Consider the following 56,182-nt stretch of genomic DNA (forward strand, 5'->3'; position numbering starts at 1 on the left):
TTATCACTTGCTTTTGCCTTCGGCTTCCTCCGCACAATGCCTCGCAACATTGCACTTGCTTTCAGCTAACACTTCGCGTTATCAACGTGTGTTCGGGACTTGCACCCTATAGTAAAAGAACATGGATGGCGCACAAAAAAAATGCCTCCCGGAAATCGGGAAGCATTTTTTTGAGTTGTTCAGAAATACTCTGACAATCAGATTAGAAAACCTGATTATTAGCGCCTTTCAACTGAACGTGCGGAGTCACATGCATAACATTGCCTATGCTTGTTGTTTTAACATAGTAGTCGGAACGATTGAAATCAAACTGTCCTTCAAACACTGCATACTTGTTAAATGTTGTATGTGTGGCATTCCATGCTGTATTTACTCCCTGGAATTCAAAGTACATATCAATCTGCTTAGTGATTTTTTGACTCCATGGTCCTGCATACTGCGGACTTTTTCCGTTCCAGCTAACCGTATCGGCCGAGCAAGGAGTAATGCGTGGCGGTTCAATTTCACCTGCTGCGCTTTTGTAAAAGGCAGTCATGAAGCCATGAGCAAGATAACCTTTACCGTATTTTACAACAGAGCCACCAGGAGCATAATACCATGCTGTGTCAGTTTTTGGAACTGCTCTTACAGTAGTTCTTGTACTGCCTGATGTATCCACCTGTAATGTTTTGGGCACGCAACCGCCATACAAACTGTCTCTTACTGCTTCAAAGGTGGTAAGGTGAGAAAGCAACACATATCCTTTGATAGTATCATTTTGAGGATTGGCTTCATCAAAATAAAAGTTGGTAAGTCCCCATCCATATTCCGGTAAATTGTTTCCATACGTTGTAAAACCTCCCTGCAAAGTTGTTCCGTTCACTCCTCCATCATAACCCGCACCTGAATATTCTGTCCACCACTCGCATTTGCTGTGCGATTCAAACGGAACATATGCTTTTGTTCCCATGCTTCCGTTGGTATCTGCTTTGATGATGGTAAGAATTCGTGTTCCGGTTGGCGCCTCAGTAAGCAGGTCAAGGTTTTTAGTAACATTTGACGAACCCATGGTTATTGCATAAGAAGCATCAGTGGCATCCGTAAGAAAATTAATTCCGTTAATAGGTTTATAATTTACGTTATTCGTATTATAGGTAGCAAATAAAAAGTAAGTATTAGGAAGCAGATAAGGCAATGAATAATTACCTGATGCATCTGCATAAGCAGTAGCCACCGGAGAACCGGTCTTTGAAGAGCCTAAATAAAGAGAAACCACTGATCCGGGAGCAGCTACCATGGTTCCTGTATAATCCGGATATTTGCAGATACCGGAAATTGATTTGCCTTTTAGTGTGTCGTGCACCTGCACTACCACGATAATAGTATCTTTCTTACATTTTGAAAGAGTAAAAATAAATCCGAACACTGCGACTGCAGCGAAGGAGGTCAGTGTAATTCTAAGTGTTTTCATAATATTGAGTTGTTAATTATTGGTTGTTTAGTTTTTTTTATTTATTAATTGTATTTCTCTTGCTCTACAAAACAAAAGTGAGAATTTATGGAAGGACAGACAATGACTTCGATTAGTTCAAAATATGCGATTTCGCAAAGTGGGAGGAAGACCATCTCTTCCTTCCCGAAGGGAAGTAGAAAGTAATACAAATCCTCCCCAATGGGGAGGATTTAGGAGGGGCTTGAAGTTTCATGTATACTGCATAAAATGCTTGCTGATAATTTTTTTTAATCCTTCTTTTTTTAATATCGCTATTTTTCTTCCGCGTTTCGCAATAAATCCTTCCTTTTCAAATTCGGTCAATTGCCTGGAAACCTGCTCGACATTCGTTCCTGCTGAACTTGCAATGTCTTCACGGGTGAGGGGAACATCCAATTCTTTTTCTTGATTCAAACCAAAGTTCTCAAATAACAGCAATAAGGCCTCCGCAATTTTTTCTCTAAGGTTCATGTGAGCAATATTCTTCATTCTGATTTCAATTTTCCTCAGTTCACGGGAATAAAACATCATCAATCCGGTAGAAAATTTCGGGTTAGCCATAAACATTTCATTCAGTATTTCATTTAAGACGAAACAAATAAGGGAGCTTTCCATAGCTTCAGCATTGATCGGATATTTCTCATATCCTAATCCTCTGTGACCGAGTATATGCCCGTCATTGGCAAAACGAACAATTTGCTGCCTTCCATCTAAGCCCGTAGAGAATACTTTCACCTTCCCTTGTTGAATGAAATAAATACCGAGAACAGGTTCCCCCTCACTGATGATTTTTTGATTTTGTTTATAAAAAACCTGGCTCTTGCTCAAACTTATTTGATGAATCCATTCCGGAGAACAATACATCTTGATAAAACAATTAGTATTTGCACACAACTCGCAACTTGTTTTTTGCATAAGTTAAAAATAAATAGTGTTTTTATTATTTAACTACTTTATACTTTTGTCAAAAATAATAAAAGATTCTCAACTTCGTGGATGATTTATCTTAAGTAACTATTTACACACCACCGTATCCAGCGCGGTTCCGTATCCGCACCATACTCCAAGCGCTTCTTTTTGAGGATAGATATTTGAGAGAACTGAAGCAGGAGCGGCAAACGGATTTCCCTCACTATTCGTAACCACTTCCATACTTCTGAAAAATTGATAAGAAGGATTATCAATGGCACAGAATTTTACAACAATGGTATCGCCTTTATTATAATACCCATATGATAAATTCAAGCTTTGTCCATTGATAAACTTATCGTCAAAAGCAGCACCGAAAGGCGGCAGGAAGGTAGGATCTTTGCCAATTTTTTTTGCCATCCAGCGATATGTATTTCCTTCTGCTGCAGGTTCTGTAAGATGTGACCAGATGAACCCGAGCGTGTCGTCTTTATCAAGTCGCCACCATAAACTATCGAGCGGAACAGGAGGAAGAATTGAAGTGGAAGAAGTATATGTTTTTCCTTCTGCAACTATTGAAAGTGAGTATGTTTTTCCAACTTGTCCGAAAACAGAAGGATCGAACGTAGAGTAGATGCAATAATTTATGTTCTTCAGCAGCAAGGTGTCTACCCCGGTAAATTCTGCCATGATTGCGAGTAAAGAATCCGGCAGTGACTTGGAACAAAATTCGGTGAGCGTAATTGTTTTGGTTCCGTTTGAAACTTTTATTACTGCATCATGAATAAACATATTCTGAATGTTGTTCTGATCCTGATGACCAAAATATGCCATGTTGTGAGCGAGAATGACATAGGGTGGAAACCCCGGCTCAATGCGCCCGTCAACAACAATTTTATTTTTCAGAGGGGGAAGGTCTATCGTAATTTCTTTTTGGCAGGAAGAGAAGAAGAAAGGAATAAGGTATGAGGAAATAAGATATAAGCAATATGGATATAGTGAATATGTGATTTTTTTCATCGGTTAAAATAAATCATTTAATCTGAAACAGCCATAACTTATTTCAGAGTTTTAAATAGCATAAAAAATCCCCTGATTTCTCAGAGGATTTTTTCATTAGTTACCGATTATTTTTCTCTACTTCTGTCTCTTCTTTTATTTTTACGACCTCATCACTTATTGCTTTATCAAGAGCTGCTTTTAACTGAAGAAGTTCTGTTGCATCAAAATGATTTTTAGTATCACTTTGGTCATTTCCTTTACTGGCTTTTGCTATTTCAAAACTTCTTACTGTAACATCTCCGCCTTCTCCTTTCCTTTTATTTTCCCAAACGATAATTTTTGCAGAACCTATCTGGTAGGTTGTTATTAACTTTTGTGTTTGCTTTTGTTGCCCTGTTTTTGTCGTGTCTGTTTTAGCGGGAACTGTTACAGCTGTTCCCGTTTTAGTTGTTTCCGTCTTTGCAGTATCTGTGCCCGTTGTGCTTTTTTTCGGTTGTGATTGTATCGGTTCTACTTTTTTTTTGCATCATCTGCCAAGGTACGAATATAATTTACGATTGTCCAGATATCATCATCTTCAGGAAGTTTTTTCTTGAATGAGGGCATGTCATCCCTTCCTTCTTTTACTTTGAAAAAAACTTCTCCATCAGTTTGATCTTTTAAATCAACCGAAAGATCACCGCATGATGTTTCCAGTTCTTTTGATTTAGGCCCATCGCCCAATCCTTTAACTCCATGGCAGGATTTGCAATGCTTTGCGTACAAAGCTTTTCCGGAAGCAAGGGTTGCATCATCCGATTTCACCGTGCTCTTCATTGCTTTGGATTTTTCAGGAACCACCCATGGTTTTTTCTTTTTGTCATCCTGGGTATTGTTTACAAACGACATGCTGATCATGCCGGCAAAAACAAAAAGCATGATGCTCGCTGCGATAAATTTGTTTTTTGATGTTGTTTTCATAAATTGTTTTTTAAAGTGTTACTGTTAGTGATTGATTTGTATTTTGTTTTTACTGAGTTTGCTTGCCTAGTTTTTTAATTTTAACGAGTTGGAAAATAAGATAAAAAAGTGTTCCCCATATTACCGCGATGATTGAGCAACAGGCAATAACCAATGGAATAGGCGCATTTCCTGCTGTTGACCAAAGCGTGCGCCCCATTGCTTCATTCATTTTTGGCAGCACATTCCATTCCACTTTCTTGGTGCTCTCCACCGTGCCGTACGTTTCATGATCGATTACGCTGGCAACAATGGTTATTGTTCCATCGGGATTACCAGGAATATCCAGAGGAAGTTCGGCTGACAGTTCTCCTTTACCGTCTGTTACAGCGCCTTCTTCTCCGATGGGAAACAAACTGAACGTCCGTTTGATGGATAGTTTCAGTTCTGCTTCGGGCACCGGCACAAAGGCACTGTCTTTCCATTCATATAGAATAGCAGAGGTGGTTTTAATGGAATCTTCACCGGAATATTTAATTTCAATTTTTGCATCTGAAATAGTAATTTCTTCTTCAGCGTCATCATAAACGGGGTCAGATTCTATTTTGGCAATGAAGGTAAACTCATGCAACGCGGAAGTGAGTTTATTAAATTTTTCGGGAAACTCAAACACGCCTTCTCCATCTTCGTTGAGCATTAAACTGCCTATCAAACCTGTGCCGTCAGCAGGATCGCTTTTTTTTACTTCGTTAAGATAAAGAGTTACGGGGGATTTTAAATCTTCAACGGAAATGAGTTTTTTATTTTCTTTACGAGAAACCTGCACCTTCACGGTTTTTATTCCATCGGATATTTTACTGCTTACATTCATAATGACCGATAGTTTTGAGGATTCTTCCTTTTTGTCCTGAGACATTGCTTTGTTATTCATCAGCACAAACACACTGACAAATAGCAAAACCAATGCCAAATAAAAATGCGATATGAACCGCCCCTGAAATGTTATACTGTTTTTCATTCTTTTTCGTTTAAGTGTTTGTAAATGGTATCGTGAGGAATTCCTCTTTCTTCAGCCACTTCCCAAATAGAAATGATAGGGAAAAAACGGACAAAAGCGGTAATGATTAATAAAGCTCCAGCGAGTGAACCCAGCGTGATGGACCATTCCTCCCACGTTGGAAGATAATGACTCCATGCTTCCGGTGTTTCCTGCATCGGTAAAAACGGATGTTCCATGGTGGGAATAACAATCAGAAAACGTTTGAACCATGCAGCAACAATTACCATCAGCGCTATGACGAACATAGGAAAAGGGCGCCTTCCTTTTTTAAACAAGAGAACGATCATCGGAATTATCATTCCACAAATCTGCACTAACCAAAACATGGGAGCAAAATTGCCTGAAAACAAAGATTGAAGATGATGTGCTTCTTCGCCTTTCATCTTATAGGCGGGAATAAGATATTCGTTGATGGAGAAATATAAATATACCATTGCAAGAAGTACCAGAAGTTTTCCCATCCTGTCGAAATGCTTGTCCGTGATGTATTGATCGTAATTTTTATAAAACCTTCTGAAAACATACATGCCTGCGATTACTCCTCCGGCTCCAACCAGAAATGCACCTGAAACAAAGTAAGCGCCAAAGTTGGTGCTGTCCCATCCCGGTCGATAGGTAGTGGCAAACAACCAGGAAGTAACAGTGTGAATGCTGAGAGCGACAGGAATAATCAGCACCGATAAAATGGAGACTGCTTTTTTTACAATGGTATATTGTTCGGGTTTGTTTTTCCATCCTATAGCCATAAACTTATACATCCATTTCTGCCATTTGGGAATATTGGTCAGCCGATCGCGGCAAAAAGCAATTCCAGGCAATAACGGAAAATAAAGAAGTAGCAAGCTAATTGTCATGTACGTCATTACCACAATCACATCCCACATAATGGGAGACTGGATTCTTCCGTAGATGAACATATTAAGTACTCTGTCAGGACGACCCATGTCCACGATGATGATCAACCCGGCAAAAACGATAGCCGCTACAGCAATGATTTCAGAAATCCGTGTCAAAGGCGCCCGCCAGTTTACATTGAGCAGGTAAAGAACAGCTGTGACCAATGAACCCACCAGACTTATTGCAACAAAGAAAACAAAGTTGGATATATATATTCCCCATGAAACATAATCCCTCATGCCGGTGATACCTAATCCATGCCGCAACTGCTTGATGTAACAATACAGTCCGATGACAATAACAATGCAGAGGAAACATGTCCAGACAGTTCCTCTGATGCCAAACTTTTGTGGCAGCAGGTCTTCATTATATTTATGAAGCATCTGAACTGCTTCTGCTTCGTTTGCTGGTTTTTTTATGTCTTCCATAGATTTATAATCTTGAAATTTCGTGCATTTACCTTAGCTTTAAACTTCGATAACTAATCGTTTAACCTCTTAACCTAATCCATTAACTCGCCAATCCAATCGTTTAATCTCTTAATCTAATCCATTAGCTCACCAATCCAATCGTTTAACCTCTTAACCTAATCCATTAACTCGCCAATCCAATCGTTTAACATCTTAACCTAATCCATTAGCTCACCAACCTAATCGTTTAGGTTATGGAGTTGGATATATGTTGTTTCATATTCTTTTATCACAGGGTATTATTCCTTTTTCGCCTCTCCTTCCAACTCTGGCTCTCGGTCTTTAAACGGGAACAAGCGGTTAGCCGGAGGAAGATAATAAACACTGGGTTCTGTTCCAAGCGATTCAAATAACCTGCTGCCTGCTTTATCTTTTATTAGCTGGCTGAACCTGAGTGTTTCATCCCCGTTGGTAACAACATCTTCATTGAAATCACCAAAGTAAAACACACCGTTCGGACAAGCTGTAACGCAATGAGGTAATTTTCCCTGCCTGAGCATATCGGGGCAGAAATCGCATTTATCCGGTGTTCCTTTTTTCCCCGGCACACTTGTTTCGGGGGAATAAGTTGTTTCAGAATCTTTGGCTGAAAATTTAGGTTCTTCCCAGTTAAATACTCTGGCGGAATAGGGACAGGCAGCCATGCAGAATCTGCAGCCGATGCAACGTTCATTGTCTATCAGTACAATACCATCGCTTCTTTTGTAAGTAGCATCCACAGGACAAACTTTTACGCAAGGCGGTTTGTCGCAATGCATACAAGGTTTGGGCATCCAGTAGGGAGCTGTGCTTTCAGATTCCTGCATCTTTAACACTTTAAGCCATTTGCTTTGGTCGGAAAAATGATGGTGCTTCTGGCAGGACTTTTCGCATTTGAGTGCGTCTTTGCAGCGCGAAAGGTCAATCACCATCACATACTTTTTGTTGGGGATGCCTGTCCTTGCTTCTTTGGGGGATACACAACATGAAGCGGATTTTTTGATGTGTGCAGAATCTACCTCTACTAGTTGACCGTCTGTAGTAAGCACTTTTACTTTTTCACCGGAATCTTTTTCCTCTGAAAAAGCTTTTTGCAGTCCTGCACCGGCTACTGTAAACCCTGCTGCAAGAACACCTAACTTCAAAAAATCACGCCTGCCAGTTTCCTCTCCGCCTTTTTTTTCTTTATTGTCTTCAGATTTTTTTTCCATACGGTAAGTATTATTTTTTTATCACTCAATAATTATTTTTCTCAGTGATGAAGAGTTTTCATCTTTTATTTTCAGAAAATAAACTCCTTTGGAATAAGAAGAAACATTAAACGTTTTATTGATGTCGCCCTTCATTCCGTTTGCAGAAATCAGGCTAGCAACTTTATTTCCATTAATGTCCATCAAATCAACCGTAACAGAAGACGCTTCTTTTAATGTAAAGTGCACGTTCACATAATCAGAAGCAGGGTTTGGAGAAACAGAGAAGTTGAAGTTTGAAGCTGAACCTTCTGCAATGCCTACAAAACCTTCACAAACAACCAGTGTATCCCGGTAAACATGGTCTCCGCTTGTACCTCCGCTATTGTCAGCAGCAAGACCGGTTGTATAAAAAGTAACGCAACCAAGACCTGTTGCAGGGGCTGTCCAGTTGAATGAAAATGTTTGTGTGTTGGGTCCAACATTTCCGTTTCCGGTATGAACCACATTATTGCGAACATTTGCATTAACCGTTTTGGTTAGTATTTGCGTTAAAGTTGCATTAGTAATTGCTAACGTGCCTCCATTTGCACCTGAAGCAATTAATGCTTCAAAGTCAAATCCAAATAAAGCATTATTGGGAGCAACGCTTTCTGCAACCGTTACATCAACAGTGTACGTTGATCCTGCGATGTATCCATTGGTTAGTGAAGGTGTTGTTGCAATGGAAACAGAACCGGGACCTCCGTTTAACGCAGTGCCTGTATGACAGCCAGTGATGCAAGTGTTTTCACCGGGAGAACCTGTTTTTCCGGCCTTGCCTCCACTGCTTAAAATGTCAAAGGACATGGCGCCAATCGCAATAATTCCTGCTAATGTGAGAGTAGTTGTTTTTTTCATAATAGTTGTTTTTAGGTTAGGTTAGTGTTAGTGTTAGTGTTAGTGTTAGTGTTTAATAATCTTGTTTTCTATACAAATGTGCAAGTAAGAGAATTGCAGTGCTATGATATTTATCAGTATGGATTTTTTTATTTTTTACAAATTATTTATTAATGATTCTGCTGCTTTAAATTTATTTAAAATTAAAAGTTCCAAAGCCGGGTTATATTAAAACTGATGGCAACTTCTTTTTTGGTGAAATCATTTTTATTATAGGCAACATCCCGCTGGTTCATAATGGATTGGTAAGGAGAAAGAAATATCTGGAATGCATGTGAGCCGGTGGACCACTCAACGCCTAAAGCCAGATTCGGCTTAATATCTTTTGCCGGTGTGAGCGGGTGATCATAAGCAAACAGAACGGACATGGTAGCTGTTGTCTTTACGCGCCCGGCTAAACTTACTGCCAGATTATCATGTTTCAGATCCTGAATGCCTCCATTTGTTGTATCGTTATTAATTAAATTAAAATGAGAAAAAGAAGCACCTACTTGCAGTGAAAGCCAATCGTTGAATTTTCTTCCGATGATTAACTGGTTGAAATAAGAAAAACGGCTGGCATCTTTATTGAATTTTCTGTCTACTATACTGTCTTTCCCACTAATATCCTTGATGGTCCAATTAATTTGGTTTTTCGTTCCTTCAATTACCATATTGCCATAATAGGTAACAAAAACCGGAATGCTGCCTGAACGGGTCTGCTGTAATATACTCCACTTGAGGTTTAAATCATTCATCATTGCCGCTTTTGTAATACCACCTCCAACTTGCAGATTCTTTATAGGAGTAAAAGTTACACCCAAACGAATATTGGATGGCGCATACATGCCAAGCATGTCGTCAAAGCCGTTCTCAATCGTACCAAAACGATGGTTAATGTCAAACTCCAGCGTTTTTGCAAAAGGAACAATCATGCTCTGGTTGTTCATCAGCCAGTTGCTTTCAAATGCATCTTTCACCGGCTTATTATCTTTTCCGGGTTTTTCTGTTGCGGTGCTGTCCTGCGCTACGGTTGTTCCTGCCCAGAGAAGAGAGAGCAGAAGAAATATTTTTGATTTCATATATATAATGTAATTAATCGTTATGGTTAAATTGTTGCATTAGTTATTTTTTGCTCCGTCTTGAATCCATTTTAAAACTTTTGCTTGATAGTCAGCAGAAAGAGCACTTGCGCCCACAGGCATTTGATCGTCAGGGGTTGTTAAGTGAATCCTTCTATAGAAAACACTATTAGTTGGGTTAACTGTATCACAATAAGCAGGACCGCCAGCTGATGATGATTGTATTGTACCCGTTTTTAGAGCTGTGTATGCAATACTTGGCGTAGATAAATCCGGTGGATTTACTCCTGCATTGTGACAACTGGAGCCAAGGCAACCGCTAGTGGTTGCTGCGAATGCTGGTGCAATATCAAGCGAATAACTTACTGAAGTTGGAGGTGGAGTGGGCGGTTGCTTTTGCACATATTCTTTTTGGCAGGAACCAAGCACCATTGCTCCGATTATCAGCAGGTGATGAAGTTTTATTTTTATATTCATAATGTATGGTTTTAAAACTTTGATTTTTTTCCTACATAACGCAACAAATGTGTGTGGCTTTGTTTGTATAGCAAATGACATCGGTCATACGAATAGTTGTTTTTTATCAATCTTTTGAATTTCAAATAAAGCGAAATATGGGAGAAAAAAAGGTGGCAGGAAATTCGCTGCACTGTTACCTGTCATACGCTTCGCCACTAAAATAACTATCTGTACATTTCAATCATCTCCTGCAATTTTTTTTCGTTAGTGATTCTTATCTTGCGGACATCTTTAGCGATGAGTTTTTTTTCTTCCAATTCCGTTAAAGAACGAACCACTTCCTCTGCGCTGGTGCCGGACAATGCGGCAATATCCTTCCTGCGGATATTTACGTTGAGCACATTCTTCAACGTATATCCAAAAATTTCTTTTAAGTAAAGCAGAGCGAAAACAACTCTTTCATGCACTGTCATCTGAGCCATGTACTTTATTCTGTTTTCCACTCCTCTCAGTTCCTGCGAATAAAACATCATCAGTTTGAAAGTAAGAGTAGGGTTTTTCATAAATGCTTCATAGAGGGTATTGTTGTCTATGAAACAAATGATGGAGTCATCCATAGCGGTTGCACCAATTGGATAGGACTCTGCCCCATAGCCCCTGTGCCCGAGAATGTGTCCGTCAGACGCCAGGCGCACTATTTGTTCTTTCCCTTTCGCATCGCTTGCCGTTACTTTTACTTTTCCGTTTTTAATAAAATACAATCCGAATATTGGATGACCTTCGGTTAGTATTTGCTGTCCTTTATGGTAAAAGGATTCTGATTTTTTTTCGCCAATCAGTTGAACCCATTCGGGCGAACAAAACCTGATAAAACAATTTACATTCGGGCATTGTTCGCAGGAAGTATTTTGAGGATGTGTCATAATTATTTACGAATGATTTAAAAACTGTTTGCGGCAAAGAAAAACATATTTCTCAATAACAAGAATGATTTTCGTTAGGTATTTACACACACCACCCTGCTTGCTCTGTCTGCCAGCGTTTTATTTTTTCAGCAAAGTAAATGTCCTCGAAATATTAAAGCCGAATTTATAGCCACCTTTGTTCCACGAATCCGGAGAATTTGGAATCATATAATTTTCTGTGATGCCGGCAGCGTTGGTGTAATTGATATGAAATACATGTCCACCTGTTTCGATTTCAATTCCTACTGCAAGTGGATTGTAATAAGGGTTAACCGTATTTTTCTTTCTGTAATCCGACTTCACATAAAAATAATCCGCGAGAACGGAAACACTTCGGCTCACTTTCAAACGTATTCCTGCTCCAACGGCAAATAAATCATTCTCATCTATAGCTCCATTAAATGGATTTTCGCTGGCAAGAACATAATTACGATGCGTATAAGAAGGAGTAATTGCTACGGAAAGCCATGAGGCAAACTTGCGCGCAAAAATTAACTGGGTGGTATAAACCATTTTGTGCGCGAATTTTTTATTGTCTTCACTCCATGCAGAATCTGCTCCTGAATACAATTGGCTTGTAGACATAGGTGTAAGTGATGCAATGGTGTAAGCACAAATAGTAAGAGGAATTTTATTATCAATCGACTGCTCAAGAAATCTCCATTTCAGAGAGCCATCGAGGTTTTCATTTTTTTTGTTTCTCGCAACTCCTGCCTGAACGTTTTTTGTGATACCATAGTCAAAAGAAAACCGCACATCTGAAATAGCATCCCATCCGTAAAACGTGTGAACTCCTCCGTTGCTGGCACTACCCATATTTCCAAAGCGGTGCGTGATGCGAAAGTCGAGCGCTCCCTTACCGACAGTTTGCGGAGTCTGCATACTGATTACCTTGGTGGTTTTAAATGTGGCAGTAACCTTATAGACATCTTTGTCTTTTACACCCAGTGTATCGAGCATTTTCAATAAATCATCCTGTGCCTTCAAAACAGTAAACAGTAAACAGTAAACAGTAAACAGTAAAATTCTTTTCATATAAAATCTATTTCGTTTTGAATTCTGTTAATATTAATTTAATAGTAACCTCCACAATTTCTGCAATGTTTTGCGCAACAAGTGTAGGGATTTCGATATTGTGTTCTTTAAGAGCTACCATAAATTTGCTGTCAATGGTTATTTCTTCACCTTTAATAGTAAGCGTACCTTGTATAGTGCGTTCTTTTTCCACACCGTGCAAGTTGAGTTTTCCGCCAACTGTCACTTTATAAACTCCTTCCTTCATATAATCAATTGTGTCATTAATTTTCCCCGTAAACGTTGCGTATGGATATTTATCGCTCTCCATATATTTTTCATTGAAATGCTCTTGCATCAGCTTTTTCTCGAAATCAAATCCTTTGATGGTGACTTTTATGGCTATCTCGTTCTTTGCAGAATTCAGAATAACCTGTGCTGATTTGCTTGTAGCAGCAATGTCTTCAATGGGACCATCGGAGAAAAAACTTACCTCACAGGTTTTGCCAATATAAATCTGTGCATGAGAAGATACATAGAAAAAAGTGGTTGCAAGCAAAAGAAGTATTGTTTTCATAGTGATGTTTTTTTTTCGTATTTCATTTAGAAACATTTATGGTTCCAGTCATTCCCGGAAGATGATAGATACATTCATAATTATACACTCCATCAATTTGCAAAATATAAATAAGAGAATCGGAAGAAGATTGTATCGGGTCTATACCAAAAATAACACCGGAAGGAACCGAAGTGGATGTTACCGAATGAAAACCGCTTTGCCAGCGCCATACAATCGTGTCGCCAACCTTAGCATCAACGCTGGAAGGGAAAAACATATTTCCGCTTGCGCCAACCATAATTACTACTTTTCCTTTTGATACACGAGGCAGTGCCCCCTTATCTTTCACGCATGAATTTAAAAAAACTACTCCGGCAAATAAGAATAAAATGAATAATGTTGTTCCTTTTACCATAAAACTGTTTTGGCAAAGTTAATTATTTGGCGCTCCATCTTTCAACCAGCAATCTATTTTCTGCCGCATCAGTTTCGGTAACATTCCGGATGGCGGCATAAAAGACGGATCACCGTACATCACACGTTTGCGAAGCGAATGGTCATCGGCTCTCGCTTTAACAGCATTGTAAGTGGTGTATTCGCGTGAAGAACCCGCACCATGGCAACTGGCACTGGTGGCGCAATAGGTTTGTATGATTGGCAGAATATCTGTAGAGTATTTTATATTTAAACTGTCGCATATTCTATAATCTGTTATGGAAACAAATCCTTTATCTTTTTTACATGAATAATAACATACCAGCGCTGCAACTAATAAAAATACAACTCGCCAAACAGATTTTTTTTTCATACTACAATGGTTTGCAAAGATAGAAACTAATTATACAAATTTCGTTCCCTGCATATTGAAAGAGCATTTTTTCTATTTTAGCACCCGTTATGGCAGCAGACCTTTTTCAAGCATCCGATTATTTTCTCGTTGATGAATTGCTCAGCGATGAACATAAATTAGTGCGCGACACCACACGCGCTTTCGTTAAAAAAGAAATTTCTCCCATCATTGAAGAATGTGCTCAGCGTGCTGAGTTCCCGAAACAAGTGATAAAAGGACTTGCGGAAATCGGTGCATTCGGTCCGTTCATTCCTCATGAATACGGAGGAGCGGGATTGGATTATATGTCTTACGGGCTCATGATGCAGGAACTGGAGCGGGGCGATTCGGGAATTCGCTCAACAGCTTCTGTTCAGGGTTCGCTGGTGATGTTTCCCATTTATGCGTTCGGCAGTGAAGTGCAAAAGAAAAAATATTTACCCAAACTCGCCAGTGGAGAATGGATGGGATGTTTCGGGTTGACAGAACCCGACCATGGTTCCAATCCAAATGGAATGATTACCAACTTCAAAGACCCCGATGGGAAAGACGGGGCAGGCAAAGGCGACCATGTGATTCTGAATGGAGCAAAAATGTGGATTTCAAATTCTCCTTTTGCAGATGTTGCTGTTGTATGGGCGAAAAATGAGCAGGGAGAAATTCAAGGATTGATTGTGGAGCGCGGCATGAAAGGATTCACCACTCCTGAAACTCATAACAAATGGTCGCTTCGTGCAAGCGCAACCGGAGAATTGGTTTTTGATAATGTAAAAGTTCCGAAAGAAAATATTCTGCCGGGCGTGAAGGGTTTGAAAGGACCTCTCAACTGCCTTAACTCCGCGCGCTATGGAATTGCGTGGGGAGCCATTGGCGCAGCGATGGATTGCTATGATTCTGCTTTAAGATATTCTAAAGAAAGAATTCAGTTTGGAAAACCAATTGCATCGTTCCAATTAACTCAGAAGAAATTGGCAGAGATGATTACCGAAATCACCAAAGCGCAATTGCTCTGCTGGAGATTAGGAACTTTGAAAAATGAAAATAAGGCAACGCCACAGCAGATCTCTATGGCGAAAAGAAATAACGTGAACATGGCATTACAAATTGCGCGCGAAGCACGGCAGATTCATGGAGCGATGGGCATCACAGGAGAATATCCCATCATGCGCCACATGATGAATCTGGAATCCGTCATCACTTACGAAGGCACGCATGATATTCATTTGCTCATTACGGGCTATGATATTACGGGGATAAATGCGTTTGAGTGATTTTTTCTTTTCCTGCTTTTATCTACCTTTGCCTTTAATAAAATCATTTCATAATGAGATATTTTTTCTCTCTGTTTATTTTTCTTTTTACTATTTCTTTTTCCTTTTCACAAGAAAACGAAATTGATTCGCTTAATCTATTACTGAAAAATGCCAAACACGATACCACTAAACTGCGTTTACTGGTTGATTTAAGTGAAAAATGTGAACTCACTGACATTTTAAAATATGCACAGTCTGCAGCAGAACTGGCAGATGTCATTCTTAACGAAACGGAGAATCTTTCCGTTCAGCAGAAAGTAAAAAAACTAAAAGCTCAGGCAATTAACAACATCGGCTACAATTACAATATTCAGGGCGATAGTCACAAGGCGCTGGAGTATTATCAGAAAGGTCTGCGGATACAAGAGGAAACCAATGACAAAACTGGCGCAGCCCTCTCGCTGAACAACATGGCTTCGATTTATAATAGCCAGGGTGAAATTTCAAAATCGCTGGAGTATCATCTTAAAAGTTTAAAAATAAGTGAAGATATCAACGACAAAAAAGGCATTTCCATCTCACTGAACAACATCGGCAATAATTATAGAAATCAAGGGGACACTCCCAAGGCGCTGGAATATTATAAGAAAAGTTTAAAAATAAGAGAAGAAATAAAAGACAAGCAAGGCATTGCTCTCCTGATGAATAATATCGGAACAATTTACATCAGTCAGGGCGACAATAAAAAGGCGCTGGAATGTTTCCTGAAGAGTTTAAAAATTAATGAAGAGGCAAATGATAAACAAGGAATTGCCTACACGCTGAAAAATATAGGCCACAATTATAATAATCAAGGAGACTTTTCTAAGGCGCTGGAATACTATCAGAAAAGTCTGGACATAAGTGAAAAAATTAAAGACGTAGAAGGCGTTGTCATATCGCTGAACAGCATCGGAAGCATGTATCTCAAACAAAAAAAACATTCCCTTGCCCTTGATTATGCTAACCGTTCCATGTCAATGGCAAAAGAACTGGGCTTCCCTGTTCGCCTGCGCAATGCGGCAGAATTGCTCTATAAAATTTATCGCCAGCAAAATAAATGGCAGGACGCTCTTGCCATGCACGAACTTTTTGTACAGATGCGCGACAGTATTTTTAATCAGGAGACTCAGAAATCCACTTTCAAGCAACAGGCAAAATATGAATATGAAAAACAACAAGCCATTTCAGAAGCAGAACACCAAAAAGAACTGGCTATAGCTGCGGAAGAAAAAAAACGTCAGCAGATTATTACTTACTCAATCGGCTTTGGTTTGCTGATGGTAGTTTTGTTTTCTATTTTTATTTTTACTCGCCTGCGGATTACGCACAGGCAAAAGCAAATCATCGAACAGCAGAAAAAAATTGTTGACCAGAAAAACAAGCACATCACCGACAGCATTAATTACGCCAAGCGGATACAGGATTCCATTCTTCCATCAAAAGAAGAATTATCAAACTGTTTTTCAGGTTACTTCATTTTTTTTCAACCCAGAGAAATTGTGAGCGGTGATTTTTACTGGCTGTCTAATCAAAACGGAAAAACCATTCTTGCTGTTGCCGACTGCACAGGACATGGAGTTCCTGGCGCGTTCATGAGTATGATAGGGAATACTTTATTGAATGAAATTGTGAATGAAAAAAGAATCTTTCAGCCAGCCGAAATTTTAAATCACCTGAACGAGGGAATTGTACACGCTCTTCATCAGGAATCCCGTTCGCAGGATGATGGAATGGATATTTCTGTTTGCCTTTTTGATAATGAGAAAAACAAAATCACTTTTGCGGGAGCCAATCATTCGATGTATGTTGTGCAGAATAATTCCATCGAAGAGATTAAAGGTGATATCTTTTCTATCGGAAGCATGTTCGGAAAGAAAAACTTTTCTTTCACTCAACAGGAAATCGCTCTGCTGAAAAATTCTTCAGTTTATTTTTCGACAGATGGTTTCGCTGACCAGGTGGGGGGAAAGAGTGGAAAGAAATTTCTCGTAAAACAAATGCAGGAACTCCTTGTAAACATTTCTTCACTCAACATAAAAGAGCAGGAAGAAAAAATTAAAAATGCGTTTGAAGAATGGAAAGGAAACTATTCGCAGTTAGATGACGTGCTGGTTGCAGGAATAAAAATTTAATGCGAAACAAATTCAAACGGCACCGTGCTCATCTTTGAAAACCGCTCGCCCGAAGAGAGCATATCCGTATCCTCGCTGTCATAATGCCAATGAATTTTCACTTTGCTTTTCTGAGCAACATCTTCCAGCGAGGAAATTAATCTGAATATCTGCTTTGCCGAAGCTGTATTATAGTATTGAAACCTGAAGTGAAATTCCGTTTGCGCGTTAGGAGCTTTTTCATATTGATTCAGCCATTCGAGAACAGGCGTGTAAAAAGCAATGGCATCTTCGGGGTGCGACCAGCCGGAAATTTCAAGAACATTCTTCGAACTGTCTAAAGTAACAGCGGGAGTGATGTCGTCTTCTGCTTCTATGATCAGGGGATTCATGTTGCTTCTTAATTACTTACAATTCTTTTTGATGGTATCATAAATTTTAAAATAGCCCAGCTCACCCGCTTTACTCCAGTCAGAACAAGCTCCTTTTTTATCTCCTGCCTGAAGTTTTGCAGACCCTCTCTGTGCATATGCCTGATAATCTTTGGGATTGATTTTTATCACTTCCGAAAAATCAACTGCAGCTGATTTATAATCTTTCAGGTTCAGGTAGGACAGCCCCCGGTTAAAGTATGCGTCAGCATAATTCTTATCCAACTCTATCGCTTTCGAAAAATCTTCTATTGAACCAAGAAAGTCTTCAAACTTCGCCTTGAGTTTACCCCTTCCTTTATATGCCTTTGGGTTTTTCGGATTCAGCTCTATCGACTTATTGTAATTCTCCATCGCTTTCTTGTTTTCATTCTGGAGAGCAGAAACTTCCGCTAAATAAAAAAACGCTTCTGGATTTTTCGGATTGAGTTCAACTGCTTTATTCAATTCAACTTCCGCGCCTTCAAAATTGCCTTCGTTAAATTGTGTTATGCCGCTTTTCAGAGAGCCGGCTGAATCAAGTATCTGAGAAATGACGAATGATGAATTACAAATGAAGAATAATGCAGCGAGAATAAATTTGCCTTTTGTATTGAACTCGTACTTCGTCATTCGTAATTCGTAATTCGTAATTTAAAACGGCAGATCATCATCAGGAGTTGGCACCAGTGTTTCATTATTGAAACTTGGCTCTGAAACATTTTCTGCTGAAGAATTATTTTTTGATTTTTCAATCTTGAAAACATCCAGCGAGTTGAAAAATTTAGTTTCTCCCTGCGGGTTTTTCCATTCTCTTCCTTTCAATCCAAAGTGAACGGTGATTTCGTCTCCCACATTTGCATTTTCAATGAGCGAGCATCTGTCCTGTGTAAGCTGAAATAAAATAGTTTGCGGGTAGCTTGCAGCATTATCCGTGAGAACAAATTCTCTTTTTCTGAACCGGTCGGAAACTTTTTGTTCGTTTCCTTTTACTTTGATGGTGCCTGTGTAGGTAAGCATGAGTATTGAGTATTGAGATGTGAGTATTGAGATTTAATTGTCAAGTGAAAGTAATGTTTTCCATCCATCTTCTACCCGCCCTTCATCCAAAAGTTTTTTGGCGATGAAATGAATTTCTTTTTCCGAAGATATGTTTTTTAGGTGTTCGTTTTTATACGATATAATTTCTTCTTTGTTCGGCATTTTTTCAACATTCCCCAATTGCCCGAGATTATTCCCTGTGAGCACGGTGCTGTTTCGGATTTTTTCAGGCAGCGCTTCCACGCCCATTCCCATTCCGGCAGGTTTTATCACTTCAAACAACGCATTGCCCGATGCGCGCACATACCAGTGGGCGCCTAGTCTTCCAACCAAATCAAGTTTTTGCTGGTCAATAAATTCTTTTTCATTCAGCACAGATTCGCTCACATGAATGAGAACCACTTCGCATACCACCAGATTTCCGGCACCGGCATTTTTTCCAAGTTCAATCACTTCTTTCACCTTACATTCCATCTGCACGGGCGATTCTTTCACGCGGGGCGGTTTCACCTGTTCGGACTTGATCATTGTGAATCCGGCTTTCACAAATTCATTTACCCCTTTTGGAAACTCGCTGCTTGAAAGAGATGTTTGATGAACCATATCATACGTCACCACATTAATCACCGCTTCCGGCACTTCCATCACATTGTCGTGCGTGTGTTTGGTGGTATTTGTTCTTCCGCTTCGCGCAGGGGAAAAAACCACCACCGGAGGATTGGTGCTGAACGCATTAAAAAAACTGAAAGGGCTGAGATTTACATTTCCGTTTTTATCCACCGTGCTTACAAACGCAACAGGGCGCGGTGCAATGGCATGAACCAAATATGCCTGCAAGGCAGGAACAGAAATTTCTTTGGGATGAATGGTAAGCATTGGTAAAAAAGCAGGAACGAAAATAAGAAAAAAGCATTGTGCTTTTTCGACATTTGAAAAAAGAAAACCATGAAAAATAAGGCGGACTCCTGCTGGCTACTGTATCACCACTTTTTGAACGTTACAACATCTTCCTTCAGAAGTAGTAACCTCCACCAAAAACAATCCCTTGCCGAAACCAGAAACATCCACCTCAATTCTTTTCTCAAACTTTTTCTCTGCAACTTTTTGTCCGAGTGGGTTGGTAATACGTGCAATAAAGTTTTTGTTCTCTTCTGTTTCTATAGTGATGTTGTTTTTGGCGGGGTTGGGAAAAACTTTGAATTTGATTTGCCCCGTTATTTCATTCACCCCTGAATTAGGGCAAAGATTCCCTGACCATTTTACAATATGGCGGGCAGGTATTGTCGCTACCGTATCAAAATATCCTCCTATATAAAGTTCTCCATTGTAAACTTCCATTGACTTAACTGTGCTGTTGGGACCCGGTATTATTGCGCACCAATAAGTGCCATCCCATGTTGCTAAAATTGTATCTGTATTAGAACCGGTAGTCCAAAATCCACCAACTACCAGTTTATTTTGATACATTGCCATTCCGTTAGCACCATTAGTAATTCCCATGCCCGGAGCAGATAAATTAATGCCATCCCATTTTGCAACAGACCAGCAGGGAATTCCAGCCACATCGGTAATTCCCCCCCCCATGTATAGCACATCATTTATTGAATCTACCACAAGGGAAGAAACCTGACCTCCTATTTTTCCACCTGTGGAATCCCATTTCGTTCCATTCCATCTTACGAGGTTGTAATAATTATTTGGCCCCCCGGGCAATCCAAGCATTCCTCCGACATATAATTCTCCTTTGTATACCGTCATGCAATATACGTCTTCATTATTGGGGAACCCTGTTCCAACATTTTTCCATTGTGTTCCATCCCAGCGTGCAATGCTTGCTGCATTTACACCTCCCATGTTTTGGAATTTGCCTCCCACATATAACTCTCCGTTATAAACAGCCATAGCATTGATCTCCCAAATGTCATTAGGACCTCCTGCTCCCACGCATGACCAACTTGTGTCATTCCATTTAGCAATGTTGAAGGAACAGGGTATTTGTGGTGGTGGTCCCAATGATTGTCCACCTCCTGCAAATAATTCATTATTATAAACCGCTAATGAAAATGGACTTCCATTATTGTCAAATCCAGATCCAAGGGAATCTATATTTGTTCCATCATAAGAGCAAATACCACCATAATTATATCCCCACATATCCAGTGTTATATACAATTTTCCATTCCATTCCTGAAAATCATAAATGGGATAGCCAACGGATCCGCTGCCGATTGCGGACCACTGGGCAAAAGAGGTAAAAGGTAATAGGTAACAGGTAAGAATTATAGTTATCTTTTTCATTTCACTTGCTTTATTTATTATTGATTAACACCATTTTTTTATTCTGTACCCTTATTCCGTCCATTTCCATACTATAATAATAAACTCCGCTTGCCCAGTTTTCTGTTTTCACTTCTATAAAGTTAAAGCCCTCTTTCAATAAATAAGTGTTTAGCAATGTGCCTTTCACATCATATATTTTTATGTACCCACCGCTGTTCCCGGGTAAATTGTACGGGATAATAGTGAGATTTGAAAAAGGATTAGGATAATTTTCTCCGAGATAAGAATCTGATTCGACAACATTATGCACTGCTTCTGCCGATGAAGAAATTCCTTGTTCGCGGAAAGAAGAAGGACAGGTTTCGTTAAAAACCAATTGCAGAATGGAACAGGCATTAGCGCGTGCAAGAGAAGCGGACATGCCTGCAATGTTTCTCACCAATTGCTCCTGTGCAGAATCCATATCAAACACGGATAAACTATCCATCTCCAGTTCAAGAAGCATTCGGTGCAAATCAATAAATGCCTGTTCTTCGGGTATGGAAGCAGTCATGCTGTTTAATTTGGTTTCCGCTTCAGTTAACATTCCCTCATTTAAGTAAGTTGCAACAAGAGTTTGGTCTGCATCCAGTGTATGTTCGGCTTCAAGCAGAGTAATTGCAGTATTTGCTGAATCTGCCTGAACGTAATAAGAAACTAAATCATTCAATGCCAACTGGCGCTGGTTATCGGATGAAGCAAGTTCGCGGCTGATGGCAGTAAGTGTGCGAAACGCCTGACTTCCCTGTGCGTCTTTTATCTGTTTTGAAATCCCTGATGGCATTGAGGCAAGTTTTGCCAGCAAGGCAGGGCGCACATCATCCGATACCGGAGAATTGGGAATAATTACCTCCTTGAAAATTCCGTGTGCAGTATTTTTTCGGTTAATGAAAGCAATAAGCACCTGATCTGATAGGAAAGAATTATTCAGCAGCATATTTTTCAAATTTCCATCGGAAGTGTTTCCGCTGATGGCTGAAAGCAATTGGGCTGTCTGACCTTTATCAAGATTAGCAAACACATTAGTAAATTCAAGTTGCAAACTGCTGATGCGATTGGACAAATTACTCAACTGTGCAATGCGACAGGCGGGATTGCCAGAGCATGGGTCATTGCAGGAAGTTTGAGTATGTGTAAACGGCTGGGGGCTTACACTAATTAATGCAGGGCTGTTTGTTACATCCGGCTCAATACAAAGCCCGCATCCTGGAACAGTAGAATTAATATGCCTGTAATAAATAAATGAATTAGTGACAGAACCGATTTGTTTTTTAGGTATAGACGCTCCTAAATCAAATATGTTTCCTGCCGGATCATAGGCAGATAAAACAGGAAGATAGCCCTGATTGGCAAGCAGACTATTTATGCTGTTGCTCCAATTAATAAGATAATTTGCAGATACAGGATTATTAAATTTATTGCAGCGAATCTGTAACTTGGAATTATTCTGATTAAGATTGATGCTCGTCTGGCACTCGGTAAAAATATTTCCGGTTTGCTCCCATCCAATCAGAGATCCTCCTCCCTGCCACGAATGATCTGCATTTATGCCCACCTGCCAGCGGAAAAAATCATTGTCCAAAACCTTGTAATTAGAAGCCGCAGCCATTGTAAGAGCATAGAGATTCATGGCTTGAGAGGAAAAATTTGAAGGGTCGTGAAACTTATTCCTTTTTATCTGGTCATATTTACCTGCATGCATCTCTACTGCAGCGCCAATAATATCATTAAATGTATTGCTTTGTATCAGGTTACCAAAAAATCCTGAATTGTAATAAAATCCACGAATACAAAAAACCAGATTTGTAAAGGAATTGCCGTTACCAGGAATATTTTTTTTAATCTCGCTTTGCGCGTCATATAGTAGTATTCCGTCTCCGGCAGTATTGAAAGTATTATCCCAGAACTTTACATTTTTTACTCCCCACAGGTATCCAAACCATGGGGTGCGTCCAATTGAATTTGCAGGGGCATAATAAGGATTATTTACGTTTGGATAAAAGGGGTTGGAAATAGAATAATTATACCTTGGATCAATTAAAGTACCACCAGTAAAAGAACATTGCTTAATTAAACTGCTATTTAATTTGTTATAAGGAAGAAAGTGAACGCTTTCAGCATTTTTATTAAACACACTTTGATTAGCGATAATTATTCCACCGCTGCGGGTAATATCCCAAGGACTTTTTTTGCAAAGAGTATTCTGAAACGGGAAACAAATTCTTGTTTTTCCAAGCAGCACACCTATATGCGCGTTTTCTATTGTTGCTCCTGCATTCATAGTAATTTTTCCTTGTCCTAAAGAATTAGAACTATTATTTGTTGGCACACCCCATACTTCTACACCTTGCCACATCACGGGACAAGGTATGGAAGTTAATTTTGAATTTGTCTGCAAGACAAGTTGCGCTCCATTGATTGAGGTGCTGCCATTCTCAATAATTATTTTCCCCATCGGACCGAATTGTATGATAACTCCGGGTTTTACCGTAAGTGTAGCAGGCGCTTTTACAATTACCGGAGCAGCAATTACTAAATTACTTGCCCATACTGTATTTGAAGTATAAGTAACTGTAGTAGTAAAACCGGGAGTGTAATTTGTATTCGTTGTGTTTGCACAGCAATCAGGACCGATATAAATTACTTGCTGTATGGATGTTGTTCCACATGCATTTGTTGCAGTGAGAATGACAGGATAAAATCCCGGAGAGGAATAAGTATGTGAAGGATTTTTCTGAGAAGATATATTATTAGCACCAGATGCTGGGTCTCCGAAATTCCATTGCCAGCCGGTTGCTAATGAGCCAGTGAAAGTAAAACTAACGGGACTTGTTACACATAAATTAACTGCTAAAGGAGAAAAATTAAAATTAACAACAGGAGGTAAATTGTTTGAGCCAATAGTTGTATTTGCTGTTTTCGTACAACCAGCCGCATCTGTAACGGTTACAATATAAGATGAACCTGCACAGAGTCCAATTACTGTTGGTCCAGTTTGTACAGGAACTGTATTCCAAGAAAATGTAAATGGTGCAGTGCCACCACTTGTTACACTTGCTGTTGCTGTTCCATCGCAAAAACCTGCACAAGAAGCATTAGAACTAGTAATACCAATTGTAAAACAACCACCATTGTATTCCCAAAAATCGTTTTTGCTACCACTATAACCCCACCCAGTTCCAATATATCCTTTATTCCCTATAGAAAATCCTGATGCATCTAGTCGAGGTACTCCACCAAAATTTGCCTTTTGTATCCATACATTTATTGAAGGGTCATATTCCCAGAAATCGTTTGTATAAATATTATCATTATACCCCGCTCCAATGTAGCCTTTATTGCATACTGGAATCGAAAAACCAATTGCACCTTGTCTATTACCACCACCAAAATTTGCTTTTTGTGTCCAGACATTTGTTGAAGGGTTATATTCCCAGAAATCGTCATAACCCGGAGCAGTCGGATACGTGTTGTGAGGTGTACCTGTTCCTATATATCCTTTTGCTCCTATCGAAAAGCCAACAGAAGCCCATCGTGCTGTTCCACCAAAATTTGCTTTTTGTGTCCAAGTATTTGTTGAAGGGTCATATTCCCAAAAATCGTTTTTTATAGCTAGTTGACCAGCTCCCGTTCCAATATACCCTTTATTGCCTATTGAAAATCCTACTGCCTTAAATCTTCCATCTCCACCAAAATTTGCTTTTTGTGTCCATGTATTTGTTGAAGGATCATATTCCCAGAAGTCGTTATTAAAACTAGTACTAGCATCCCATCCCGTTCCAATATACCCTTTGTTACCTATGGAAAATCCTACAGCAGCCAATCTTCCTGTTCCACCAAAATTTGCTTTCTGAGTCCATGTATCAGTTACCTGATCCCATTCCCAGAAATCATTATAATATGTAAGTGTACTCCACAAGGATCCCGTCCCGATATATCCTTTATTGCCAATTGAAAAACCAACAGCATAACTCCTGACACTAGCACCAAAATTTGCTTTTTGTGTCCAGTTATCACAAGCGGAATTCGCTTTGATGGATGAATTGGGGAGGTTTTGAGTACAAATAGAAACAACTGAAAAGTTTGTTGAAAATGATTCGAGTTTTATGTAATATGTATTGCCAATAGCAAGACCTTCTCCAAATAACTCTAAAATATTATCTGTTGTGAAAATAATATAATCACTGGCTATTTGAAAAGAACTAACACAGTCATTGTATAAAAATGCCTTTTGTATATGCGAGCTAACTGATAATGTAATAGAAATTTTCACAAACTGTGAATCCGCCACAAACCTAAACCACATCACGCTGTCGCTCATCGTAATATTATTTGCGCAAGTATCGCTACTCCCCAAATCCACCGCATTTGCGCAGGAAGAGCCGGTAGGAGTACAAAGCCCAATAACCTGCACGGGAGTAGTTCTGTCAGTAGTTGTTCCATCGCCTAATTGACCATAAAAATTCCATCCCCAAGCCCACATCGTGCCGTCATTTTTCAAGGCGGCAGAATGAAGCCATCCTGCTGCAATGGCAGCAATGCCTGTGAGCCCGCTCACTTGCACAGGAGTGGTTCTGTTAGTGGTAGTGCCATCGCCTAATTGACCATTGCTGTTTCTTCCCCAAGTCCATATCGTTCCGTCATTTTTCAGAGCAAGCGAATGATAATCACCGCCATTAACGGCAGCAACTCCTGTGAGCCCGCTCACTTGCACAGGAGTGGTTCTGTTAATGGCAGTGCCATCGCCTAATTGACCTTCCAAATTATATCCCCATGCCCAAACGGTGCCGTCAGTTTGCAGGGCAAGAGAAAAATAACCTCCGCCTTTAACAGAGGTGACGCCTGTGAGCCCGCTCACCTGCACCGGAATATTACTATTAGTGGTGGTGCCATCACCTAATGCGCCATAGGTGTTCCTTCCCCATGCCCAAACAGTTCCATCATTTTTCAAGGCAAGAGAATGATACGCTTCCGTTGATATTGCAATGATTCCTGTAAGCCCGCTTACCTGCACCGGAGTAAGCCTGTCTGTGTTAGTGCCATCGCCTAACGCCCCGTCTCCATTATATCCCCACGCCCAAACGGTGCCGTCATTTTTCAGCGCCATAGAATGATATCCTCCACCTGCAACAGCGGGTGCAACAGCGGATGCAATAAAGCTGATGCCTGTGAGTCCGATTACCTGTACAGGAGTAGTTCTATCGGTGGTAGTGCCATCTCCTAATTGACCATATGCGTTCCATCCCCAAGCCCATACCGTGCCGTTATTTTTCAGGGCGAGTGATTGTTGAAATCCTGTTTCAATGGAAGTAATTCCTGTAAGTCCGCTCACCTGCACCGGAATATTACTATTAGTTGTAGTACCATCGCCTAACTGACCGCTTCCATTATATCCCCATGCCATAACTGTTCCATCGCTGCATAACTTCATGGAGTGAACATCGCCTGCTGCAATTTTTTGTGCAAATGAATAAACCGGCAGCAGGGTAATTGCAACGAAAATTTCTGCGATGACTAAATAGTAGATTCTTTTCATGGCGGTAAGAATTGGTTTTTAGAAAAGAAGAAAGCAATGTGTCGGTTGATACGTTGATGTTAAAGAAATGTTACGATTAGCAGGGCTTTTTTCTCAACATATAAGAAAAAAATCTCCGAAGGAGCGTCTTTTGGCGCCTTGCGCCATGGCGCGCCTGCCCCGCCAAAGGCATCTACTTCATAAAAGTAACCAGCGGAGACCCTGCGCAAAACGGTGCAGGTAAAATTTTCACAGAGAAAGTGGTGCTGCAGTAAGTGTAAATATCGGACCATCTCTGACTTATCAACAGGCATTCTTCTTTTTTCGGGTTTCAAATTATTTTTCCCGGGCAATTTTTCATAGCGCCAACGCCCGCGCTGAAAAAATATTTTTGGTGTTAAAATATTTTTTATGGTTAATAAGCCCGGCAATTGCGGCATTGATTTTGCACGTTATACAACTGAAATAAAAAATAAATAGTAACGCCTCTGACCTTCGGTCGCAACCAATGGTTGTCTTTAGGGCAGGGGTCAAAAAACAAAAAAAATTATGTACGGAAACATTACGGCTACGCTGTCAGCAGCTGACAAAGCGGCCATCAAGCAAAAAGTGCAGGACATTCTTGTCCTTCTTCAGGCAAGCGGCACCACCCTTATCAACCTCACGCAGGACGAGCGCAAATCGCTTCCTAAAATGGGAAACAAGCGCTACGCCTTTGTGAAGCGTTTGATTCAGGCGGTGAAAGAAAATCCAGCTGAACTTCCTTCTTCTTACAATGTGGCGGCAATGGAACAGGATTTCACCGGGTTTGACGACCTGAATGAAATCCGTATCCCCATCATGCAGTTGATGGAAAAAATTTCAGACACGCAATTGGGCGCGGGCGTTGAAGCGCACAAAGCGGCATTGAAAGGAAAAGAACTTTTAGAAGCCGCCAACCGCGATAATCCCGGGCTGGATGACGTGGTGAGTGAACTTCAGGAGTTTTTTGACCGGGCAGAACAAGACACTGTTGAAGAACTGCCTCCGCCTCCTCCACCGGTTAAACCCGCTTCGTAATTGAAGCGAAAACAAAGAAAGTCCCGATAGATCGGGATTTTTTTGTTGCTCAAAACATAAAATTTCCAGATAAAATCTGGAAAGTTCAAGATAAAAGCTGGAAAACTCCAGATAGCATCTGGAAAATTCAAGAAACAATCAGGAAAGTTTCAGATAAAATCAGGAAGATTCAAAATAATATCAGGAAATCTCAAGAGTAAATCAGAAAATTTCCAGATAATATCAGCAGCCATGAAGCACATAGGAAAAACACTCAGGCAAATTTTACGGCAGAAAAACCTTTCGGCAGAATCCTTCGCGCAACTCATCGGCAGAAGCAACCAAACCGTGTACGATATGTTCCGAAGAGAACACATTCACCCGAAACTGCTGGAGAAAATTTCTGCCGCGCTGGAGCACGATATGTTTCAATACCTGCGCGAAAACGGAGATTCTCCCGCTGAAAAAAAACTCATGGAAAAAATTTCTCGGTTGGAAAAAGAAAACGAACAACTGAAAAATGAAAATGCTTATCTGAAGGAAATTGTGCGGCTGAAAGGAAAATAAGTTTCTTTTCCTTAATACCCCAGCACCTGTTCTTTCTGTGCGGCTTTCACATCAATGGCATCGCGCAAACCATTGCCGAGAATCACAAAGGCAAGCACCATGAGCATGATGGCAAGCCCGGGAATGATGGCGAGATAGGCGGCATCAGTTGTAATATAGGGTCGGTGTTCGCTGATCATTGCTCCCCAGCTGGGAGTGGGCGGCTGCGCACCCAATCCGAGAAAACTTAATCCTGCTTCAATCAGAATGGCGTTGGCAAAATTATCAGCGCAAATTACGATGACCGGTCCGAGAATGTTCGGAAGCACATGGCGGAAGATCAGGCGGACATTCGTGAAGCCAAGCGCTCTGCCCGCTTCAATGAATTCCTGTTCGCGGATACCAAGTGTTTGCCCCCGCACCACGCGCGCCACATCCACCCACATGGTTAAGCCCACCGCAATGAATACCTGCACCAATCCTTTTCCGAGCACCAGCGTGATGGCGATAACTAAAAGTAAAGTCGGAATGGACCACACCACGTTGATGAGCCACATGATAATGTTATCCACCCATCCGCGGAAAAATCCGCCTGTGGCTCCAATAGCCACTCCAATAAAAAGAGAAATCAAAACTGAAACTAATCCGACCGTAAGCGATACTCTTGTGCCAAGCATCAAACGGCTGAGCATGTCTCTTCCTAATCTGTCGGTGCCGAGCCAGTATTTTCTTTCCACTATGTAATTTGCTTCCACTTCATGCCTCAATTCTTCAATGGGAAGACTGATGAGAGAAGAGTCACCGACTTTATAAAATTCCATGATGCCGCGATTGGGATAACTGTGAAACGGCTGGTTCAGGTCCATGGCATAAATCACATCCGCCACATTAAACCGAATCTCGGCTCCGTTGTTATGTTCAGCGCCCGTATATTCCTCCACCACAATATCGTTTCCTTCAAAATAATAATCGTAGAGCGGAATCATCTGCCAGATGTTGGGCTCTCCGTTTTGCATCTTGGAAAAAAAACCCACGTTGGCAGTATTATCATTTTTTCTCACCTTCAGAAACCGCATCTTAAATCCCGGCTTTTTGATGTTCAGTTCGGGGAATTGTAAATTTCCGTAGGGTGTGGAATCAGGAGTGATGGAGTAGCCGAGCAATGCAATGATGATAGAAATTCCTATGACGACCATTCCGAATATGGCAGAATTATTTCTGCGCAGGCGATGCCACATCATTGCAGAGAATGAATAAGACGAACGCTTGCGCTTTATGATCCTGCCGAACATATTTTATGATTGTCTGCCCTTCCAGGAATAATTAGTAAATGGAGAAATCAGTCCGATGACGCTTACATATACCGGATACAAAACAGAAGCGAGGAAAAACGAAACAGGATAAGTTCTCTTTCCGAAAAAGGAGGATGCGGATTGTAGCAGCATAAAATCAACTATACATTTTATCGGAAGCGCTGTAATCAGGGCGTAGGCAAATTTAACATTTATGACGGACAGGATTCCTGACAGAAGAACTAAAAAATTCATCATAAATATTAGTATTGCAATCCCTGTTACATGGCTGAACCCATAAAAGAATGTCTTTGACGCCCATCTTTTGCGCTGGCTGAAAGCGGAAGAAATTTCTTTTTCAGGATGTGTAAATACAACTGCATCATTTGACTTCAGGTATTTGATTGTATTCGGAAACTGCTTGTGAATCTTCAGCATCAGGAAAACATCATCGCCCGTTGCAGTTTTGTCAATGTTATCAAACCCATTCACATCATTGAATGCGTCTTTTTCATACGCAAGATTTGCTCCGCTGCAAAGAACAGGTGAATTGCAGTAAAGCGATGCACAGGCGGAAGCAGTAAGAACCGTCATTTCCTGCGATTGTATGATTTCAGAAAAAGTTGGGAGTTGAGAGTTCGGAGTTTGTAGTTTGGATTTTTTCTCCTGACTCCTGACTCCTGACTCCTGACTTAAAAGAACGGGCGCTACAATCATTTTTGGTTTATGCTCTTCATAAAAGGCAACGATAGCTGAAAGCCACTTCTCTCCCATTTCGCAATCGGCATCGGTGGTGATAATCAGCGTTCCGCTTGCATTTTTTATTCCTTCATTTATTGCCTGCTTCTTCCCTCCTCCACTTATCAGCCGGATAAGCTTCAGATTAGAAATGTTTGCCGCTTGAATCAGTTCGATGGTTTTATCTTCCGAAAAATCATCTACAGCAATAATTTCATATTTATCTTTCTGATAATCCTGTTTTGAAAGATGGTGCAGAATATTCTGAATGTTTTTTTCTTCATTTCTGACAGGAATAATTACGCTGACGCGAGTTTCAGGTTTCAGGTTTAATGTTTCAGGTTTAACAGCTAATGTTTTATTCCATCCGATAAAATAAGAAATCATCAGCGCAGCATAAGCGAGGCAAACAATATATGTTAGTAAATAAAAAAGGTTCATCAATAAAAACTTTATAATCCGCTTTACATTTGTTATCGGCAAAGATAAGCAGAGGAAATCGGTGTAATCAAAAATAATCGGTGTAATCTTTTCAATGAAGAACGACAAGGTAATATTAGGCATAGACCCTGGCACCAACATAATGGGCTACGGAGCCATTCATCTGGTAGGGAAAGAAATCAAACTATTGGGTGCAGGAATCATCTCCATGCAAAAGCTGAAAGACCAGCCGCTGAAAATGAAAAGGATTTTTGAAGGAACCGTTGAACTCATAGAACAGTTCAAGCCCGATGAACTCGCTATTGAAGCGCCTTTCTTCGGAAAGAATGTTCAGAGCATGCTGAAGCTCGGGCGGGCGCAGGGAATTGCCATTGCTGCAGCGCTCGTCAGAGAAGTTCCTATTTTTGAATATGCACCGAAAAAAATAAAACACTCCATAACAGGAAACGGAAACGCATCGAAAGAACAAGTGGCGGCAATGCTTCAGAAAATATTAGCCCCTCCTACCTGTCCGTCCGGCAGGCGGGAATCCTCTCCTTCGGGGAGAACCTTTGATTTCTCCCAGCTTCATTATTTAGATGCAACGGATGCGTTGGGTGCTGCCCTGTGTCATTACTTCCAATACAACATGCAGGCACTTCAAAATAATTCATCAAAAGTTCAAAAGAAATTTTCAGGATGGAAATCTTTTCTGGCGGAAAACCCGGAAAGAAAAATCAGCGCAGGGAAAAAATCATTATAACTGTTCACGAATCTTTTTTGCTATCTCTTCCATTTCTTCTTTCGGAATACTCAGCTTGGGGCGGGAAAAATTAATGTCACTCACATGGTTGATCGGAATCAAATGAATGTGCGCGTGCGGGACTTCCAGCCCAATCACTGCCACGCCAATTCGTTTGCAGGGAATTGCTTTCTCAATTGCCCCGGCAACTTTCTTGGAGAATAATTGCAATCCTGTAAACTCTTCATCGCCAATGTCAAAAACATAATCGGTTTCTTTTTTAGGAATCACAAGCGTGTGTCCTTTTGCAAGAGGAAACACATCCAGAAAAGCAAGACAGCTATCCGATTCGGCAATTTTATAACAGGGAATTTCTCCAGCGACAATCTTAGAAAAAATGGTCGGCATTATTTTCCTATTTCAATGATTTCAAATGTCAGTTTGCCTGCTGGTGCATAAACTTCTGCTTTGTCTTTTACTTTTTTCCCGAGCAGTCCTTTTGCAATGGGAGAATCAACAGAAATTTTTCCTTCCTTGAGGTTGGCTTCTGTTTCAGGAACAATGTGATAGGTCATCAGCTTTCCGTTGGCTGTGTTTTTAATTTTAACTTTTGAAAGGATCGAGACCTTTGAGTTGTCCATCTTGGAACCGTCCACCACTTTTGAATTGCGTACGATTTCCTGCAGCTTGGAAATCTTCATCTCCAACATGCCCTGCGCTTCCTTGGCAGCTTCGTATTCCGCATTCTCGGATAAATCACCTTTATCGCGGGCTTCGGCAATCTGCTTTGAAATGGAGGGGCGTTCCTTGGTCTTTAACTGAAGAAGTTCTTCCTTCAATTTTTTAAGTCCTTCTTCCGTAACGTAACTGGTTGACATGATAAAATGGTATTGCTTTGTGTAGTAATTAAAAAAGATTATCCAGACGAATCGGTGTCTGGATAATCCATGAACAAAGGTAAGAAAATCTCTGTGTCTTACAAATTCATTCTAACTCCAATGCTGTGTGTTCCGTCAAACGGTGATGTGGCGCGATACGAATAATCCAGCCCGAATGTTGAACCCTTTTCTTTGTTAAGAGGCAGTTCGATGGTGAAACCGGCACTGAGCCCTTTTTGCGCTGTAGTGCGGTAGTTGTCTTTTGTATCATCATCGGTGCCGATTCCTTTTTCAAAGCCGTATCCTGCGCGAAGCATAAGAAAAGATTTGAAACCGTATTCTACACCAAGTCTGAATTCATCTTTGGTGAATGAATTGGAAATGAACGCCCCTGCTAAAGTGACTCTGTGCGTTTTATTTGCAGTATCTCCGCCTACATAATAATCGTAAGCACCGCCAATGTTTACCTGAGAGGGCAATTCAAATGACTCTGAGCGCTGGTCAACGGTCATTGAAGAACCGGTTGTGGTTCCGTTATCAATCAAGGTGCGGAAAGAAAGCCCATCACCGGTGAATTGCATTTTGGGTCCTACATTTTTAAGTGAGATTCCGAAGTGAACATTGTTGCTTTTCCCGGCTACGTATTGAATGCCTGCATCCAATGCCATTCCCCCCGCCCTTGCATCCGGAATCTGCTGGTTGATGACTCTTACACACATGCCGCCAAAAATATGGTCGGTGAATCCTTTTGCATAAGACAATCCGATATTCATAAAATTGATGGAATAAGTTCCTAAGCCACCCTCAGGCAATTCAGTGGTAGTAACTTCCACATCGCCAAAGTTCATAGCAGCTATGCTAAGCGCCAATACGCCTGAGGCTCCGACTTTTTGAGAAAAGCCAAAAGCATTAATATTAATGTCGCTTCCTTTCAGATAGTTGGTGCGGGCAAAAAGCAATTCTGTTTTTTTAGTAAAGGCAGTTCCTGCAACGTTCAGAAACTGTCCTTCTAAGCCACGAACACCAGCAATGTTTGCTCCCGCCCATCCTGAAGTTCTTGCCCATGGATTGATGAGCAGTTCGGGCGCTCCTGCCTGGCCGGAGCGATCCTGATTTCCTGCAAATACATTTCCTGACAGGATGATGCCTGCAAGAACTGTTGTCAGAATCCCGAAACGAGTGGGGGACAAGTTTTTTGTTGTATGCTTCATATTATAAAAGATTACACTGATTATTTTCTTGTTGTTGCTTTTCGTTTTTCGATGATTTGTTTAGAACGAATCAAGATCAATCGGCCGCATGATGCCAAACCATTTAACTATTTTCTCGCCTACATCGGGAACTTCCACATGAATGATGTAAACACCGCTTGCTATGGGAATGCCGGCAGTATTTTTCAAATCCCAATCCAGCGAGCCGTCATGAGTAGGTTCCGGGTTACCGTTGCTGTCATATCCATAGGGTTCATGATTGGTAACTTCTGCTGCTTTCTTGAATGTGCGAATAAGTGTTCCGCTCAAATTGTAAATTGATACTGTGCATTTTGCAGGCAGGTTGGTAATTTTAACGCGGTTATCCAACGAATTCTTTTCATACAAAGAATACGCATAATAAGGATTAGGAACAACCTTGATGTAATCGAGCGCAGTAACCGGATCAAGTGCATCCGTATGATCTAATAGATGAGGTGCTTCCAAAACGCCCATGCTAAACGTGTACATAGGGTAGTTGTTGTTTTGAGCAGCGGCTGTGTATGTAGAAATAACAGCTTTAGCGCCACTGGTCGCGCCTGTGATAGTATCTCCAACACTAAATGTACGAGAAGTGGATTTAATCCACATGGTGGAACTGTTAACGGTATCGATAACTCCCTTTGCAAGAGGATTTCCTCCTGTAACTGTTTCCTTGATGAATGTCCCCGACAATGTGTTGTAACCAATTACTTCCTCATATGTGTCCCCATAAACAGTATCTGCAGTCGCAGGTACGCCAAGACTGTATGCAGGTGAATATCCTTTTTTATACGGCTTGGCTACATGAAGGCGAACAGTGACATCGCTTTCGAGAATGCTGTGACCGGTTGCAAGAATCGGAATGTTCACCCACATAGCATCTTTAAATACTTTTTTCTTAGGCGTGTCCGTTGGCTGCCCATTATTTATGCTTAACATAGAATCCATTTTGAATCCTGCATCATAGCGGGGAATGTTAATATCATATACAGCGCCTGAACTTTTCTCACGGTTATGGCCAAAAACATATATGTAATGCATACCGCCCAATACGGGACCTGTTCCTGAAGCATCCCATGGATTTGCCGCATATTTTACAGAAGTAGGATTCCATATCATGTCTCTGCCATTCTGCTCAAAGGTGGTATATGTAGAAACAACAGCAGTATCACCACCTGATCCTGTGATGGTTTCTCCAATACTGAATGTACCTGTAATATTTTTAATTCTCATCGTAGTATCGTTATCGGTAACAATAACTCCCGTTGCACCGGAGGTCATTCCTGTAACTATATCTGCGGCTTGAAATGTACCTCCTAACCCAAGCGTATCATAACTAATGGCTCCCACTGATTGCGTGAGTGCAGAGTTTTCTCCAAAGCAGACGTTGAGGCGTTCGCCAGTTTCCAGATTGACAGCATAACCGGGGAACCAGCCCATGCCCACAGTATCAATATAATTAGCATCACTTGGGTTGGTAGAAACAACGTTAGATGGATTTGTATTTCCGTTTTTATCTACTGATCTTGCTTTTCTCTTATCTAATTTTCGTTGTCCTCCTTCAGCAAATGCCACATCATCGCAGATTTCAAGCACTACGCAGCGAGTCCATTTGGTTTTATCGCTTGTGAAAACCACATTTACGCTGGCAAGATCATACATTTTTGTTTGAGTCATCCAGTTGCTTTTCCAAGCGGGACCTCCGTAGTATTTTGCAGATGATAAAGGAGTGGTTTGACTGGTTGCACAAAGGCGGTAAGGCGCCCAGGTTCCTCCAATTACTTTTTCGTAGTCTGATCCATCGTCATAGCCAACATAATCACCAGAAAAACCTGTGCCTGTTGCTGCACCAGAGCGTATCCAGTTGGTATAATCAGCAGTATCTCCATCGGCAAATCCTGTCAGCCAGCTATTTGATGACATGCTTGCATTTAAGAATCCATTATTTTTAGAATCCACAGAGCCGCAGTTGGCTATCTGTTCAATGGTAAGGGACAAGCCCCAGTTAGTAAACAAGTATTTTATGCCCGTTTTAATCACATGCTCTGAACTAATAGTAACACCAGTGGTATTGTTTTTTAATTTCCATTTTGAGTTTGCAATATTTACTGTAGTGGAAGCGGAAGTGCTATCCGGAATAAACCAAAGTGTGAAAGTAGTGCCGGCAGGTAAATTAACATTAAGCGGGTCAATAACTTCAAAATCGCTTAACGGACCTTTTCCAGATTCGTACTCAGGTTTTTCATAAAGAGCATTATTGGGGTTTGTATAAGAGTAAACACCGCTTGCGAGTATGGAATCTACTGTGGCAGTTGTGAAGTCAAGCACATTACCTCCGTTTCCGTTTCCTTCAATGCGGGTAATTTTAACAGGAAGCGTGTCTCCATATTCGGTATGCATATCTGTATCGCCTGAACCGCTTACCGGAATGTGTGGTATGGCGGAATATAATTTTACATTTCTGCGCCCCTCCACATAAGGGAGGTTATAACCCGGAGGGTTACTTGGATCAGTAGTTAATTCCCCCTTGTTATATCCATAAGCAACCGCCATGTAGTAATAAGTTTTATGATTGATTAAGGTGGGATTGCCAGTGGCAAAAAGATCGGTTGTGATAGGAATGGAATGTATAAGACCACCATCGGTAGCTCCTTCATCCACCATTCCGTGCGGCTGCCAGTAATTGAGGGCCGGATCCTGTCCAATGTAGTAATTGACAATTTGAGTCACTCCATTATTTATATCATACACTCCGACAGGGCGCACTTTGTTGGGATCCCAGTTGCCATTGTTGCTGTGCAAATCGCCAGCACTTACTGTAGCATCTTTTAACTGGTATAATTTGTAACCCTCAAATATCCAGGCGGTATCTGAACCTGCAGTAATGTATGGATCTTTTTCTATTTGACCGGGAACGTACGGATAATTTTCCGCGTAATTATTAGAACCAAAGGGATTATAAAGATAAATCATCAACTTCTTGTCCAATTCCTGAATGGTTAATTCGGGAGCATCGGGTCCGTTAGTAATCTTGAAACAGTTGTCAAAGAGCGCCTGAGCTTTAGTGTCGGCAAATTTCAGAAGTTCAACAGACGCAGCGGCTCCGCCAGAAGTGGCTCTTGCCCATACCACACCAGTGGTAATTACATTAAGAGCGCCCGGCATCAGTGTGAAGGGACCTGCTGATTCAAGCATCCTGCGGTCGTCAGGAACGTTTCCGGCAGTTACTTCATCCCATGGGGGTAAAATAGGCGTAGTGGAGCAAGTTCCTCCAATTCCAAAATCATGTTTATCGGTTGATGGATTGCCAGGGAACATAAAAGAGCATGGTGTGGTTCCACCATATCCATTACCTCCATAAGTTACAGGAGTGCCGTCCTTCCATTTTCCGCTCAGATAGTTATACCAATCTTGGGGGACACCAGCAGCAGGCTCGCCAGTTACCGTAGCATTGTTATTATAGTAATGGAATCTTGACATGAGGATTTGCTCGCAACCTTCATCCACTGTGCAATTTCGGTTGTTATCTTTTCCATCGCCAGCATCTGCAATCGGTCCGCGGAAAAAATCAATTCCTATGGCGGGCGGATTAAGACCATATCCCGGAGAGGTACAGGCAACCTCATCATTGTTATCTCCATTGTAAGTGTATCCGAATCCTTTTTCTACATTGCATCCAACATAGTCATCGGTATAACAGCCAAGGTCGGCATCGCACCAAACTCCAAAATAAGTTTTGTTCAACTGAAATGTGGAGCGGTTGTAAATTCGGTAATTGTAGAACGTCATATTATTGACTTCATCATTTGTGGAGAAGCCGAATGCCTGTGCGCGAATCTCCAATCCGATGGGCGTGCCTCCTGTTGCACCGTGAATGTTACCCATATCGTTAAACACCCACCAAAGTGATTGGTCTCCATATAACCCGTCATTAGGAATACAACCGGTAGATGTGCAGCCAACGCCTTTTATATCAAACCCGGGATAATCATACGGCTTTGTAATTCCATCTAATGCATCCACAAAAGTTAAAGTGGGGTCATATACGCCATCCATATTTCCGTCATAGAATGGTGCAAGATATTTTGCCTGACCTATAGAAGTATTTCCATTTCCGGGCCAGTTAAGAATAACAGGGGTGGCGGGTGCAATACCGTTAGCAAAATCTTCCACTTCTTTTCGGGTGATTTTGTAGTGTTTGTCATATTGCGCGCAAACCAAATCATTAATTGATGCATTGCTGGTATCAAGCGGACCTGGCCAAAAGTCATTACCATTCTGCCGGTAATTTTGTGCGGCTACTTTCAGGTTATTGCCAGCATCAATCCCGCCAATCCACAGCGCTCCGGCAAAGATGGACATAACTCCTCCATTCTTTGGAATTTCATATTGCCCGTTGGCAAGGTCCCACCACATATCTCCACCGTTCAGGATACGTGCGCGAACATTGTTCACATCCAAATCGGTTTGCGCAGTTGCTGCCGCACAGGGAGCAGACAGGAAAATTGCAGGCGCTGGTTTAATAACCTTTCCGCTATTTACATTTTCTCGGGCTGACCCTTCGACCGCGCTCAGGGTGACAAGGGAAGCAGTGATTGCTGCAATCAATGCGGGGATGATTAACAGGTTGCCTTTGTGTTTCATATTTACAGTTATTTTAGAATTCATTTTTAATGTTCTTTATTCTATCTTCATTAAAAGTCAAGTGTTATTCCTATGCGAATCCGTCTTGGAATGCTGTAATGTGTAGGATTAGCCATTTTTATATTATAAAGGTCTTTAAAGGATTGCGGGTCGGTAGCTGCCGCTATGCTGTTTTGATTTTCTGGCGCCTGAAGATAACCGTCATCCATTGGGTCTCCTGTGTAACGGTAGAGGTTCATTACATTTTGTGTATTGAGCACATTAAACACCAGCACATACACATTCAGATTGGATATTCTGGCTTTGTCTCCTTCTCCACCCCATTTGAGCGGAATGTTTTTGTCAAGGCGCAAATCAACGCGGTTCTGCCAGGGAAGATTAGAGCCGTTGATATTGCCTTTCAGGGAAGTGCGTTGATTAATAGTGAATAATACTGCGCTGCTGTTATCGCCATTGCCACTGGTTACATTTTTCTGTCGGGTATAGGGCAATCCTGATCCGGCACGAAACACAAGGTTGCCTCCAAAGTTTTCAAAAATCATCTTTGCCCATTTGGCGTTGGGACCGCGATAGTCCTTGCCGCTGCCAAAGCGATAATCGGCATTCAATACAATGGCATGGCGCTGGTCAAAATCCAACGGCATGGTGGTACGCAGGTTGGGCTGACCTGATTCAAGAATGCCACCGGCAGTGTTAGACGCTGAACCGGTTCCTTCTGCAAACTGCAGCGTATAGGAAGCAGTCATCTGAACGCCTCCTGTTCTGCGCAGGTCGTAAGCCACTGTAAATCCTTTTACAGTTCCGAAATCAATGTTGCCAAATGTATTGTATGATTTCGGGTATGCATCAATAAGTTTGATTTGTTGAATCATATCGCGCATTTCGCGGTAGAAGGCAGAAAGAGAGAGGGAAGAAGTTTGCCGTTCATCCAGCACCTGGGTAAAGCCCACTTCATAGTCGGTGGTGCGCTCAGGTTTCAGCCCTGGATTGTTAAGAAGTCCGCCTACTGTTTGTATATAAAGATAGTCGGTTGGGTCAAAACGAAGGTAAGCGGGCGGACGCTGGGCGAGTACATCATAATGCGCGAAGAAATTTGCCTTATCAGAAATGGGGAATGCAAATGCCACGCGGGGCATAAATGTATTTTGTGCATCATACATTTTAAATACTTTATTCACTGCTGAGGAATCCAAAAATTTCTCATTTGGATATTTTAACATGGGCTGAATAGTTCCGGTAGAAGATGGCGTAGCAATCACAACATCCGGATCAGAAATGAGAACGCCCTGAGCATTGTACCACTGGTCTCCAGCGCGATAGCCAAGAACTGCAGTAGGATTTTTTGCGTCATCCACATATACTACAGCATCAGCAGGAAGATTGGCGGGATGACTGCTCATATTAGCAGGGAAAACAGATTTGTCTTCTGAAATAGTATAGGCTTCATTAAGAAGATACTTATCTGCAAGCACCGGCTGATTGGCATTAAAGTGGTCTATGCGAATGCCCACATTTATTTTCATGTCTTTGATGTCAAACTTATCTTGTATATACCCTGCAGTATAAACGGGCTGAAAGGATGGAATAGTGCGAACATGATTGCCATCGCCATCTTTTTCCTTGTAGAAATTTTCCAGAGCAGCCATGTCAAATGCGGACTTGCCGGAAAGTTTCTCTCCTTTGTAATCATATCCATAATAAGTAACATAAGGAGATCCATCGTTAAGGAGTTCATCTGCGCTGAACATATCAATGGAATAAGTGCCGGGGTCATACGAATCAATATCAATCCATTTTTGATTATCAGTAATGCCAAGTTCTTTTCTCAATGATTTGTCAAACTGTGACTGAGATGCGAGATCAACAATATAAGGATGGGTATATACAGGATAGGCAGGATTAATAACGGAACCGCTTGTCAGCATAATAGAAGGGTCATTATTCTGAACAAGGAGGGTATCAAGTTGTGTAATCTGCTTGTTTGCTAATTGCCTCATCAAGCCCCATAGTCCGATTGGCGCTACTGACCAATATTTGTCATCTCTTTTTTCCCATTCAAAACCAACTTGTATTGCATGATTTTTTACATCGGCAGAAAAGTTGCCTGTTACACGAAGTTGGGAATTATCCATGTTGTAATAACCGTTGTACTGTCTTCCCGAATTATACCATATACCATATACATTACGCGGACGCTCTCCGTTTTGAAGACCATAACCCGCAGTAATGTCAGTAAGGGTTTTGGGGTTGCCTGGCACAAGGTCATAATATTGAGATGTGAAGTTAGAAGAGAGTGGGTTTAAATCTCCATAGGTACTTGTGGAAAAATCAACAAGTGTATCAGACCATGCAACTTGCTCATATATAGTATCCATACCTGGCGCTGCAGTTGTATCTATCACTTTAGAATACAGAGGTACCTTGTGGGTGATAAATTGTCCGATATAGCCATAATTAAACAATTTGTCTTTATGAGTATCATCTTGTCTTGTTTGTTTGAATTTGGTATAATCAACCTGCAGGGTGTAGTATGCATTTTGAATCAGAGAAGTTGATTTATCATCCTTTGAAACAGCATGACCGAGTTTATGAGTCAGCTTTCCATACACCCTATTTGTATTATAAATATATTGCGGATTGTTTGATGGATTAAGCAACGCGTATTCAAGTGTAAAGTCATGGTAATTTCCATAGTCCATAGAACCGCCAACTGTGAGTGTAATATTATTAGTTGCTTTAAAATCCAATTTTCCATCAAGTCGGAAGGAGTTCTTTTTCACATTCTGTCTGGCTTTAATATGCTCAAGATCACCCATTCTCAAATATTCTGAATTTAATAATGTGCCGCCTGATTCAGAAAGTTTAAGAGGATTTTCTTCCAATTCTTTTAATTTATCGTCCTTTACTTTATATATGCCAACGGCAGATGGGCTAGGATCTTTCTCAGAAGTTACTTCACCTGATAAAAAGAAACCAACCTTTGCATTTTTATTGCCCGCGCTGTCTTTCTTCGCCATCAACGGGCCGCCAATATTTAATCCTGCAAAGTTGTAGCCATAGGCATCTGTAAACTGTGAAGAAATTAATTCCACTCCGCCAAAATATTCCGGGCGAATACCTCCGCGCGTGGTAATGTTTATGACTCCGCCAGTAGCATCGCCATACTGTGCAGGAACCCCGCCTGTAATAACCGATACCTGCTCGATACTTGATTGTGGAAGCCCCGCAGTTCCGCGCACTTTCTGTCCGTCAATATAATAAACAGTGCCTGATAAATCACCTGCATTCACATCATTTTTGTTAGGATCAGTGGACCGTCCGCCTCTAACATTCAACTTACTACCCTCATCTTTTTGAAACACGCCCGCAGTTGTTGCAGCAACTGAGTTAATGTTTTTAGAAGGCATCGCCTGAAATTCCTCGCGGGTAACTGTTCCGCCAGATTTTGTATCCGGGTCAATAAGAGGTTCGGTGTATTCTATCTTCACAAATTCAGGAAGTTCGCTTGAAGTGGTTTTTACCTTCATGTCCTGATAGGTGGTTTTATCACTTCCGATAATCAGCCCATCAATAATGAGGGTTTGAAATCCAACAGCAGCTGCCTTCAGGTCGTATTTCCCAGGGGGAAGGGGTTTGATGGTGAAGTTGCCATCAATGTCGGCAATGGTTTTCGCCACCGCGTTTCCGCCTTGTTCCAGTTGAACGTTGGCAAAGGAAATGCCTTCTCCGTTTCCTTCATCCACCACTTTTCCTTTCAGGGTTCCTGATTGCGCCATGGCAACTGTGCCTGCGGTAAGTGCCACTAATAAAGCAGCGTAGAATTTTTTAAGCATATTCTAAATGTTTAAAAGATTAAGTTCTGAAGTTTGTAAAAAAGTAAAATGCCCGCTATGAAAAAGGCATGGATTGAATATCTGGCGATTCAATTTCAATTCTAAAAAATTTGTGCCTTCTCGATCGGGGACATGGGGAAAGAGAATGGCGGTTAAATAAAGAGCGGGCAAATGTATAAATAAATAAATGTCATCACCAAATATTTTTTTGGCTCCTTGGCGCGAAACGCGCCATTTCGCGCTCATTATATTTTTTTTTGAAGTTCCCATTGATGCAGCTTTTATTCTTTCACAAGCAAATGTACGCTCCCTTTTCAGAAGTTGTTAGGGAAATTTAGTAAGTGGTAGGATTTTTTTAGTAAGTGGTATACTATCCAGAGCAATACCCCTACCTAAAGGGGAAAAAACCTCTTCAGGGATTCAGTATGACATTTTTTCTATTTCAATTTTTTTAGAAACTCTTCTCTCTTTCTTCTTGAAACTTCCACTTTGGTACCATCGCTCATCACGGCATATCCGCCATCTTCTTTGAGAAAGCGGATCATGTGTTCCTTATTAATAAGGTGAGAATGATGCACGCGGATAAAATCTTTTTCAGGAAGCAGTTCTTCATAATGCTTGAGCGTTCCCGATACAAGAAATTTTTTCCCGCTCCGATAAAATTCTGAATCCTTACTTTTTGTCGGATCTGCGAGATAAACATTGGTGTAATTATCATTGGCTTCGCAACGAATAATGTCTTTCACCAACACCACTTCGAATACATTGCCGGTCGGCAAAGTGATTTTACTGAATTGCTCATCGCTTTTTTTTATGTTTTCAAGAAGCGCTGCCATGTTCTGTTCTGAAAAAGTGTTGCTTTTTCTGTCGGTCACTTTTTTCACAGCGGTTTTCAGTTCTTCCTCATCAATCGGCTTGAGAAGATAATCCAGCGCGCTGTACCTGATTGCCTTCACTGCAAATTTTTCTGAAGCCGTGGCGAAGATGACATCAAACTTTAAGTCGTTGACCTTTTCCAGCACATCAAATCCGCTTCCATCGGGGAGCATTACATCCAGAAAAATAAGTTCGGGTTTCTGATTGTGGACAACTTCAATTCCTTCTTTCACGGTTTCTGCAACACCGATGATAGAAATGTCCGGGCAATTTTTCTGAAGCAGATGCGCTAGAGCCTCCCTGCTTTTCTTTTCATCTTCTACAATAACTGCCTTAATCATTATTCAAAAGTACTATTTGAAATTAAATCGGAATAAATATTTTCACTTTTGTTCCGAGTCCATTTCCTTTTTCATCTTCCATGTCAATTAAATTAGCGCTGAGGTTTGAATGGTGAATTTTATTCAGCACCTCCAGGCGTTCGTTCGTTATTTTCATTCCCATGGATTCGTGCAATGATTCATTTGTTTTTGTTCTGAACTCCTGAGATTTTTTTCTACCGATTCCGTTATCCTGAATCATACATATTATATGTGTGTCGGTTTGGGAGAAGCTGACTTCAATTTTTCCTTTTCCATCGGTTTTCGGAATCACTCCGTGAATGATGGCGTTTTCTACATAGGGCTGAATGAGCATGGTAGGTATTTTATAGTCGTCCAATTCCACTTTTGAATCCACTTCCACTGAATAGTCAAATTTGTTGTCCCACCTGAGCGCTTCCAGTTCCATGTATAATTTCAATGAATCGATTTCTTCGCAAAGCGTGATGGAAGATTTTTCGCTGTTGGAAAGTATCATGCGCATGAGCTTTGCAAATTTGCTGAGATAGCGAAGCGCGGAATCTTCATCCTTGGTCATAATAAAACTCTGAATGGAGCTGAGCGAATTAAAAATAAAATGCGGGTCCATCTGCGCGCGCAATGCCTTGAGTTCGTTGTTCGCGAGTTGAATTTCGCGTGAAAGTTTCTCTCCTTCTTTTCTACGGATGGCTTCTGCGCGAACGCGTGAAAAAATCACAATGAGAATAAGTGCCGCTACCGACATGGAAATTCTGAACCACCATGTTTTCCATACAGGCGGAAGAATTACAAAAGAAAAAACTGCCGGCTCTTTATTCCACAATCCTTCGTTATTGCAACTCATCACTTTAAAAACATATTTTCCCGGAGAAAGATTCGGATAGCGGGCGCTGGTTTCTTTTGTTTCGGGCGACCAGATTTTGTCAATTCCTTCCAAACGAAATTTATATCTTACTTTTTCAGGATTCGTCAGGCAAATGCCGATATACTCAAAAGAAATGTTGTTTAGATAATACGGGAGTTCTGAATTGTCAGGAAGAATTGTATCATTATAAAATATGCGGATGTTCGTAATGCTTGTCTTGGATTCAATGTGATTGTGATGAAGCGAATACGGATTAAAATGAATGAGCCCGTTCACCGTGCCGAACCAGAGTGTTCCGTCATCATCGCGCCAGATTCCGTTCGAATTGGTTTCCAGGCTGGAAAAGCCTTCTTCCTGTCCATATTGTTTCAGAATTATTTTTCCTGACTTTGCATATTCTTTCGCGTCAAATTTATTTACGCCCTGATTGGTGCCGATGTACAGATTTTCATAGGAGGAATCAAACGCCATCACATAAATCAAATCAGAACTCAATCCGTCTTTCTCACTGATGTTTGAAATGTTGCCTGACTCCGTATTGTAAATGTAAACCCCGTCAAAACTTCCGATATAAATATTTCCATCACGGCCTTCATCAATGGCGAGATACGTTTTGCTTTTCAGGTTTAGTTTTTTTGTCATGTCTTCCGTTGCTTTTTCGACTGAGCCCATGTCATTTTTCGGGTTGTACCTGAAAACTCCTCCCAGATAGGTTCCGAACCAGATATTTCCCTTGCTGTCTTCAAACTCATACCATACATCAAAGTTTTGCCCGCCCGATTCAAAATCAAATGTTTTGAATTTTCCATTGGAAAAAATCGTTCCTCCTTTATTTCCACCTAGCCAAATTCTTCCTTTCCTATCCTGAATAATTGAAGTGACTGAATCGCCATGCAAGCCATCTTTTCTTCCATGAAAATTTTTAAATCCATTTCCATTATAAATGGATAATCCTTTATTTGTTCCCATCAGAATAAATCCTTCTTTGTCCTCAATTCCTGCATTCATCTGCGTTCCGATAAGTCCATCCGATTCAGTAAAATTTTTAAATATTTTCTCATCGTATTTATAGAATCCGTTCTCAAAAGTTCCCACCCAAAGATTTTTTTTATGATCTCGGAAAATCGGGAAGATGAAAGGATTAATCAATCCATCTTTATCTGAAAAAGTGGCGAGCGATGGGTCTCTGAACCGGTAAAGCCCGTTGGAAGTTCCGAGCCAGAGGTTTCCTTCTTCATCTACAAAAAGCTTTCCGACTTTATTGCCGTTCTGCACACTGCTCACGCGGAAGGCAGAAATTTTCTCGTCTTCAGCAATCTTATTCAGCCCTTTCAGCGTTCCAACCCAAACATCATTGGTATGTTCGTCTTTTATCACAGCCTGAATCGCGTTGTCTGACAATCCGTTCTGAGTTGTGAAAATTGTTGCTTTCACTCCGTCATATTTCACAACTCCATTATTTGTTCCAAACCATAAATTTCCGTTTCCGTCTTCGGTAATGGAAGTAATGGTTGAATCGTAAATTCCGTTCACGATGGAATAATTATCAAACGATTTGTCTTGTTGGTTTTTATTCGTGAAAACTATTTTACTCACACCGCTGTCCGTGTTCATCCAAAGATTTCCATTTCTATCCGCGTAAATCAGGGAAATATTATCAGAACTTAATCCGTTTTTTTTCGTGAGCGATGAAAAACTTTTTCCATCGTAAATCGTAATTCCATTTGTTGTTGCAATCCAGAGGTTTCCGTTTTTGTCAGCGGTCAAAGAATTAATGTAATCTCCTGAAAGCCCGTGCGATTTGGTAAAGGTTGTAAATGATTTTCCATCGTACTTCGTCAGTCCGCTGATAGTTCCTATCCAGATATTTCCCTGTGCATCTTCCGCAATCGAAGTCACCCAATGGTTTGCCAAACCATTTTTCGGAGAATAGTTGGTGAACGTTTTTCCGTCAAACTTACTGAGCCCTCCATAACCACCCGTCCATAAATTTCCTTTGCTGTCCTGAAAAATCGCATACACCTGCACATACGGAAGTCCCTGTTCGGCAGAATAATTTTTGAAATTATAAGACTGTGCCCATCCCCTGCCCTTCCCCAAGGGAAGGGAGAATATCAAAATGAGAAAAAGAAAAAAATAATTTCTATGTGAATGGATTTGCATATTGGTTCCCTCTCCTTGGGAGAGGGTTAGGGAGAGGCTTTTTAGTACTGTGGTCTCTTCAGGATTTCAGAATAGATAATCGCCTGACGAATATCAAAATCAACTACCGATTCTTCTTCCGCTTCAGATTCCAAAAAAACTTTCTTTGAAGAAGCAAGTTGTTCTCCTGTTAAAAAAGATTGTGCTGCTGTCTTGTGGGTTTTTGAAGGGACGTGAGATGGAATTGTTTTTTCTTTTATAGAATGTGTAGTAATTTTTGAGGGCTGTGGTTTTATGGAAACTGGCTGATGCTTTACTTTGTCCCGATAGCTATCAGGATGCTTCTCAGGAATTTTTACTTCAGGATTTCTTCCCAGCAAATCTTCCAGCATTTTTTTCATATCATCTCCATGATTCGGAATGGGAGATGCTTCTGGCGGCTGAACGGGCTTGAACTCGTCTTTCTTTTGAGAAGATGAATTAGGAATGGTGGTTGGACGATTTTTTGTTACTTTTTTTCCAGCTTTGATAATGCTGTAAATAATATAGATTACAGCAAAAACAATGTATATATAATTCTGCGCTGCGTGCATTAAAAATATTTTTGCTAAACGTGAAAAAATTAATACATCTTTTTTTCCAAAGTAAATCCCCATTTATCCGCAAACCTTTCCTGCTCGGCAATGAAGTTTTTATTAAGCAAGTCAAGTGAAGTATTTATTTTGGCGGCAAGTTCTTTTTGTTTCGCCTCATCTTCTGCGCTATATTCTTCGCTGGGGATGCTGTAAAGCCGCGCGTATTCTGTAAACTCCACATCCAGCATGCCTTTATACGCCTTTATTAAATTAACGGCACTCTGTTTATACGCATCAAAATCCTTGTGCGCTTCTGTTTTCTCAACCTTTTCCGCGCAGGCAGTTACATTGCTTTTGAAATCCGCTAAAGCTTTCTTTATATCGTCAGTATTTAATTTATCGCATATATCATAAAAACTTCCCTCCGCAGCGAGGCACATTTTCTGAATAGAGACTATGCGGTCGTTAAAAGTTATGGCATCATCCTTCGTTGGTCCGCAAGACACAAGAAGAAATAGGATGCCGGTAAAGGGTAAAATAAATTTTTTCATTTTGATTATGATTGGTGATTATGAAATATTATGCAAACTTACAAAGTTCCTCTTTGTTCCTGTTCTCTTTCAATCGCCTCAAACAATGCTTTGAAATTTCCTTTGCCGAAACTTTTCGCTCCTTTGCGCTGAATGATCTCATAAAAAACTGTTGGGCGATCTTCCACCGGTTTTGTGAATAGCTGAAGCAAATATCCTTCTTCATCACGGTCAACGAGAATGTTTAGTTTTTTTATCTGTTCAACGTCTTCGTCAATTTTTCCCACGCGCGCGAATAAATCGTCATAATAGGTTTCGGGTACATAGAGGAAATCCACTCCGCGTTTGCGAAGTTCGGTTACGGTTGAAATAATATCTTCCGTGAGAAGTGCAATGTGCTGCACGCCCGAACCTTTATAAAACTCAAGGTACTCATCAATCTGAGATTTCTTTTTTCCTTTTGCGGGCTCGTTGATGGGGAATTTCACATAGCCGTTTCCGTTTGAAACCACTTTGCTCATCAGTGCGGTGAATTCTGTAGAAATATCTTTATCATCAAACGTGATGAGAAGTTTGAAGCCCATTGCCTCTTCATAAAATTTCACCCACTCGTTCATTTGTCCGAGTTCAACATTTCCCACGCAATGATCCACCACTTTCAATCCGACAGGAGAAGTTTTCAAAATTGATTTCGCGGGTTTATATCCCGGAAGAAATGCTCCTTTATAATTTTTTCTTTCAACGAATGTGTGCAGGGTTTCACCATAAGTATGAATACTGGCAACTTTCACTTCTCCGAATTCGTCCTTCATTGTTTGCGGAGGAGAAAATGGTTTTGCTCCGCGCTTCACTGTTTCGTTAAAAGATTTTTCGGCATCATCCACCCATAGCGCAAGCACTTTCACTCCATCGCCATGGGTTGCAACATGCTTGGTGATTTCGCTGTTCGGGTCAAAGGAAGTAGTGAGCACTAATCGGATTTTTCCCTGCTGAAGCACATACGAAGCGCGGTCTTTCACGCCTGTTTCCAATCCAGCGTAAGCCACGAGTTCAAATCCCCATGCCGATTGGTAGTAATAAGCCGACTGCTTTGCATTGCCTACATAAAATTCTACGTAATCGGTTCCATTTAAAGGAAGAAAATCCGGAAAACCATTTTTATGAAGTTCCTGAAGTTTATTGATTGGCTCTGTGTGGGTTGTCATTATTTTAAATTTGAAGATTGATGAGTTGTCGCTGAACTTGTTTCATCGTTGTAAAGATAGAAAAAAGAAATATTTGTTAGGTTTGTACCTTATATATATGTACACGAGAAAAACCATCTGCCCCTTACCTAAAGGAAGCTGGAAAACGATCTTCCCCTTTGCATGCAAAGAATTTTTTGGGTGTTTTTTCACTTTAGGGATGGTGATTCTTCTTTTTCTTATCCCTTCAGGGAAGGGACTTCTTTCTCAATCACTGGACAAAACCGCAATGAAGTTCGCGCAAACGATTACTGCAGAAGACGCGAAGAAACATCTTTCTATTCTCGCCTCAGATGAATATGAAGGACGTGAAACGGGAAAGGAAGGACAAAAGAAAGCGGCAAAATACATTGCAGATGATTTCAAAAAGATCGGATTGAAATCCGTTACCGATTCAACTTATCTCCAGAAATTTCCGCTTACACTCAATACTCCTGAAGGTGCAGATTTGAAAATAGGAGGAAAAAAATATGAAAACTACAACGACTTTTATGTTTTTCCTTTAGGGCATGATTTGAACCTTGAATCGAAGAGTATTCTTTTTCTCGGATATGGCATTTCAGATAAAAAATATGATGATTACAAAAACGCAGATGTGAAAGATAAAATTCTGCTTGTGCTTGGTGGAGAGCCAATCCGTGAGGATTCCATTTCTTTCCTGACAGGCACAAAAGAACTTTCCGACTGGACCAGTGACTTCCGGAAAAAATCCCGCTTCGCGAAAAGCAAGGGAGCCAGCGCACTTGTGGTCATTAACATGAACTTTGAAGCAAACATACAATTCCTGAAAAATTTTCTGGAATCTCCCACTTTAAAACTGAACTCTGATAAATCCGAAGAGAAACTATCTGACAAAAAAGAAGAAAGAAAAAAAATTCCACAAATCGGGCTTTCCATCCAAACCGCAAATGAAATTCTCTCTTCAGAAAAAATGAATGTGGATGACATCAAGAACAAAATCCGCACTTCAAAACAACCACTTTCCTTTGAAATAAAAAATTATTTTGAAATTGAAATCAAAAACAGGGAGGATAAAATCTATTCAGAAAATGTTCTGGGAATGATTCAGGGAAACGAGTTCAAAGATGAAGTTGTTTTTGTCACCGCTCATTACGACCATTTGGGGGTGCGTGACGGAAAAGTTTTTAACGGTGCGGATGATGACGGCTCGGGAACGGTGGGTGTTATGGAAATTGCTGAAGCATTTTCTTTGGCGAAAGAAGCAGGCTTCACCCCCAAACGCACAATGGTATTCATGACAGTCGCGGGCGAAGAAAAGGGATTGCTTGGCTCATCCTACTATACTGACAACCCGGTTTTTCCTATAGCGAACACCGTCTGCGACCTGAACATTGATATGATTGGCAGAACAGATGACAGCCACAAAGACAGCATTAATTATTTATACATCATCGGCTCCGATAAAATCAGCACTGACCTTCACAGGATAAATGAAAATGCAAATTCAACCTACACAAAACTGAAGCTTGATTACAAATACAACGACCTTAACGACCCGAACCGTTTTTATTACCGTTCTGACCACTACAATTTCGCAGAGAAAGGAGTACCCATTATTTTTTATTTCAACGGCACGCACGAAGATTACCACCAGGAAACAGATGAGGTTTCAAAAATAAATTTTGATTTGCTGGCTAAACGGGCGCAATTGGTTTTCTACACTGCCTGGGAAGTGGCAAACCGAACGAACAGGATAGTATCAGATGTTCCGCAAGAGAAAGAAAAAAAATAGTTGGTCGTTGGCGGTAAAAAAAATCCAACTCCCTAATCCTTAATTACTGTTCTCTTTAGAGAAATGCCTTTACAACTCTTCCAATCATAATTATTCCTGAAATTACCAGAATGATTCCCGCAATGCGGTTGATCCAGTGAAGAATGTTCGGACTTAGGAAACTAGTGATTTTATTTGCACCTATTGCTTTCAAAATATCTGTTCCGAGAACTGTAAGAAGCGTTGTAGCAAAAAGAGTAATAATATCGAATTGAGAAAAATCAGAATGTGTGCTTACTGTACCAACAACCCCAAGCCAAAAAATTATCACAAAAGGATTAATGAGGTTAATAGCAAATCCTTTGAGAGCGATCATAGGTAAAGTAGTTTTTTTCGAAAGAAGTTTTTCCATATCTCCCTCTCGTGTTTCCATTTCAAGTGGATGTTTTTGAAACGTATTAAAAATGCCAAACATAATGAGAATGGTTCCGCCAATAATTCCTATGATGAAATTATTTTTCGGATCATTGAAAAGTCGAAGGGCACCGAGATAAGAAAGCGAAATAATTATTGTATCACTAATAAAAACACCTATGGCGAAAGCTATTCCTGATTTGTATCCGTTGCGTATGCTCGTCTGCAGAAGCGCAAAAAAGGCAGGACCAGTAAGAATTGCGAGTGTAAATCCCAATAATATTCCATCTAAAATTGCATTTGTTAACGAATTAAACATTACATAAACTAAATTTTAACTGCATGTTTTTGTTTCAGAAATTCTTCCCACTCTGCAAGGTGCTTGTTTTTCATCACGCGGGGAAATTTATTTTGAGCCCCCATTTTTCCTTTCTTCTCCATGTATTCATAAAATACAGAGGAAGGAAGTATTTCCACAATCACATCTTTCAGCGCGGCTATTCGTTCAACACGATAATCATCGTTCAGCGTTTTTAAATATTCGTCAAGTTTTTCTTTCAGGATTTTTTTATCGGCAACATCATCTGTTCCGATATACCATTTATGGGCGAAGAGCGAGCCGTATGGAATTCCCACAACAGAAAATTCTTTTATCTCAATGTTCAAATCGTGCGATACGAGTTCAATCGCACGGTTCATGTTGTCCTGAGAAAGATGCTCTCCGCATAAACTCAGAAAATGCTTTGTTCTTCCGGTAATGATTATTTCCTGGTTCTTCAGCGAAGTAAATTTTATTGTGTCGCCAATCAAATATCTCCATGCACCGGAACAGTTGGACAGCAGCAGGGCATACTCAACACCTTCTCCCACTTCTCCAATGGAAAGTGTTTCAGGATTTTCTTTAAGATTTCCATCCGCTCCGAAATTATTTTCATTGAATGGAATAAATTCAAAAAAAATTCCATTATCCAGCACCATTCTCATTCCTTCGCGATTCGGATTATCATCGTAGGCAATAAATCCTTCACTGGCTAAATATGTTTCCATAAAGATGAGCGGACGGGCGGTTAGTTTTTCAAAACCTTTTTTGTAAGGCGAAAGCGCAACTCCTCCATGAACATAAATATTCAGGTTGGGCCAGATGTCGTGAATGGTTTTTACTTTATAATGTTCGATGATGCGCTCGAACAGAATGGTTACCCAGGCGGGAACTCCGCAGATAGTTGACAAATCCCAGCTCTTCGCTGAGAGAACAATCTCTTCCAGTTTTGCGTTCCAGTCTCGCTCTCGGGAAATCCGTCTGCCGGGTTTATAAAAATGCTGAAACCAGAAGGGAAGGTTGCTTCCTGTAATTCCGCTGAGGTCTCCTTCAAAATAAGTTCCATTAAAGTTCAGGTGGGTGCTTCCTCCAAGCATGAGAATTCCTCTTTCAAAATGTTCTTTCGGAAGATTGTAATACGACAGAGCGAGAAGTTGTTTCATGCTCGCCCTTCGTATGGCGCGAATCATATCCTTCGTAACAGGAATCTGCTTGCTCGATGCTTCCGAAGTGCCGGAACTCAATGCAAAGTATTTTACTTTTCCGGGCCAGCAAATGAACGGCTCTCCGTTCAGCGAACGATACCACCATCTGCGGAAAATTTTATTATAGTCATGCGTAGGTACAGAACTTTGAAACGCCTGCACCAATTCTTTTTCATTCAGGATTTTTGAAAAATTGTATTGTTCGCCAAAAGCGGTGTACTCAGCCCTGGAAAGCAACCTTCTCAAAGTACGCTGCTGAATGCGAAAACCATTTTTGGGTGAACGCGGCATTGCTTTGCTAAGCCCGATTGCCTGCTTGATTATATTTCCGAGAAGTGCCATCTCCTGCTAATTACGAATTATAACGAATTACGAATGTACAAAATAGAATAACTCTATTCATCATTCGTAATTCGTTATTCGTAGGGAAGAAAAAATTAATGCGCGATTATTTTCGCTCTTACTTCCCCGACTTTTTGCGCCAGAGATGCAACTTCTGTTTCGTTGATGTCGGACTTTACAGAAAGCCCGTCATAAATGGATTTTATTCCATTGAGGTCAGTAACCAGAGAAACATAATTCACATCCTCATTGAACTGCGAAAGAAGTTCAATAATCATGTTGAGATGATTTTTCTGCTCCCATATTTTTTTGTAAAGCACCTGGGATTTTTCGGTGCGCGGAATGGTGCCGAGCGAAGTAAGCGTGGCGTATATTCCTTCCAGCCATCCGCCCGTGACCACCAATGAAGCAAGTCCTATGCGCTCGTTTGATTTCAATGTATTATCCACTTCGCTGTAAGAAGCAAACACAATTTTTTCAAGACTGTCTTTATTCGTTCCGTATTTTTTGTACGTGCCAAGCGCCTGCTGGTCAAACGCAAGCGGAATTCCTAAATCATCTGCCAGTTTTTTCGCGCACTTCAGGTATTTCCCCATGTCTTCAAATTTTTCATACGTGATGCTGTACGCTAAATCTCCACCGTAAATTCCGAGATTCAGCGCTTTGGAAATACTGGACGAATAATAAGGAAGATTGGAAGTTGGATTTACTGCACCAGCATTATATATCAAGGGCACTTCAGCATGAACACGCAAAATATCAAACGGGATTGGAATGTTGCTGATGAGTTTGTCATATTTGAACTGAGTGAGATCATCCACTTTTCCTGTATCATTGGCAGAGGAAGCAGTGGCGGTATCTGTAGAAGAAGTTTGCTGATCGTTATTTCCGTTTCCGCAGGAAGAAAGAAAAACAGTAAACAGCAAACAGTAAACAGTAAACAAAAATATTTTTTTCAGCATGATGATTTAATTATTGTCTGTACAAATGTAAATATAAAATTCAGAGGGCAAAAAATAAAAATGGAATGTTGGAATGTTGGAAGAATGGAAGAATGGAAGAATGGAAGAATGGAAACAGCCCATCATTCCGCTATTCCATCATTCCCTTGTTTACAAGTAGTTGAACTTCTGATTTCGCTTGATGCCCCGCAGCGTTTCATAAATAAGTTTGATTACGCTTTCCACATCCTCTTTGTGAACTGATTCCACCGTGGTGTGCATGTAACGAAGCGGAAGTGAAATCAGTGCCGATGCAATTCCGCTTCCTGAATAGGCAAAGGCATCGGTATCTGTTCCGGTGGAACGCGAAACCACTTCGCGCTGGAATGGGATTTTATTCTTGCTTGCGGTTTGAATTATCTGGTCGAGAAATTTGTTGTGCACCGCAGGACCGTAGGTAAGCGCGGGACCTTTTCCGCAGGCAACATTGCCTTGCTGAATTTTGTTCATCATCGGTGTCTGCGTGTCATGCGTAACATCGGTGATGAGAGCGGCAGCGGGCTTAATGTTGCTGGCAATCATCTTGGCTCCGTTCAAGCCCACTTCTTCCTGAACCGAATTTACACTATATAATCCGAAAGGGAGTTTTGTTTTGTTTTCTTTTATCAATCTGGCAACCTGTGCAATCATAAATCCGCCCATCCGGTTATCGAGCGCACGACCGACATAAAAATTATTGTTCAGCACCATGAATTCATCGGGATAAGTTACCACGCATCCCACATGCACTCCGAGTTTCTCCAATTCCTTATCCGATTTAACTCCGCAATCGAGAAAAAGATTTTTCTGTGAAGGATTTTCTTCCTTGCCCGGCTCGCGCACATGGATGGCGGGCCATCCGAACACCGCGCGTACTATTCCTTTTTCGGTGTGAATGTTCACGCGCTTGGAAGGAGCAATCTGATGGTCGCTTCCGCCATTGCGCTTGAGATAAATGAATCCGTCTTTGGTGATGTAATGCACGAACCAGGATATTTCATCGGCATGGGCTTCAATCACAATTTTATATTCTTCTTTCGGATTGATGATGCCCACTGCGGTGCCGTAGGTATCCACAAAAAAATCATCGGAGTATTGTTTCATGTACTCCACCCACAATTGCTGACCGGTTTTTCCGCCATGAGGCAAACGGCATTCAAAGCCGGTGGGAGAGGGTGTGTTGATATAATTGCGGAGAAACTCTAACGCGGCAGGAGTTAAAATGGAGGTCCGAAGGACTCCTTTCGGAGAAGATTTTTTTGCCATAAGAAATTATAGAAGTTCAAAGATATGAGTATTTGGGAACTACGAATTGGGTGGGAGGGCATAGGAATCGGGAGGGAGTGTGTAGGAATCGGGAGGGAGTGTGTAGGAATCGGGAGGGAGTGTGTAGGAATCGGGAGGGAGTGTGTAGGAATCGGGAGGGAGTGTGTAGGAATCGGGAGGGAGTGTGTAGGAATCGAATGGAAGTGTATAGGAATCGAACGGAGGGGTGTAGGAATCGGGCGGAGGGGTATCGGAATCGAATGGAAGGGTGTAGGAATCGAGCGGAGTGGAATAGGAATTGAGCGGGAAGTCAGAGGGATTGGGTTTTGTGGCATGATGTTTGGATGTGAGCTATTAAACAATCAAAAGAATTAACAATTAAAAAGATGAAAGACGAACAAGAAGATAAGCTGAGCATGGCGCTTGCCACGCAGAAGGTGATGAATGACAACAGCGGTTTGTGGAGCGGGATACCCGCCATGGTTACTGTTGTGAGCGGATTTGGAAACAACATTGCAGCGATACAGAGTGTGCGTGGGATACAGGAACAGGATCGGAGGGGGATACCGATTGACAAGGGAGACAAAAAACAGGATGCGATTAAGAAGGCGCTGCCTGTGATAGGCGGGATGAAGGCGTTTGCAAGGGCGAACAAGAACAACGAGCTTCTGAAAAAAATTGATTACAGCCGTACGGAATTAGACAAAGTGAGGGATACGGTTACTCTTGACCGATTGAAAATTGTGAGGGATGAGGTTCTCTTGATTATTGGTTTGCTGGGACCTTATAATATAACAGTTACTGAAGTGAACGCGCTGAACGGAGCGATTGCCGCCTACGAGGTGATGATACCGAAGCCGAGGGTGGCTCTGAATATCAGCAAGAGCGCTACGGAGGCGCTGAAGAGATTGCTGAAGGAAATGGATGAGCCGCTTAAGATTATGGATGGGCTGATGGACACGTTGAAAACGAGCCAGGAGACTTTTTGGAAAATCTATAAGAATGCGCGGATTATAGTGGACAGCGGCAGAGGCGGAAGCGGTGTGAAGGGGACTATAAAGGATAAACTTACGGGCGCAGGGCTTGAGGGGGCGCTGGTAAGCGTTAATGCTCCTTTGCACAGAACCAGAACGAATGCGCGAGGCGCAACGCGAACGATGACTACTAGGACCAATACGGAGGGGAATTATGAGATAAGGAAGTTACGCGAAGGGAAGTATGTGGTTACGATACAGATGGCGGGTTACAAGGATTTGCAGATTGCTGTAACGATTGAGAAAGGGAAGATTACGGACGCGGACGGGGAGATGGAGAGGGTATAGCCCAAGAGCCACCAAGCCCCCTCCTGACCTCCCCCATCGGGGGGGGAGGGAAAAGTTCCGAAGGGAAGGGAGATAAAATTAAAGTAGGAAGCGAAGGTACAAAGTAACTTCGCCACCTCTCACACCACTGTACATGCTTAGACGCATACAGCGGTTTCATAAAGTTTTAATCGTTTGTAGTTTGCCGATAAACTGTAGTAACCTTCTTTTGCAA

Annotated in this window: 44 protein-coding genes; 7 read left to right on the forward strand and 37 right to left on the reverse strand. The window is 41.1% G+C overall.

Annotated features, from left to right (window positions below; translation table 11 throughout):
* Positions 1–202 precede the first annotated feature (202 nt).
* The 15 genes from HY841_07630 to HY841_07700 form a co-directional block, all read right to left on the reverse strand.
* A complete protein-coding gene (locus tag HY841_07630; GenBank protein MBI4930616.1) occupies positions 203–1,450 on the reverse strand; it encodes a hypothetical protein in 1,248 nt (415 codons plus the stop codon).
* 231 nt (positions 1,451–1,681) lie between these two features.
* Entirely contained in the window at positions 1,682–2,386 is a 705-nt protein-coding gene (locus HY841_07635; protein MBI4930617.1) for a Crp/Fnr family transcriptional regulator, read from the reverse strand.
* A 99-nt stretch (positions 2,387–2,485) separates the two neighbouring features.
* Positions 2,486–3,400 carry a DUF4249 domain-containing protein gene (locus HY841_07640; GenBank protein MBI4930618.1) on the reverse strand — a complete coding sequence of 305 codons (915 nt, stop codon included), beginning with the start codon at positions 3,398–3,400 and terminating at the stop codon, positions 2,486–2,488.
* Positions 3,401–3,892: 492 nt separating this feature from the next.
* The gene (locus HY841_07645; GenBank protein MBI4930619.1) at positions 3,893–4,270 is read right to left on the reverse strand and encodes a cytochrome c; all 378 of its coding nucleotides are present in this window, start codon (positions 4,268–4,270) and stop codon (positions 3,893–3,895) included.
* 121 nt (positions 4,271–4,391) lie between these two features.
* Positions 4,392–5,339: a hypothetical protein gene (locus HY841_07650; protein ID MBI4930620.1), complete on the reverse strand. Its 948-nt coding sequence runs from the start codon at positions 5,337–5,339 to the stop codon at positions 4,392–4,394.
* Positions 5,336–6,661: a polysulfide reductase NrfD gene (gene nrfD, locus HY841_07655; GenBank protein MBI4930621.1), complete on the reverse strand. Its 1,326-nt coding sequence runs from the start codon at positions 6,659–6,661 to the stop codon at positions 5,336–5,338. Before nrfD ends, HY841_07650 begins: the two co-directional genes overlap by 4 nt.
* Positions 6,662–6,987: 326 nt before the next feature.
* On the reverse strand, positions 6,988–7,938 hold the full coding sequence (locus tag HY841_07660; protein MBI4930622.1) for a 4Fe-4S dicluster domain-containing protein: 951 nt from the start codon (positions 7,936–7,938) through the stop codon (positions 6,988–6,990).
* Between the two features lie 21 nt (positions 7,939–7,959).
* Entirely contained in the window at positions 7,960–8,817 is an 858-nt protein-coding gene (locus HY841_07665; protein ID MBI4930623.1) for a T9SS type A sorting domain-containing protein, read from the reverse strand.
* Positions 8,818–8,999: 182 nt separating this feature from the next.
* Complete coding sequence (locus tag HY841_07670; protein MBI4930624.1) at positions 9,000–9,917, reverse strand: hypothetical protein; 918 nt, start codon at positions 9,915–9,917, stop codon at positions 9,000–9,002.
* A gap of 39 nt (positions 9,918–9,956) precedes the next feature.
* Complete coding sequence (locus HY841_07675) at positions 9,957–10,394, reverse strand: hypothetical protein (protein MBI4930625.1); 438 nt, start codon at positions 10,392–10,394, stop codon at positions 9,957–9,959.
* Positions 10,395–10,600: 206 nt separating this feature from the next.
* Entirely contained in the window at positions 10,601–11,299 is a 699-nt protein-coding gene (locus HY841_07680) for a Crp/Fnr family transcriptional regulator (protein MBI4930626.1), read from the reverse strand.
* A 120-nt stretch (positions 11,300–11,419) separates the two neighbouring features.
* Entirely contained in the window at positions 11,420–12,376 is a 957-nt protein-coding gene (locus tag HY841_07685; GenBank protein MBI4930627.1) for a hypothetical protein, read from the reverse strand.
* Positions 12,377–12,383: 7 nt separating this feature from the next.
* Positions 12,384–12,932, reverse strand: a complete 549-nt coding sequence (locus HY841_07690) for a YceI family protein (GenBank protein MBI4930628.1) — start codon at positions 12,930–12,932, stop codon at positions 12,384–12,386.
* Between the two features lie 22 nt (positions 12,933–12,954).
* Entirely contained in the window at positions 12,955–13,329 is a 375-nt protein-coding gene (locus HY841_07695; protein MBI4930629.1) for a hypothetical protein, read from the reverse strand.
* Between the two features lie 18 nt (positions 13,330–13,347).
* The gene (locus tag HY841_07700) at positions 13,348–13,722 is read right to left on the reverse strand and encodes a hypothetical protein (protein MBI4930630.1); all 375 of its coding nucleotides are present in this window, start codon (positions 13,720–13,722) and stop codon (positions 13,348–13,350) included.
* 89 nt (positions 13,723–13,811) lie between these two features.
* Here HY841_07700 and HY841_07705 point away from each other — a divergent pair, with 89 nt between their 5' ends.
* Positions 13,812–15,014 carry an acyl-CoA dehydrogenase family protein gene (locus tag HY841_07705; protein ID MBI4930631.1) on the forward strand — a complete coding sequence of 401 codons (1,203 nt, stop codon included), beginning with the start codon at positions 13,812–13,814 and terminating at the stop codon, positions 15,012–15,014.
* A 53-nt stretch (positions 15,015–15,067) separates the two neighbouring features.
* Positions 15,068–17,170, forward strand: a complete 2,103-nt coding sequence (locus HY841_07710; protein MBI4930632.1) for a tetratricopeptide repeat protein — start codon at positions 15,068–15,070, stop codon at positions 17,168–17,170.
* Here HY841_07710 and HY841_07715 read toward each other — a convergent pair.
* The 6 genes from HY841_07715 to HY841_07740 all read right to left on the reverse strand — a co-directional run bounded on the left by HY841_07715 (position 17,167) and on the right by HY841_07740 (position 26,455).
* Positions 17,167–17,541: a DUF1987 domain-containing protein gene (locus tag HY841_07715; GenBank protein MBI4930633.1), complete on the reverse strand. Its 375-nt coding sequence runs from the start codon at positions 17,539–17,541 to the stop codon at positions 17,167–17,169. The genes HY841_07710 and HY841_07715 overlap by 4 nt on opposite strands.
* 12 nt (positions 17,542–17,553) lie before the next feature.
* Complete coding sequence (locus HY841_07720; GenBank protein MBI4930634.1) at positions 17,554–18,192, reverse strand: tetratricopeptide repeat protein; 639 nt, start codon at positions 18,190–18,192, stop codon at positions 17,554–17,556.
* Between the two features lie 21 nt (positions 18,193–18,213).
* Positions 18,214–18,579, reverse strand: coding sequence for a DUF3127 domain-containing protein (locus HY841_07725; protein ID MBI4930635.1), 366 nt, complete (start codon positions 18,577–18,579; stop codon positions 18,214–18,216).
* Between the two features lie 33 nt (positions 18,580–18,612).
* Entirely contained in the window at positions 18,613–19,476 is an 864-nt protein-coding gene (locus HY841_07730; protein ID MBI4930636.1) for a flavin reductase family protein, read from the reverse strand.
* Between the two features lie 96 nt (positions 19,477–19,572).
* Positions 19,573–20,898 carry a T9SS type A sorting domain-containing protein gene (locus tag HY841_07735; GenBank protein ID MBI4930637.1) on the reverse strand — a complete coding sequence of 442 codons (1,326 nt, stop codon included), beginning with the start codon at positions 20,896–20,898 and terminating at the stop codon, positions 19,573–19,575.
* Between the two features lie 10 nt (positions 20,899–20,908).
* Complete coding sequence (locus tag HY841_07740; protein ID MBI4930638.1) at positions 20,909–26,455, reverse strand: PKD domain-containing protein; 5,547 nt, start codon at positions 26,453–26,455, stop codon at positions 20,909–20,911.
* A gap of 528 nt (positions 26,456–26,983) precedes the next feature.
* Here HY841_07740 and HY841_07745 point away from each other — a divergent pair.
* Together HY841_07745 and HY841_07750 are read left to right on the forward strand one after the other, a co-directional pair.
* The gene (locus HY841_07745) at positions 26,984–27,493 is read left to right on the forward strand and encodes a hypothetical protein (GenBank protein ID MBI4930639.1); all 510 of its coding nucleotides are present in this window, start codon (positions 26,984–26,986) and stop codon (positions 27,491–27,493) included.
* A gap of 231 nt (positions 27,494–27,724) precedes the next feature.
* Entirely contained in the window at positions 27,725–28,039 is a 315-nt protein-coding gene (locus HY841_07750; GenBank protein ID MBI4930640.1) for a helix-turn-helix transcriptional regulator, read from the forward strand.
* A gap of 11 nt (positions 28,040–28,050) precedes the next feature.
* Here HY841_07750 and HY841_07755 read toward each other — a convergent pair whose 3' ends face one another.
* Both HY841_07755 and HY841_07760 read right to left on the reverse strand, forming a co-directional pair.
* Entirely contained in the window at positions 28,051–29,256 is a 1,206-nt protein-coding gene (locus HY841_07755) for an ABC transporter permease (GenBank protein ID MBI4930641.1), read from the reverse strand.
* A 57-nt stretch (positions 29,257–29,313) separates the two neighbouring features.
* Positions 29,314–30,612, reverse strand: a complete 1,299-nt coding sequence (locus tag HY841_07760) for a glycosyltransferase (protein ID MBI4930642.1) — start codon at positions 30,610–30,612, stop codon at positions 29,314–29,316.
* Here HY841_07760 and ruvC point away from each other — a divergent pair.
* Entirely contained in the window at positions 30,584–31,231 is a 648-nt protein-coding gene (gene ruvC / locus HY841_07765) for a crossover junction endodeoxyribonuclease RuvC (protein MBI4930643.1), read from the forward strand. The two genes, HY841_07760 and ruvC, sit on opposite strands and share 29 nt — an antisense overlap.
* Here the strand turns inward: ruvC and HY841_07770 are convergent.
* From HY841_07770 to hppD, 10 genes are all read right to left on the reverse strand, one after another.
* Complete coding sequence (locus HY841_07770; protein ID MBI4930644.1) at positions 31,226–31,618, reverse strand: HIT family protein; 393 nt, start codon at positions 31,616–31,618, stop codon at positions 31,226–31,228. The genes ruvC and HY841_07770 overlap by 6 nt on opposite strands.
* Positions 31,618–32,091 carry a transcription elongation factor GreA gene (greA, locus tag HY841_07775; protein MBI4930645.1) on the reverse strand — a complete coding sequence of 158 codons (474 nt, stop codon included), beginning with the start codon at positions 32,089–32,091 and terminating at the stop codon, positions 31,618–31,620. The genes HY841_07770 and greA overlap by 1 nt, the downstream gene beginning before the upstream one ends.
* Positions 32,092–32,186: 95 nt before the next feature.
* Positions 32,187–33,299 (reverse strand): PorV/PorQ family protein, encoded by a 1,113-nt coding sequence (locus tag HY841_07780; protein ID MBI4930646.1) that lies wholly within the window; start codon positions 33,297–33,299, stop codon positions 32,187–32,189.
* A 60-nt stretch (positions 33,300–33,359) separates the two neighbouring features.
* A complete protein-coding gene (locus HY841_07785) occupies positions 33,360–37,988 on the reverse strand; it encodes a hypothetical protein (GenBank protein MBI4930647.1) in 4,629 nt (1,542 codons plus the stop codon).
* A gap of 26 nt (positions 37,989–38,014) precedes the next feature.
* Positions 38,015–41,797, reverse strand: coding sequence for a carboxypeptidase regulatory-like domain-containing protein (locus tag HY841_07790; GenBank protein ID MBI4930648.1), 3,783 nt, complete (start codon positions 41,795–41,797; stop codon positions 38,015–38,017).
* A 437-nt stretch (positions 41,798–42,234) separates the two neighbouring features.
* Positions 42,235–43,014, reverse strand: coding sequence for a response regulator transcription factor (locus tag HY841_07795; protein ID MBI4930649.1), 780 nt, complete (start codon positions 43,012–43,014; stop codon positions 42,235–42,237).
* 22 nt (positions 43,015–43,036) lie between these two features.
* The gene (locus HY841_07800; GenBank protein MBI4930650.1) at positions 43,037–46,060 is read right to left on the reverse strand and encodes a histidine kinase; all 3,024 of its coding nucleotides are present in this window, start codon (positions 46,058–46,060) and stop codon (positions 43,037–43,039) included.
* Positions 46,061–46,101: 41 nt separating this feature from the next.
* The gene (locus HY841_07805; protein MBI4930651.1) at positions 46,102–46,632 is read right to left on the reverse strand and encodes a hypothetical protein; all 531 of its coding nucleotides are present in this window, start codon (positions 46,630–46,632) and stop codon (positions 46,102–46,104) included.
* 29 nt (positions 46,633–46,661) lie between these two features.
* Positions 46,662–47,165, reverse strand: a complete 504-nt coding sequence (locus HY841_07810) for a hypothetical protein (protein MBI4930652.1) — start codon at positions 47,163–47,165, stop codon at positions 46,662–46,664.
* A gap of 38 nt (positions 47,166–47,203) precedes the next feature.
* Positions 47,204–48,349, reverse strand: coding sequence for a 4-hydroxyphenylpyruvate dioxygenase (gene hppD / locus HY841_07815; protein ID MBI4930653.1), 1,146 nt, complete (start codon positions 48,347–48,349; stop codon positions 47,204–47,206).
* A 199-nt stretch (positions 48,350–48,548) separates the two neighbouring features.
* Here hppD and HY841_07820 point away from each other — a divergent pair, with 199 nt between their 5' ends.
* Entirely contained in the window at positions 48,549–50,141 is a 1,593-nt protein-coding gene (locus tag HY841_07820; GenBank protein ID MBI4930654.1) for a M28 family peptidase, read from the forward strand.
* A 55-nt stretch (positions 50,142–50,196) separates the two neighbouring features.
* On the opposite strand, the gene HY841_07825 is transcribed toward HY841_07820, so the two are convergent.
* From HY841_07825 to HY841_07840, 4 genes are all read right to left on the reverse strand, one after another.
* Complete coding sequence (locus tag HY841_07825; protein MBI4930655.1) at positions 50,197–50,853, reverse strand: LysE family transporter; 657 nt, start codon at positions 50,851–50,853, stop codon at positions 50,197–50,199.
* An 8-nt stretch (positions 50,854–50,861) separates the two neighbouring features.
* Positions 50,862–52,400, reverse strand: a complete 1,539-nt coding sequence (locus HY841_07830) for a GH3 auxin-responsive promoter family protein (protein ID MBI4930656.1) — start codon at positions 52,398–52,400, stop codon at positions 50,862–50,864.
* 95 nt (positions 52,401–52,495) lie between these two features.
* Entirely contained in the window at positions 52,496–53,362 is an 867-nt protein-coding gene (locus tag HY841_07835) for a hypothetical protein (protein ID MBI4930657.1), read from the reverse strand.
* A 150-nt stretch (positions 53,363–53,512) separates the two neighbouring features.
* The gene (locus tag HY841_07840; protein MBI4930658.1) at positions 53,513–54,646 is read right to left on the reverse strand and encodes a M42 family metallopeptidase; all 1,134 of its coding nucleotides are present in this window, start codon (positions 54,644–54,646) and stop codon (positions 53,513–53,515) included.
* Positions 54,647–55,032: 386 nt separating this feature from the next.
* Here HY841_07840 and HY841_07845 point away from each other — a divergent pair, with 386 nt between their 5' ends.
* Positions 55,033–55,968: a carboxypeptidase regulatory-like domain-containing protein gene (locus tag HY841_07845; GenBank protein ID MBI4930659.1), complete on the forward strand. Its 936-nt coding sequence runs from the start codon at positions 55,033–55,035 to the stop codon at positions 55,966–55,968.
* The last annotated feature ends 214 nt before the right edge of the window (positions 55,969–56,182 follow it).

This window comes from Bacteroidota bacterium (assembly GCA_016213405.1).
In the GTDB taxonomy this organism is placed as follows: domain Bacteria; phylum Bacteroidota; class Bacteroidia; order Palsa-948; family Palsa-948; genus Palsa-948.

Excerpts from the sequence above, each read along its gene's own strand:
- ruvC (MBI4930643.1), top strand. The coding sequence starts at position 30,584 with ATGAAGAACGACAAGGTAATATTAGGCATAGACCCTGGCACCAACATA.
- HY841_07645 (MBI4930619.1), bottom strand. The coding sequence starts at position 4,270 with ATGTCGTTTGTAAACAATACCCAGGATGACAAAAAGAAAAAACCATGG.
- HY841_07785 (MBI4930647.1), bottom strand. The coding sequence starts at position 37,988 with ATGAATTCTAAAATAACTGTAAATATGAAACACAAAGGCAACCTGTTA.
- HY841_07730 (MBI4930636.1), bottom strand. The coding sequence starts at position 19,476 with ATGCTTACCATTCATCCCAAAGAAATTTCTGTTCCTGCCTTGCAGGCA.
- HY841_07685 (MBI4930627.1), bottom strand. The coding sequence starts at position 12,376 with ATGAAAAGAATTTTACTGTTTACTGTTTACTGTTTACTGTTTACTGTT.
- HY841_07755 (MBI4930641.1), bottom strand. The coding sequence starts at position 29,256 with ATGTGGCATCGCCTGCGCAGAAATAATTCTGCCATATTCGGAATGGTC.
- HY841_07720 (MBI4930634.1), bottom strand. The coding sequence starts at position 18,192 with ATGACGAAGTACGAGTTCAATACAAAAGGCAAATTTATTCTCGCTGCA.
- hppD (MBI4930653.1), bottom strand. The coding sequence starts at position 48,349 with ATGACAACCCACACAGAGCCAATCAATAAACTTCAGGAACTTCATAAA.
- HY841_07715 (MBI4930633.1), bottom strand. The coding sequence starts at position 17,541 with ATGAATCCCCTGATCATAGAAGCAGAAGACGACATCACTCCCGCTGTT.
- HY841_07810 (MBI4930652.1), bottom strand. The coding sequence starts at position 47,165 with ATGAAAAAATTTATTTTACCCTTTACCGGCATCCTATTTCTTCTTGTG.
- HY841_07795 (MBI4930649.1), bottom strand. The coding sequence starts at position 43,014 with ATGATTAAGGCAGTTATTGTAGAAGATGAAAAGAAAAGCAGGGAGGCT.
- HY841_07780 (MBI4930646.1), bottom strand. The coding sequence starts at position 33,299 with ATGAAGCATACAACAAAAAACTTGTCCCCCACTCGTTTCGGGATTCTG.
- HY841_07840 (MBI4930658.1), bottom strand. The coding sequence starts at position 54,646 with ATGGCAAAAAAATCTTCTCCGAAAGGAGTCCTTCGGACCTCCATTTTA.
- HY841_07650 (MBI4930620.1), bottom strand. The coding sequence starts at position 5,339 with ATGAAAAACAGTATAACATTTCAGGGGCGGTTCATATCGCATTTTTAT.
- HY841_07665 (MBI4930623.1), bottom strand. The coding sequence starts at position 8,817 with ATGAAAAAAACAACTACTCTCACATTAGCAGGAATTATTGCGATTGGC.
- HY841_07830 (MBI4930656.1), bottom strand. The coding sequence starts at position 52,400 with ATGGCACTTCTCGGAAATATAATCAAGCAGGCAATCGGGCTTAGCAAA.
- HY841_07640 (MBI4930618.1), bottom strand. The coding sequence starts at position 3,400 with ATGAAAAAAATCACATATTCACTATATCCATATTGCTTATATCTTATT.
- HY841_07710 (MBI4930632.1), top strand. The coding sequence starts at position 15,068 with ATGAGATATTTTTTCTCTCTGTTTATTTTTCTTTTTACTATTTCTTTT.
- HY841_07735 (MBI4930637.1), bottom strand. The coding sequence starts at position 20,898 with ATGAAAAAGATAACTATAATTCTTACCTGTTACCTATTACCTTTTACC.
- HY841_07745 (MBI4930639.1), top strand. The coding sequence starts at position 26,984 with ATGTACGGAAACATTACGGCTACGCTGTCAGCAGCTGACAAAGCGGCC.
- HY841_07825 (MBI4930655.1), bottom strand. The coding sequence starts at position 50,853 with ATGTTTAATTCGTTAACAAATGCAATTTTAGATGGAATATTATTGGGA.
- HY841_07725 (MBI4930635.1), bottom strand. The coding sequence starts at position 18,579 with ATGCTTACCTACACAGGCACCATCAAAGTAAAAGGAAACGAACAAAAA.
- HY841_07630 (MBI4930616.1), bottom strand. The coding sequence starts at position 1,450 with ATGAAAACACTTAGAATTACACTGACCTCCTTCGCTGCAGTCGCAGTG.
- HY841_07700 (MBI4930630.1), bottom strand. The coding sequence starts at position 13,722 with ATGAAAAAAAAATCTGTTTGGCGAGTTGTATTTTTATTAGTTGCAGCG.
- HY841_07750 (MBI4930640.1), top strand. The coding sequence starts at position 27,725 with ATGAAGCACATAGGAAAAACACTCAGGCAAATTTTACGGCAGAAAAAC.
- HY841_07740 (MBI4930638.1), bottom strand. The coding sequence starts at position 26,455 with ATGAAAAGAATCTACTATTTAGTCATCGCAGAAATTTTCGTTGCAATT.
- HY841_07790 (MBI4930648.1), bottom strand. The coding sequence starts at position 41,797 with ATGCTTAAAAAATTCTACGCTGCTTTATTAGTGGCACTTACCGCAGGC.
- HY841_07770 (MBI4930644.1), bottom strand. The coding sequence starts at position 31,618 with ATGCCGACCATTTTTTCTAAGATTGTCGCTGGAGAAATTCCCTGTTAT.
- HY841_07680 (MBI4930626.1), bottom strand. The coding sequence starts at position 11,299 with ATGACACATCCTCAAAATACTTCCTGCGAACAATGCCCGAATGTAAAT.
- HY841_07670 (MBI4930624.1), bottom strand. The coding sequence starts at position 9,917 with ATGAAATCAAAAATATTTCTTCTGCTCTCTCTTCTCTGGGCAGGAACA.
- HY841_07695 (MBI4930629.1), bottom strand. The coding sequence starts at position 13,329 with ATGGTAAAAGGAACAACATTATTCATTTTATTCTTATTTGCCGGAGTA.
- HY841_07675 (MBI4930625.1), bottom strand. The coding sequence starts at position 10,394 with ATGAATATAAAAATAAAACTTCATCACCTGCTGATAATCGGAGCAATG.
- HY841_07635 (MBI4930617.1), bottom strand. The coding sequence starts at position 2,386 with ATGCAAAAAACAAGTTGCGAGTTGTGTGCAAATACTAATTGTTTTATC.
- HY841_07800 (MBI4930650.1), bottom strand. The coding sequence starts at position 46,060 with ATGCAAATCCATTCACATAGAAATTATTTTTTTCTTTTTCTCATTTTG.
- HY841_07660 (MBI4930622.1), bottom strand. The coding sequence starts at position 7,938 with ATGGAAAAAAAATCTGAAGACAATAAAGAAAAAAAAGGCGGAGAGGAA.
- HY841_07845 (MBI4930659.1), top strand. The coding sequence starts at position 55,033 with ATGAAAGACGAACAAGAAGATAAGCTGAGCATGGCGCTTGCCACGCAG.
- HY841_07690 (MBI4930628.1), bottom strand. The coding sequence starts at position 12,932 with ATGAAAACAATACTTCTTTTGCTTGCAACCACTTTTTTCTATGTATCT.
- HY841_07835 (MBI4930657.1), bottom strand. The coding sequence starts at position 53,362 with ATGCTGAAAAAAATATTTTTGTTTACTGTTTACTGTTTGCTGTTTACT.
- HY841_07705 (MBI4930631.1), top strand. The coding sequence starts at position 13,812 with ATGGCAGCAGACCTTTTTCAAGCATCCGATTATTTTCTCGTTGATGAA.
- HY841_07805 (MBI4930651.1), bottom strand. The coding sequence starts at position 46,632 with ATGCACGCAGCGCAGAATTATATATACATTGTTTTTGCTGTAATCTAT.
- nrfD (MBI4930621.1), bottom strand. The coding sequence starts at position 6,661 with ATGCTTCATAAATATAATGAAGACCTGCTGCCACAAAAGTTTGGCATC.
- HY841_07760 (MBI4930642.1), bottom strand. The coding sequence starts at position 30,612 with ATGCCTAATATTACCTTGTCGTTCTTCATTGAAAAGATTACACCGATT.
- HY841_07820 (MBI4930654.1), top strand. The coding sequence starts at position 48,549 with ATGGTGATTCTTCTTTTTCTTATCCCTTCAGGGAAGGGACTTCTTTCT.